Consider the following 57,671-nt stretch of genomic DNA (forward strand, 5'->3'; position numbering starts at 1 on the left):
ATTCAAATTACTGAAGAGGAGGGGGAAGAAATGCTAGTCATACAGCGAATCAAGCCATTTTTCACCAGGAAAGAAGAATTCAACTTACGCCTTGTATTCGCTTATCAATATTTCTCGATTAAGCGAAATGATGAGGTGTTCCAATTCATCCCCGCAGAAGGGAAGGAAATCGTTGTGAATACGAAAAGTTTGCAGATTGAGAACTTAGGAGAAGTATTCGTCTTTCAGCGAGGAAGCAGGTTTATACGAATCCCACTTTATCAATTGTTGCTAGTTTCCGATTTGCATTTGCATTTGTCGACTATACTCGAAGGAGCGATGGGATTGGAAGGCCATCTACAGGAAGAGTACATGCGTGAAGCGGACGGTTTAGTGGAGAAGTTGGAGCAAGATAATTGGGAACGAATGGTAGACTATGCGCTAGAAACCAAAAACCAACTCTTGTTCAAGGAGTTGATGGAAGGACTGCGAATGATTTGATCATCACACTAAAACGTTAAAAACACCTCAATTGGAAGCACATCTATGTGCGTCAACGTTGAGGTGTTTTTATGTGCGTTGTAATATACGTTTTCTCATAGTGTAAGGAAATGGAGCGCCACTACGAATAATCCCGACCCGGCCACGCCTAGTGCAAAGTCTTGCCATGTAAACTCAATCGTCTTGTCCAAGTTCATCGCTCATCACTCCTTTATGTAATTAGAGCCACCTGACCCTATTACTTCCTATTGTAACCTATTTCGATAGATTAGAAACATTCAGATAATTAAATGAATCTAATGGACTAGGGATTTTTAATCGGTTTAAGGATGACAGGGTGTTGGGGTGGGGATTTGCGCTCTAGGCGGACGCGTTTGGAGGGCCCGCAGTGAGCCAACTAGTCGCTGTGCTCCTTTAGTTGTCTCACCTGTCGAGCTGATCCTCCCAGAGTCGCCGCCTGCCGCGCCAATCCCTGCAGGGCGAGTGGGTGACAGTTATTGTAGTCATTGAAGTTAGGTTTTTAATTGATTTGAATTGATTTGAACATGAAATGTATTCAGTGACAATACCAGTTCAAACACTATCGTCAGTGAGTGTTTCTGCATCCATCCACCATAAAAAGTAGGATTGAAGCGGAAGATGGGGGCGACTCTGGGAGGATCAGCGGGACAGGTGAAACACCCGGCGAGCAACGCGAGGGGTGTGGTTCACCGCCCGCCCTCCAGAAAGCGTCCCCCAGCTGGAGCGGAAATCCCATGAGTAATGTAACTTCACTCAGCATCTTTAATTGTTTAAAACTCCAACACTACTACCAAATTCTGCAACAAAACAAGACATTCGTTGCAAATTCGTCATTTTTTGATAAAGTAAGAGAGATAGAAACTGATATAATCAGTCGAATAAGTTGGAGGCAAAGGAGAAGTACATATGTATTCTACTTACGGTTACTGGCGTTCACTAGTTTATCCTGACCGACTTGCCGTTGAAATTGGGCAAGGAACCGTCACTGGGTTCAAACGCCGTGTGTTTAGCGTATTCATTTTGGGCATCATCCTGTTCGTCCTCCGCGATATGTGGGGCATGAATACCGGGACGATGACGTATATCTTGGCGAACGGTTCGCTCGATGATTTCACCATCGGCCGCATCACTGCATTGGTCGGCGCCATACTCTGGGCCATCATCTACATGTCGTTCCATTTCTGGGGCGTCGCATGGATTTTAAGCATGTTGACGAAAATTCCATTTAAGCCCTTGCTGAAGCTACAGCTAGTGGTCACGGGATTATTACTAATCGAAAAACTCATCAATTTCCTGATCTTCGCGGTTGCTGGAAAAACAGCAGCGGTTTCGATTCTTTCATTCGGACCACTCGCGGTAACATTCTTGGATAATTGGTATCTCATTCTGTTTGTCAATCAATTGACGATTTTCTCTGCATTGATCGTGGCGGTTCAGTATCGCTTCATCAGCTTCTCGAAAGTGGAAACGTCACTTGTCGGTGAAGAAGTTATAGAGCATAAAGGTATCCGCAAGCATGCATTGTGGATGTTGATCGCATTGCAAGTGGTCTTTGCATTGATCACTGCGGCAGTTGGCTTTGCTCCTATCGAAAAAATGTTGAACTTGTTAATGATTGGAGGACTATAAGATGAAAGCACAAAATATCATCGTGACGGTCCTCGTTACAGCGTTTCTAGCTTTGAACATGTTTTTGGTGTTCGATGAAAAAAGTGTCATCCCAAAAGCCCAGTACGTCGGTGAGTACGAACGGTTGTCTGCGGATGATTACAAGAAAGAGCTCGACAAAGAAGGATTCATTTCACCGAAAGATTTGCATACTATCTACCTAAAAGACGACCAGACAATTGATTCGTGGCTCGTTCAAGAAGGGGAGACAGTGGACTTCGGAACTGAGCTCGCTTCATTGAAAGTGGATCACATCGATTCGCAACGCAATGAATTAGAATCGGAACTATCCGCGTTGCAAAATCAGTCGTCATCGATTTCACAAACGATCAGTAATTTGGAATATGAACAGTCCTCAGCGAGCGGTTCGAAAAACAATAGTGATTATTATGACACGAACGACGAGAAAAAAGTACGTGTGAATTTGAATGTAGGCATCGAAGTTAGAGAAGACGGAACGTTTGCGCAAGCGATTGCGGAAGCAGAACGCGATCTCGCTGAAGTGCAACGGAAAACGGAAATCGTCGAATCGCAGCTCGCAGAATTACCGAATGAATCTGCCTTGACGAGTCCAGTAAGCGGCTATGTCGTAGCGATCAAACGCGATAGCGAGTCACCATCTATCGATATTTACAGCACCGACCAGACGATCGTCACATATGTACTCGACAATGAATGGCCAAACGTGGAAACGGGCGCACCGGTAACGATCCAGCATGACTCGATCCACACACCGTTCACACCGAAAGTCGATCCGAATCAACAACCAGAAGAACCAGTAGAGCCTGAAGAAACGGAAGACGGGATCAGCAGTGAAAAAGGTAAATCAGTCGCGTCTCTATCTGCTGACGGTGTACCACCGAGTACCGTGCCTTACGACGATCCGAAAACGGAAATCGACGGAACGGATGCACAACCGCCAGCTGTGAATCCGAACGCTGGATCAAATCCTCCTGAAGAAAACTTCGACGGCACTTCCGGTAACCCGGATGGTTCGCTCGACAAACCGGAAACACCGGTATCTTCACCGGACAACAATAACAACTCAGGCACGCGAGATACACCGAACACGGAGACACCGCCATCTACAGACACTCCAAACTCGGATGGGACGACAAATCCCGATGCAACACCTGAAGCTACACCGAATCCGGATGATGCAACAACAAATCCGGACGGAACGATCACGAATCCAGAAGTAAAGGATTCACCTGAAGGTAAGCCTGCATTAACGAATAAACAAAAGAAACTCGCTGAAGTACAAGAGCGCATCACTCCGGACTATCCAAATGACATCTCCACAATTAATGGAGTCGTCGTATCGGTATCCAAAGTGCCGGCGAAAGACGACGAGTGGTTAGAAGCGTATAAAGCCCTAGGCAATACACAAAAAGACAATCCACTAGCCTATTACGAAGTACGCATTGCGCCGTACGACGAGCAAATGGATTTGCCATTCGGCACAAACGTCAACACGTTCATTCAAACGAACGAAGCAAATCAAGCAGTCAGCATCAAAACAAACTGGCTGACAGATAAGTACCAAAACAATGCGAAAATATGGACGCTAGACAACAATGGACGAGCAGTCCAAAACATGGTCGAAGCGCCATTCACTTCACTCGATCGAACAGTCCTCACAACGGGCGTCGAACCAGGCGTGATCGCACTACACAACGAAGATCTGGACAGCAGCCTCGAGCACCAATCCGTCTTCCACCCACTTCCACTTTACCTACCGGAATGGGAACAATGGAAAACAACACCTTGGCAACACTACGTCCGGTATTTGATTAAACGATAAAAAACTGCCCGTAATTGGGCAGTTTTTTTTGTTTTTGTGGGGGAAGGGTTCTGCAGGGGTGTTTCTGTTGGCCGCTCTGCTGGGCGCTCTATATAGCTTGTTATCCGCTCTATTTATGTTGTTGAACGCTCTATGAAACCTCTTAAGCGCTCTATCATCTCGTGTAATCGCTCTATGAATGCGCTCGAGCGCTCTATCAAGCCAATCAACCGCTCATTGGAGTAGTACATCATGAAATTAGGCAAGGCGAAGCCGCGCCGCTCATACATTCTGTTTAAACGCTCTATCAGCCAAGCTAACCGCTCAATATTCATGCTTAAGCGCTCTATCCGACCATCTATCCGCTCTATCCCGACCAATAATCGCTCTATCAAGCCAATCAACCGCTCATTGGAGTATTACATCATGAAATCAGGCAAGGCGAAGCCGCGCCGCTCATACTTTCTGTTTAAGCGCTCTATCCGACCATCTATCCGCTCTATCCCGACCAATAATCGCTCTATCAAGCCAATCAACCGCTCATTGGAGTAGTACATCATGAAATTAGGCAAGGCGAAGCCGCGCCGCTCATACATTCTGTTTAAGCGCTCTATCAGCCTAGCTAACCGCTCAATATTCATGCCCAAGCGCTCTATCCATCCGCTTATCCGCTCTATCACGACCAATAATCGCTCTATCAAGCCAATCAACCGCTCAATGAAGTATTACATCATGAAATCAGGCAAGGCGAAGCCGCGCCGCTCATACTTTCTGTTTAAGTGCTCTATCAGCCTGGCTAACCGCTCAATATTCATGCTTAAGCGCTCTATCCGACCATCTATCCGCTCTATCCCGACCAATAATCGCTCTATCAAGCCAATCAACCGCTCATTGGAGTAGTACATCATGAAATCAGGCAAGGCAAAGCCGCGCCGCTCATACATTCTGTTTAAGTGCTCTATTAGCTAGGCTAACCGCTCGATATTCATGCTTAAGCGCTCTATCCGACCATCTATCCGCTCTATCGCGACCAATAATCGCTCTATCAAGCCAATCAATCGCTCATTGGAGTATTACATCATAGAAATCAGGCAAGGCAAAGCCGCGCCGCTCATACATTCTGTTTAAACGCTCTATCAGCCTGGCTAACCGCTCAATATTCTTGCCCAAGCGCTCTATCCATCCGCTTATCCGCTCTATCACGACCGACAAGCGCTCTATCAAGCCATCTATCCGCTCAATCGCATGCAACCACCCACAACCCCAACATGACTAAAGACATATTTTCAAATAAAATACCAACATCTATCATTCTCAAACCCCATAAAATTGAATTCTCCCCAACAAATCGACTCCAAAATTCAATTTCACCCTCAAAAAATCACTCAAAATCGAATTTCTCCTAATACTTCCCAATCCATGACGCCCTTGATACAATAAATATACGCTCTAACAATCCAAATAGAGGGAGGTGAAACAACATACTCTATAAAACTCGCACGATCCCCAAACTAATCATCGGCCAACAGGCGCTGCTAAAACGCTTACCAGTTAATCATGACAAATACGAAAAAGTCCGCACTGATTTCTACAACGGCAAAGCGGGCTTCGGAGGGGAGAGGGAATTCGACTACCAATTACGAGACTTCATCCCGCCGTATCCGCACGCCATCCTCCACGACGTTTTCCTGAAACACGAACATGCCTATTTCCAAATTGATTCCATTTTGATTACCCCGAGCACCATTGTCTTGTTCGAAATCAAAAACATCGCAGGCAAACTACACATCAAGCAAAGTCCGACTCAATTCATTCGCGAATCAGTCAACGGGGAACGCACCGTCTTGAGAAGCCCAATCGAAGAAATGGAACGCAAAAAACACTATTTCACCAGCTGGTTGCAAGCGCGTAACATCGATATCCCTCTTGTCGACTACATCGTCTTCGCCTACCAAAACGAACTCACCATCGAAAACACATCGTCCCACCGGCTCGTATTTTCATATGAAATCCCCAACCGTCTGAGAAATTTGGAAATGAAGAGTGAACTATTGAGCGCAAATCAAATCAAGAGATTGGCTAATGAACTCCTAAACACACATCGCCACTATGACCCATTCCCGCTAATCGAAAAGTACGCACTTTCCATAAAAGACTTGGCAACTGGTGTCGCGTGCCCGCATTGCGAACAATTGATGATGATGTGGCGGACCAGAAGTTGGCAGTGCCGGACGTGCGGCCATATCGATCGCCATGCCCATCATGCTACGCTGGCGGAATGGTACTGCATCGGCGGCGCGCAACTCACCAATCAGCAATTCCGCCACTTCACTAATATCCACTCTCGCCACATAGCGAAACGAATGCTGGCCAACCCCTTCACCGAAATGTCCGGCAAAAAGCGCAACGCGATCTACCAACTCTCTCCGAAACTCCTCAACACAGAAAATCTACATTTGTAAAAGCAACCAAACCAGCGCATAAGCTTTACATGCGCTGGTTTCTTAATGAAATCCAATAACGTAGTCGCTCATAAGGAGATCTGCGCTACCCAAAACCTCCGCGCGCTCAATGTTTCTCCTTAACCGATCAATCGCCACGCCCAACCGCTCTATACACCCCGTTCAGCGCTCTAACTGCCCAAATAACCGCTCAATCAAGCCAATGCCCCGCTCTATGCAGACCAATATCCGCTCAATCCCCACGGCCGGACTGCCCATAAGGAGTTCCGAGCTATCCCGAACTACCCGCGCGCTCAATGTTTCCCGCTATCCGCTCAATCCTCACGCGTAACCGCTCTATCCACCTCGTTCAGCGCTCTATCAGCCCCAATAACCGCTCAATCCAGCCAATGCCCCGCTCTATGTAGACCAATATCCGCTCAATCCCCACGGCCGGACCGTCCATAAGGAGTTCCGAGCTATCCCAAATTCCCGCGCGCTCAATGTTTCCCGCTAACAAATCAATGCCCAGGCGTAACCGCTCTATCAATCTCGTTCAGCGCTCTATCAGCCCCAATAACCGCTCAATCAAGCCAATGCCCCGCTCTATGTAGACCAATATCCGCTCAATCCCCACGGCCGGACCGCCCATAAGGAGTTCCGAGCTATCCCAAACTTCCACGCGCTCAATGTTTCCCGCTATCCGCTCAATCCTCACGCGAAACCGCTCTATCAACCCCGTTCAGCGCTCTAACTGCCCCAATAACCGCTCAATCCAGCCAATGCCCCGCTCTATGTAGACCAATATCCGCTCAATCCCCACAATCCCCACGGCCCAACAGCTCACCCCCAATCCACCCCCAACCCCAAAAAACAAAGTCATCCAACAAATTTCAACAATACCCCTACCAAAACACATGCCAAATCCCGTATACTCTTAACAAAAGGGGGACGTTTATATGAATCTAGCTTACGACAAAAAAATATTCTTAAGTACTATAGCGATGGCCGTTGCGGTATCTGCAGTAGGAGTTACTGCATCTGCGCCGGTGGAGGCTGCGAAACCGGTTGCGTTTAAGGACGTACCCGAGAAGCATTATGCCTACGATGCGGTCATGTATATGGCTGCCAATGGAATTATCAAAGGCTATGCCGACAATACATATCGCCTGAATAAACCTGTCACTCGGGCTCAGGCGGCTAAGATGATCGCCGTTTCCATTGGAGCGAAGCCGAGCCATGCGTATAAAATGGATTTCAAGGATGTAACGAAAGACAACGGATCGTATGACCATATTCGCGCGTTGACGCAGCGGGGCTTGTTTAAGAATGCGGATAAATTCAATCCGAATAAACCCCTAACTCGCGGACAAATGGCGAAGCTACTAGTCCTTGGGTACCATATTGTCACGGACGACAATGATTTCATTATTTTTGATGATGTCCAGAAGAGCAGCGGGGCATATGCATACATTATTACGATTGCGGAACTCAATATCACGACGACGCGTCCAGGCGGCAAATTTAATCCGAATGAACCTGTTACTCGTGGCCAAATGGCGGCATTTTTGTACCGTACGATGCAATTCGACGAAAATCGCAAAAATGGATTGATTACGTATGACAATAAAAAGAAGGGCTATGTCGATCGCGATCAAAACTTGATCAAGCCGAATCCTGATAATCAAAAGCCGACACCTGAAAAGCCAAAACCAGTACCGCCGACGCCGAAACCGGAACCACCGAAACCAACAAAACCAGTTCCGCCAAAACCAGTTCCACCCGCTACAAAACCGGAGCCGCCAAAACCTGAACCTGAAAAGCCTTCATTGGCGGCACAGGTGATTATTAACGTGAACGTGAAACGACAAAATGCCAAAATTGGCAATCTACGGGCGGATCCCGCGCTCAACCGCATTGCGAGTGCGAGAGCGGAAGACTTGGCGAAGCTCGGGGAATTATCACATATTACGCCGACATATGGCACGGCTGAAGAGATGCTGAAGAAATTTGATTATAAATGGACGGCTTATGGTGAAAACATTGGGGCTGGCTTCCATGATGCGCTTGAAATTACAAATGCTTGGTTAGCATCGCCTGCGCATAAAGAGAATCTATTAAGCCCAGTATTTACGCATATGGGAGCAGGTACGGCACCTGATCCATCGGGTAAAATCTATTGGGTCACACTATATTCGAAAAAATAATTATAGTTAGCCGCTTAATCGCTGGTGTATAGGGTATAGTGGAAAGATACATACTTTTACCAAACCCACCGTATAAAGGAGGAGACGCAATGAAACAAACTCTTATCGCAGTAGCAGCTGTTTTTGCCTGGCTCTGCTTAACACCCGCCACTGAAGCCGCGACTCTTGACGAAGTGAAAGAAATTGTCGATTTGTACTATTATGGCGATAAGCCTACTAATCTTCACAACGCGAGAAACGTCACCGAAGTCGTACGTCAGCTTGATGAATACTCGGTGTACATGACGCCCGCTGAATATAAAGACTATCTCAATCAATACGCAAGCGCTGAAGCACCGGCGCAAGTCGCTACTGTTACGGCACCGCACAATCCAAACAATGTGAGTTCGAATATGATGTACGGAAACGTCGGGTATATGAAGATCAAGACATTTTCTGCGCATTTACAAGAAGACGTCAATACCCATTGGTCACGTTTGAAAGCCGCAGGAGCGAAGAAACTGATTTTGGACTTACGTTTTAATGGTGGCGGCTATGTTGACAGCGCCGAGCAATTACTAGGCTTCTTCCCGAAAGTAAGAGAAGCGTATAAACTGCAAACACGCATGGGGACACAGTCAGGGAAAGTCGTTCCAGCGAAAAATAAATTCCCGGTAGACACGTACGTACTCGTCAACCGCTACTCAGCTTCCGCTTCTGAAATTGTGGCAGTCAGCCTCAAAGACCAAAGCGCGGCGAACGTAGTAGGGGAGACGACAAAAGGAAAAGGTAGCGTTCAGTCGTTATTCGAATTAGAAAACGGCGGCGCGCTGAAGCTAACGACAGGTCACTATACAGGACCTAAAGGAACACCCGTACAACACATAGGCGTCGAGCCGAATATTAAAATGAAATCGGGAACGGAGCACACCGGCATGCACAAACGCCTTGTCACTTCTGACTTGGCCGCGCGGGGCTACCAATTCATCAAAGGACCAACCGCTGTAGCGCAATCAAAAATATTCAACGTCGAGTTCACGCAGAACATGAACTTTGGTCCAGCGAAAGATTTCAACAAGATGGAACTTGTGAAGTTCGGAAGCGTCTCTATACAAACGGCTAAAAAGGCCAGTAATGAGAAGACGATGACAATCCAGCCGGCGAAACCGATGGCGCTTGGGGCAGAGTATATGCTCATTGTTCATCCAGGGATAGCAGGGGCTAATGGGTTGAGTGTGGTGAAAGGGACGTATACGCCTTTTACTGTGCAAGCACGGGCTAAATAAATTGGTGATGATGGCGAGAAGTTGGTATACTGTATAGATGGAATAGAATTAAAACTTAGGTACTCTTAGTAGATGAGGTGAGGATGGAGGCAACGTGGATCGACGCTGCAGGCGGATGCTTTCCCATGGGCCCGCGGTGAGCCATCAGGAGTCCTCGCCTTCCGCTTACGATTCACTTTGTTTTTACAGGGGTTTGATGCGGAATGGTTAAAACCTGTTGTATTTCTATTGGATGGAGTGAGGGCAACGTGGATCGACGCTGCAGGCGGATGCTTTCCCATGGGCTCGCGGTGAGCCAACCAGTTCGCTTTGCTCTCTTTGGTTGTCTCACCTGATCGAGCTGATCCATCGGGAGTCCCCGCCTTCCGCTTACGATCCACTGGTTATTCTTCTGGAGTTTGTGTGGAAGTGCTTAAAAAGTATTCATTCTTATATAATGTATTTGCTAGAACAAAGGATGAAGAGATTCATCCTTTCTCTTTGAAATTAGATGTGTTGGGTGTTGCGTTCTTGAACTTGAAATTCCAACACAAAGAAAAAGTGGTTACTAACTGTTACCGTAATATAGGTAGGATCGGAACGAAAGGCGGCGACTCCCGGAGGATCAGCGTGAGTTCGAGACCCTGGACTGAACGAAGTGAGGGAAGCGGCTCGGGCCACGCCCTCGGGAAAGCGTCCGCCTGTAGTGCAGATCCCAACCCCCCACACAAAGTCTCACAAAGTTCCACAAAGACACATCACCACAACCTAAAACAAGAAAGCGAAGGTATCATACACTATGGAAAAGAAATTATGCGTAGTAGGCCTAGGTTATATCGGTCTTCCAACTGCCGTTATGTTTGCGAACAGCGGCGTGCAAGTACATGGCGTCGATCGTAACGAACGCGTCGTTCAGCTGATCAACAATAAACAACTACATATAGAAGAAAACGGTTTGCAAGAACGTTTGGAGAAAGCGGTAGACGAAGGGCACTTCCAAGCCTCTACTACACCGGTAGAAGCAGACGTCTACATCATTGCTGTACCGTCACCGATCAATCCGGACAACACGGCGAACTTAGAATTCATCCGTGCGGCAACCGCGTCGATCGTGCCGTTTGTCAAAAAAGGTGCACTGGTAATCTTGGAATCAACAGTTCCACCGAAGACGGTCGAAAACGTCATGCTGCCTGAATTACGTAAAACGGATCTAATTATTGGGGAAGAACTATTCGTTTCTCACTCACCTGAACGCGTTATTCCAGGTAAGATCTTCGAAGAACTAGTAAACAACGACCGTATCGTCGGTGGTGTCAATGCGAAGTCGGCAGAAATGACGAAAGAACTTTACGAAGTGTTTGTCAAAGGAACGATCCACTTAACGGACGCTACCACAGCGGAACTTGTTAAAGTCATGGAAAACACGTACCGCGATGTCAACATTGCATTTGCCAATGAACTCGCAAAAATCGCAGAAGGAATCGACGTGGACATTTGGGAAGCGATTAAGTTTGCAAACTTCCATCCACGCGTCAATATCCATACACCAGGCCCAGGCGTCGGTGGTCACTGTATCGCAGTCGATCCATGGTTCTTAGTGGAATTGGCTCCTGAAAAAGCAGATATCATCAAAAAAGCCCGTCTAACTAATGATGGCATGCCGATGTATACAGCGAAACGCGCACAGCGTTTACTTCAAGAGTACAATATCGAAAACGGTAAAGTGGCGGTTCTCGGTCTTGCATTCAAAGGGAACGTCGACGACATGCGCGAAAGTCCGTCAACGAAAGTGATTGATTCTCTGCAAGATTTGGGTCTAGAAGTCGTTTCATTCGATCCGCACATCAAAGAATTACAGCATTCGACGCAAGTTGCAACGCTTGAAGAAGCAATCGGCACAGCGGACCTTCTTCTATTAACTACAGACCATGACCAATTCAAACAACTGAATCCGGCAGACTTGCAGACGAAACAGCCAAGACCGATCATATTGGACACGAAAAATGCTCTTCCAGCAGATAAATGGGAACAAGCAGAATATAGATTCTTCAAATTAGGCGATGGCAAAAAAGAGGGGCAACTGTACAAATGAAAGAAGAAATACTAGGCGTCTCCGTCAACACGGAGAACTACGACGAACTGATTCCAAAAGTCTTCGAGAATATTGAAGAAGGAAAGAAATCACTTATCGTCGCGATCAATCCGGAAAAGCTCATGAAAGCTAAAGAAGATCCAGAACTAAAAGCCTTGCTGAACCGAGCGGAATTCCAAATCCCGGATGGCATAGGTGTAATACTGGCATCCAAGCTGAAAAAAGGTCACATTCGTTCGCGTGTGACAGGAATCGACATGATGGACCGCGTCGTACAGGAAGCCGCCATACGTGGAAAGCGCATTTTCCTCTATGGCGCAAAACCTGGCGTGGCACAAGAAGCGGCTGCGAGATTGCAAGTTATGCATCCAAACATTCAAATCGCTGGTATTCAGCACGGTTATGAAAAAGATGTACAAGTCGTACTCGACACGATTAACCAAGCCAAACCAGATATATTATTTGTGGCGATGGGTTCACCGAAGCAAGAGCAGTGGATTGAACAACACCGCGATCAGCTACATCCGACGTTGTTCCAAGGCGTAGGCGGATCGTTCGACGTGCTAGCGGGCAATATCAAACGCGCACCGGCAGCATTCCAAAAAGCAGGAGCGGAATGGTTGTATCGATTGCTACTTGAACCAAGCCGGATTAAACGTCAAATGAATTTGCCGAAGTTTTTGGTAGAGGTGTATCGGAAGAAGTAAGGTTAAAGAAATAAGATAGGCAAGTAAGGGCTAGGGGTTGGGGATTGGCGCTTCGGAGGGGACGCGTTCCTGAGGGCTCGCGGTGAGCCAACCAGGTCGCAAGCTCCCTTTTGGTTGTCTCACCTGTCGAGCTGATCCTCTGGGAGTCGCCCCTCCTACGCGCCAATCCCTTACGAGGTGTGTGGGTGGCACTTATCGATGTTCATTAAAGTTAGGATTGTAATTGATGTTGTGTGAAATTTGAACTAGTACATAACCAAGGTCACCAAGTTCAACGATAACAATAATTAACATACTATTTCCAGTGAGTGAATCAAGTACCTCCACTATCAACGTAGGATGGAAGCGGAAGCTGGGGCGACTCTGGGAGGATCAGCCCGATCAGGTGAGACAACTAAAGGAACGCAGTGACTAGTTGGCTCACCGCGGGCCCTCCAGAACGCGTCCCCAGCTGTAGCTTCCATCCCAACCCACTAACTATCTTTCTACTAATCCAAAGTAAAACTACTAAATAAATTCAACCAACTAACAAAAGTAAATTAAGAAATTTTATACTATTAAGTTACTATCTTGTAATCTAGTGAACTTGGTGATAGAATACGAAGTTGTAAGGATAATTTTCTCTTTAGCATATAGCACTATATGTGCAAAGCGTTACGGTTGGTTGACCGCAAACAAAAAGGCTTGAACAGTTCCCATCTGTTCAAGCCTTTTTGTTTGGCAAAAATCTCTTGCATGCCCAACATCCCTTCTTTTTAAAACGCTTTGGAAAATACTTGTATTATATTAATCTTTCGATACAATAGTAGATGGGGCAAAAATATTTTGTCGCACCGTGCTATTAGACTAGTATATAATCCAAGATTCAATTGACTTTTAGCACATACTTATCTATACTTTAAGTTGTAATGCCTACTACTTTCATACATAGGTAGTAACTGGCAAAAACAAGAGATAATACGAGGAGGAAATTATTTAATGGCTAACCAACCAACGAAATATCGCAAGTTTGTAGTAGGGGCTGCTTCAGCTGCACTAGTAGCATCAGCAGTAGCACCAGTAGCAATGGCTGCAACTTTCACTGACGTAAAAGACAACAACTCACACAAAGAGGCAATCGATGCTCTTTCTAATGCAGGTGTAATTTCAGGTTATGAAGACGGAACATTCAAACCAAACAAAACACTTACTCGTTCTGACGTAGTAAAATTGATGGGTAAATGGTTAGTATCTGAAGGTTATAAAGTACCTACAGACTACAAAACTAAACCACGTTTCTCAGACTTGAAGACTACATCTAACGATGAGCTTCTAAAAATGTCTGCACTAGTATATGACAACGGAGTATTCGTTGGTAAACCAGACGGTTCATTAGATGCAAACGGCGACATCACTCGTGAAAACATGGCAATCGTTCTTGTTCGTGCATTCGACCGCGTACATGATATTGACCTAACTTCTTATGTGAAAGACCAAGACTTCAAGAAAGACGTTACAGACCTAGGCAAAGCGAAAGCTGAAGCTCGTCCTGCTATCGACGTTCTAGACTTCTTCGACATCACAAACCCAGCTGCACCAGAATTCAACCCTAAATCAACAACAACTCGTGGACAATTCGCTTCATTCCTTTACAAGACTACTAAAGTAGACTTCGATGAAATTGGCGGCGAAATTGTTGCTCCTGGAGTTGCATCTGTTAAAGGTATCAATGCTACTACAGTAGAAGTAACAATGAAGGACAAAGTTGAAAACATCAACTCCCTAAACTTCACAATCGATGGTTTGACTGTAGCTAACGCTGCTGTAAAACAAACTGATGATAAAACTGTTGTATTGACAACTGCTACTCAAAAGGGTGGAGAAAAGTACACAGTGAAGTTGAACGACAAAGCGATCGGATCATTCACTGGTATCGAAGCAACTGTTCCAACAACTATCAAAATCACGAACCAATCAGTACAAGGTAAAACTGGACAACAAGTTATCCTTTCTGCTGACACTGGCGTGAAAAAAGCTGGCATCCCTGTTACTTTCAACGTGAAAGCTAACACTACTGGCACAACAAACAAAGACCAAGTCTTCGAAGTAATGACTAACGAAGATGGTATCGCAACATTCTCTTACACTCAATACTCTGCAGGACAAGATCAAGTAACAGCTTACCCAACAGGTGCACCAACAGTACGTAGCATCGGTTATGTATTCTGGGGCGTTGACACAATCCTTGCAGTTGAAGACGTAACTGCTGGTAATACAATCAGCAATGGCGCTAACAAAACTTACAAAGTAGTTTCTAAAGACGCTACAACTGGTAAGCCAGTAGCTAACCAAACATTGAATGTTTCTTTCAAAGAGAACATCGAAGTAACACCTGATCAATTGAAAGACGCTACAGTTAACGGCGTGGCTGTTGCTCAATTGTCAAACGGTACAGTTACAAGAGCTGCACAAATCACTACTGACTCAAAAGGTGAAGCTACTTTCACTGTTTCTGGTAAAAACACATCCGTAACTCCAGTAGTATTTGTTGCAAACAACACTGCAACTGCTAACGACTATAAATATGATGCATCTGATCTTCAAGCAACTGCTTCAAAAGTAACATTCTCAGCTAACCAAGCAGAATATACTCTTGAAATGGTTCGTGAAAACGGTGAAGTTGCAGCAACTGGTGGAACTAACGGCCGTAAATACACGTTGACTGTTAAAAACAAAGACGGCAACATTGCAGTGAATGAAACTGTTAACGTTGCATTCAATGAAGACTTAGACCGTGTGATCTCTACTAACACTGAAGCTAAATTCATCGAAGTAAATGACGACAACACTCAACAGTACTTCACTGGAGACAAAGCTAAGAAAATTTCTGTAAAAACAGACAGCAAAGGTCAAGCAACATTCGTTATCGGTTCTGATAAAGTGAATGACTATGCAACACCTATCGCTTGGATCGATGTAAACACTCCAAACGCTGTAGAAGGTAACTTTGATCAAGGTGAGCCAAATGTAATTGGTCAAATTTCTTACTTCCAAGCTGCTTACCTAGATGGCGCGGCATTGAAAGTCTACAACGCAGCTGGTAAAGAAACAAAAGAATTCAAAGGTAGCGAAACTGCAACGTTTAAAGCAGAACTAGTTAACCAATCAAACAAAAAAGTTCCAAACACTTCAATCAAAAAAGCATCTTACACTGTATTCAATACAGGCGCTAACGATGTAACTGTTGAAGGCCAAATCGTTTCTCCTAACCGTAGCTATACAGTTACTAAAGAAACAGGCAATACAGAACTTAAAGTAACTCCAACTATGGACAAAAACACTTCAGTACGCGTAGTTGCTACTGGCGTTGCTGTTGACACAGACGGCAAGGACTATGCATTCACTGCGAAAGAAGCTACTGCTACATTCACAGCTACAAGTGCAGTTTCTGATCTATACACTGGAGAAGTAGTATCTTTCAACTCCGACAAGAAAGAACTTACTTTCAGCGGAAAAGATGCAGTTAAATATTCTGGCGAAAAAGATGTAACTTACGAATACAAAGGTCTTGGTAACACACCAATCGCAACTGCTGATGACTTCATCAAAGAGTTGAAAAAAGGTAAAGTTACTATCACTCGTGAAGTAAAAGGAAGCACAACTTCTTTCTATATCATTGAGCAAGATACTACTAAAGCAGGACCTACTGATACAGCTACAACAAACGCTGCTGATAAAGCTGCTGCTGATGCTGTAACAGCGAAAGTTGTTGCACTTCCAGCTGTTGCAGACCTGAAACTTGCTGACAAAGCTAACGTAGAAGCTGCACGTGCTGCATACGTTGCGTTGACTACAGCTCAAAAAGGTCTAGTAACATCAGCTACAGTAAGCGCTCTAGAAGCTGCTGAAGCTAAAATTGCTGAACTAGAAGCTGCACAACCACAAGGATTCAAGTTCACTAAGACTGAACTAACTGGTAACTCAATTGCTATTGGACTTGGTCTAGGAACATTCAACATTGAAGGAACAGTTGCAACTGAAGATATTGGTAAAGTATCTAAAGTAGTACTTAACTTCACTGATGGAAAAGACAATCCTGCTACACCAAACGTTGACGAATCAAAAATTTCTGAAACGGTTACTGTAGATGCAAACGGTAAGTTCGCTTATAACGATCTTCTTGAAGTGGGCGTATACAAAAACGTTTCTGCTACGTACACTGTTGATGGAGTAGAGCGTACAATTGCTTCTACAAAAATCACGCGTGTAAGTAACTAATCAATTAAAGAAAGATTCATAGTAACAACTACAAACCTATTGTCTGACAATAGGTTTGTAGTTTAAAAATTAGTAATACAAAATTTGGAGGTATATTAATGAAAAAAGCAACTAAAGTTTCTCTAGTAGCAGCATTGGCAGTATCTGCCCTAACACCTGCAATGGCTATTGGTGCAGAAACAAATAATGCAGCAGCTGGATTTTACAACGTAGACAACGGCCAAGTAGTAACAGCGGATGCATTTGTCCTACTATCAAACACTGAAAAAGTAAATTTACTAAAAAACTCTAATGTGTATTACGCAGATGGAGAAGGTAAAGTTGTTCAAGCGACAAAGATTATCGATTCCAAAACTGATGCTGCACTAGTTGCTGCACTATTCCCTGAAACTGAGCTTGAAGCTGATAAGAACGTGACGTTGACGCCTGAAGGTACGGTTGTTCCTGGACAATCTGTAGCACCTAAGGTTGAATCAGTAAAGGCGATTAACGCTAATGAGGTTACATTAACATTCAATACTGAAATGTTGAAATCAGCTGCAGAAGATGTTGCTAATTATACATTTACAGCAGTTGCTCCTTCTGCTCAAGGAGCTATTACTCCTACAGATATTCAGCTACAAGCAGACGGTAAAACAGCAGTTGTTCGCTTTGCAAATAACGATTTAGTAGATGCTACTAAATATAAAGTTGAAGCTAAAAATATCTTATCAAAAGATTATAAAGAAGTTGCTAAATATGAAGGTGAACTTACATTTTCAGCTGACAAAAGTGCACCAGTATTAAGTGATGCAATGGTTTCAGGAACTGACCTTCTTCTAACTTTCAATGAGGAAGTAGATTTTGCAAGTGCAGTTCTTAAAGTGGATGGTAAAGAAATCTCACTATCTGCAGCTGCCGCTACTAATTCTGGAGATGCAGGCGATTACACATATGAAGTTGATGCATCAGCTGTTACATCTGTACTTAGCAAAGGTACACACTCACTTAGTCTTGTAGGAATTAAAGATGTTGTTGGTAATGAAGCTGGTACTATTACAAAGTCTTATACAGTTGCTGACGATGTAGTTGCACCTACGTTCAGCAAAATTGAAGCTATTGATAAAGATACATTCAAGATAACATTTTCAGAAACAGTTACACAACCAACATTTAAGGTATTGAAGGGGTCAACAGAATTTGTTGCAACTCCAGTGGAAGCTGGTCCAGCGAAGGTTTATACAGTAGATGTTGCTAACACTGCTGGTACTAACAAACTTTATGAAACTAATGAAAGTTCAGTTGCTCTTAAAGTAGAAGCTTCTAACTTTAAAGATAACGCTGGATTATTTGGTAATACTTTCAATACAACTGTAGCGCTTCAAAGAGATACTGTAGCACCAAAGCTTTTGAACAATGATTTAAACACTGTTGCGTCAAGCGCTTTAGACACTGTGGTTAAAGTCGTGTTCGATGAAACAATTGCAATTGCTGATGCTTCTAAAATCAAGGTGATTGACCCTGAAGGTATTGAGTTGGCTAACACACCTACTCTAACTACAGGTCCTAAAGGAGCTAATACAGCAATCAATGCTACACTTACTGGAGTAACACCAAAAGCAGGAACTTATAAAGTTGTATTCTCAGAAGGAGCAGTTGTTGACACAGATTTAAACAAAAATGCCGCTGTTACAGCTAATGCAACATTCAAAGCAGATGAAACATATGTAGTTCCTACATCTGTAACACCTGCTACTGATAATTCAATTACGGTTGTTTATCCTTCAGAAGTTACAAACTCTGCACTAAACGTTGCAAATTACAAGTTAGATAACGGCGCTCTTCCAGCGGGAACTACAGCTGTATTTACAACTGCTGACAAAGACACTGTGAAAATTCAATTACCATCTACTTTCAAAATTGTTGATGATGCAAACTATAAGTTTGAAATCACGCAAAATGTGAAAACTACAGCTGGTGATACTGTAGTAGCGAATGCTGGAGCGGCTACTAAAACAAATTACACTGAAAATATTCAGCTATCTGATAACGTTGCACCTGAATTAGTATCAGCTAAGTATGTTACAGCTAATACTGGTGATACTACTGCAACACAAATTAAATTGACGTTCAGTGAAGGTCTTGCAACAATTGCAGCTGATGAAGCTAGCTTGATTAATGACCTTTTACTAAAAGTTAATGGTACTACCGTAGCTACAACGGGTAACACTGCTGTTACTGCAAATGATAAAGAAATTCTTGTTACTATTCCTTCAACAAATATTAACCAAACAACTACTATTGGTGTAGTTGCAGAAGGAACTGACAATGCAGCGTTAGTTATCACTGATAATTCAACAGCTAAGAATAAAATAAAAGCGCCTGCAACTGTTACGGTTACTAAGTAATATAATAATACTGTATTATTATTAGAATTTAAGGAAGTCCTCATAATCGAGCAATCGGTTAGAGGGCTTTTCTTTTTGCCTTCGCAACCGTATCAACTAGCATTTTAAATAGATATTATAATCTTGAATACACGAAACGTCCTCATCCATACAACAGGGTGAGGATTTTTTCTAATTTAGGAGGAGAAACCATGAAAGATACTAACCAGTACACGAACAAACAACAAACCTCAGAAATATCACTCACACAGTCTGCACAATCCAAGTCAGATCCAGCCGAAAGAGTAGATTTTGTATCCTTGCGAATTGTGAAAGAAACAAGCCTACTATACAAGAATCGTTAAATTAAGAGTCCAGAAGATGGATTCCACTTTTTCGAGCAGTTTCTAGGGGAAATAGACAGAGAATACTTTAAAGCGTGTTCCTGTGCACCACGCAATTCAGAAGCTAATCAGACAATTAGGTAATTAAATGAAGGAAATAATCTTCTAATCGAGCAATCGGTTAAAGGGCTTTTTTCTTGCTTTCATAACCACGTAAACTAGCGTTTCAAATAGAGACTATAATGCTGAACACAAGAAATGTCTTATTACATTCACTTGAATTAGGACGTTTTCTAATTTCAAAGATAATATCAGGTTCCCACGCAATTAAGACACAATTCTGGAGGTGAGATAATATGGTAACTAATGAAAAAATCCTGTGAGGAGGGGATTTGTTATATAAGTACCGAGAAAGCTCCTTGCCGGTACTTATATAACAGATTGGTACCAGATCCTCAGATAAAAACATTATTATATATTCACATATTCACTTTGCAATAAACAAGTAAGAATGTAGGGATGAAACACGTTCCGAATACTAGGAATTAGTTGCGTAAGAAATTTCTCTTTAGATCCATGATATCAGCGACATGCACAGCTTGGATTACTGGCTTCACTTGCATAAACGGTTTTGTATAAAAAATACATTATTATTCACTGGAGGTAAAATAAACAAACACCATATATCGCTATGTTTAACTTCGTGAATTAACTTCGTGAATTAAATGAGACCCAATATTAAAAAGTAGACCGCCACATCACTGGCAGTCTACTTCATATAAAATACTAAAGAGAAATTTGAATTAAAACAATCCAGTCAATCAAACACAGAAATAGGTCGATTTCTAATTAATTCGTAAATCAAGGAATTATTCCTCTGCTACTTTACCTAACTGAATCTCAAGTGTACCCTTAGCTGTCCTATTATCTACAGTATCCTTCATAGTAAATTCGAACAACTCAACTTTGCCAACAATAGCGCGATCTGACTTCGGCATGTAGTTATAAGTACCATTTTTGTTGATTTGTAATTGGCCATATTTTCCTTGAATTACTGTACCGTTGATGCCGATACTTTGACTTGTTCCTGCACTTTTCTCTCGGATATCAGTAACAATTAGATTGTCATCTTGTCCTAGATTTTGTCCGAGAAGTACATTTCCTGAGACGCGTGAATCTTCTGTAGCCACTTGATTAAAATCTTTTTCGACTAAATTAATTAATTTGAAAGGAATTACTTGTACTACAGAAAGACCTTCTTTAACGGAAAGGATAATTTCGTATGATCCTTCCTCTAAAGTCTTCATATCAATTTTGGTAGGGACTGTAATCCCTAAAGCTCCACCGCTAGATCCTTTATATGTGTCAATATTGATATAATCGCCTTCCTCATTTTGCTTCATAACAAATACTTGGAATGCATGCCCACCGAGTATTGTGTGTATAGCAACAGAAGAGGTAGCATCTAATGTCGTACCTTTTTTCACATCTATATGAAAACGATTGTTTTCACTAATTTGGCTTATTTGGGATGCGGATAGTAAGCCAAGCTCTAGCACTCCGATATCGAGTCCCAAAACACCACCTGAATTCTTTTGCTGGTCAGCTAGTTTGGTGACTACTGGGTCTAGAAATAGTGGAGCATTCTTCTTTGTCTCCTCTGTTGGAGTGAATGTCAGCTCTTTTGCCTTCACCAGTTGATCTATTACAATTCGTAAATCGTTCGTTTCACGTGTAATGACTTGTTGTGCTTCTGTTGTTAAATCTTTTCCATCATATTGTTGGCGAACAATCTTAGCTTTTTGAATTGCAAGTTCAAGAGATTTTAAAGATTCAGCAGTGTACAGGTGTGCATCGTTAGAAACTATATTCTGCGCTTCTTTAATTAAGTCATCCAAACCGGATAAATCAATGGTTGGACTAGATAGTCCGTTAAGTATGTTCTGTAATTCATCCTTAATAGCTCCGGCTTCCAAGTTGCTGACAAGTTGCTTGGCTTTTTCAATATCTTCTTTTTTCAGTGTTTGCTGTGCAAGTTTGACTGCATCCTGAGCTGCTTTTACTGAAGGGTCAACTGTATTTGCTCCATTGATAGCATCTTCTAATTTTTTCAGTGCTTTATTTAAATCATCAATGCTTGCATTTACATCTTTTAATAAGGCTTCTGCTTCTTTAATAGCCGCTTCTACAGCTTTCTTCTGTTCATCTGTGAGTTGTTCGAGTTGTTCTTTTGCTTTATCAATTGCGTCTTGCAAGGAGTTTGAAACATCCTCCTTGGAAAGGAAAATAACTCTCCCGTCAGCAGTTAACCTCACATTAAATTCGTTTTCAACTTTCATCTGCTCTACGATCTTACTGATCAAAATTTCATCAGTTTCAGCTTCCAAAAGATGTACTGCTTGAATTGCACCACCTTGACCGTCAGCAAAGTAAAAGAATTGATCGGTTAAGATTTGAACTTTTTCAGATGTTGACAAGTAGACAAACGAGTCTGACGATAACACTTTCCCAGTTTTCACATTATAAAATCCTGCTTGCGCATCTTCGTATTTTACTGAGTCTTCCACAGCTGCGCTAACTGCGGGAGTAAGAGCAGATAAAGCGAATATGGATGCAGTAGTTATAAGAGCTTTTTTCTTCATGTGACATTCCTCCTATTTTCTTATTTTAATAATCAAATTATTCATCTTATTGCCATAATAAACTATTAATCTATGTATATCCACTATATTCTGTATAATATGTAATAAGAGATATAATACCTACAAAGATAAAGGGAGTTAGTAGACTTTTAGACCCGCATTAGAGCACGCACTACTGACTATTCGGAGTATGAAAATATATTGAGAACTAGAGATGTAAGAGAGTTTAGAAAGACTATTTTTGATAGAATACAAAAGAAACTGGTAAACTATTGTAACGTTACACCTATTACAGGTATAATAGACTGTATTATGTATACATAGGAGGAACATCACTTGAAGAAGATCATTTTATTAATTGCATTAACATTTGTTATTGCACAGCCACTGGCCACTACGACATATGCAGCAACAACGCAAGCACCTGATGGTTTTTATTTGTTAGAAGAAGGAAAGCCTTACGTTCCTGTAAATAATTTCTTATATAGTAACTTACAACAAAAAGTTGCTTTGTTGACTGGAAATTATTATTTAATTTTAGAAGGAACTGCAATTAAAGCGTCGGATATTTTATTGCCTACGGACAAAGAAGTCACAAGCAAGATGACGACTCAGTCCAAACTAGAAGAACAGTTTAATGTGGTGATTGATGCTAAAGGACAGGTTCAAGGGTCATCGACATTCTCAGTATTGTCAATTGAATAAAGGTTGCTTTAACCATCTTTGAGATAAATACGTATCTAAATAGTTAATCATCCATGCGATGGTTAACTATTTTTTGAATCTATGGTTCGATGTTCTTGATAAATGGTGAAATTATAGTACTTATTATGTATAATAGGCTTAATAGATTGTTAGATAAATAGATTGTAGATTAATATTTCTTATTTCTATGCTAACTATTTAATTAGAATATGGGAGGTTACAAGATGAAGAAAAGCATGAAAATTTCTATGATGACAGCACTCTCTATATCTGCCTTGACACCCGTGGCAAGTATGGCTGCAACTCAAGATCAATTGCCGGCAGGATTTTATAATGTTGAAAATGGGGAAGTAATATCAGCCGACAGTATTCTTTTTGCAAGTAATGAAGAGAAATTAGCGATTATAAATAATCCTGAATTTTACTTTATAGATGAGGAAGGAAATGCAATAAAAGCTACAGCCCTTTTAACGTCTAAAACAGATTCGGAACTAAGTGATGCAATACAAACAGTGGAAGAAGTAGAAAAAGAACATGATGTTGTATTCACTCCTGATGGTGTAGAAGTGAATCCGGAAGAGCCAACTCCTCCTGGTGGGGGTGGTGGAACACCACTTGCTATTAAAGCAGCTGAAATCAAAGTGGGAGATACTGTAACTAACTTCACTTCTATTGAAGGAGCGAGTGCAACACTTAATCTATCTAAAATGAAACCAGAAGATACAGCAACTGTTGCTACTGTTACAGCATCTACTGATTCTACGCTAACTTTGAAATATGCAGGAGTTAGTAAAAAAGTAGAATTAGTGAAGGGTGTAAATACACTTTCAGCTAATGATTTAATTCCGGGCTTGAATGCGAATACACCATTAACAATTTCTTTCTTACAAAAAATTGCTAACGGATCGGAATCATTGGGGGTTGAAACGACATTAGTAGATACTTCTTCTAATGAAACAGTTTCTGGCACATTAACAATTTTGATACCTGCTAAGTAATTGGGTTAATCTTTAACCATATAGAATGTGTTTAATGCAAAATGTTAATCATTCTTTAAGGTTTTGAAAAACAATTTAAAAACAGTATACAAAAAGAAACTGCGAGTCAATTCCAGAAGGTTTGGAGCTAACTCGCAGTTTTCTTGTTATACATGAAAGTTCTCGCATAACTCTATTGGTACTGCTTTTTCTTACATTCGCAACTAGAAAGGTAGAAGATGAAAATGAAGTTAATAAGTAAGTTATTTGTTTCAATTATTTCAATAATCATGCTAACTACGGCACTGCCTATAATTAGTTCTGCTGCTATCCAATGGACGCCGAATGAAAACCCTGTACCGTCAAATAAGGAGTGGAAAGTTACTTTTAGTCTTCCTGTAGATGAACAAACGGTAACCAGTAATGCTGTATATGTAGTAGATGAGAGAGGTAATAAACAAGCGGCAACACCTAGTCTCGCTCTTGGTAATTCAAAAGAAGTACTACTATCCGCTCCATTAAACGGTTATGAAGAAGGTAAAACGTACACACTTCATGTTACGGATCATATTAAATCGAAAAATGGTAAAAGTTTAACTGATGGTGTAGAGATGGATTTCACTATAGAAAGCATAAATATACAAGATATGATCCTTGGTACGTGGAAAGGTGATTACATAGGTATAAATTTCTTGGCGATATTCAATAAGGATTACACAAGCCAAGTGATTTTAGATGGAGAGGTTGAAGAAGGAGTCTATTCTATTTCGGGCGATCAGATGACCATGCGGTTGTTGGAAAATCAACGAACAGGCCGAATAGATATTATTTCAACTAACGAGTTTACTATCACTAGTGCATCAAAAAAAGTTATACGATTCACAAGATAGCAAATTATGCTAAACTAGTTCTGAAACAAACTAATTATAATGGAGGTAGATTACATGAAAAAGAGTTCAAAAGCATCACACAAATTGTTCAAAGCTACGCTTGCGACAACAGTCGCTGCTGGAGCTTTCGTTGCGGCTGTACCTATGGTAACAAACGCAGCAGTTAGTTTTAAAGACGTAAAGCCCGGTGTGCACTATTACGAGCCGGTACTAGAATTGGCAGGTCGTGGTGTAGTGAAAGGGTATGATGATGGTACATATCGTCCGAATGCTTCTGTTACACGTGCACAATCAGCGAAGATCTTGGCACATGTATTAGACTTGGATACAACAAACGTCAAAGATCCAGGCTTTAGCGACGTGAAAAAGGGAACTCCGTATTACGGTCCGATTGCAGCATTGGCACAAGCGGGTTACATCAAAGGGTATGAAGAGAATGGTGTTAAATCATTCAAGCCGAATGATAACTTAAAGCGCTCACAAATGGCTAAAATTCTTACACTAGGTTTCGACTTAGAAGAGAGTGCATTAGCTGCTGATCGTTTTAAAGATGTTAAACCAACTGATGCATATGCAGGATATGTAGCGGCTCTACTCGCACTAGATATTACTACGGGTACAACGCCAACTACATTTGCACCAAACGGTTTAGTGACAAGAGGACAGATGGCAACATTCGTCGTACGTACAGAAGTAGCGCTTAAAGAAGAAACGCCAGAAGTACCGGAAACACCTAACCCAGAACAACCAGAAGTGCCAGAAACACCTAATCCGGAACAACCAGAAGATCCAACACCACCAGTTGATCCTACTGGAGAGCAGTTACTACAAAACAGTATCCAGACCGAGTTATCAAAAGTTAATACTAAATCAGATGCAATTGCTATCTCATTTACAGGTAGTACATTCAATGTAGAAATCAAAAAGCCTGAAAGCACGGTAAATGATTTCTCCGTAGTGGCAAAACCAATATTTGATGCGATGAAAAAGAACACAATCATCAACTCGGCTACAGTTTCAGTCGTGATCGGGGGACAAGAAATTGCGTTCACTGAGACAGATATTGATAATAGCCAAGACTTCGATGCGGTGTTAAACAAAGCGTTAGCTAAAGTAGGTCTTACAAGTGATTCAACACTAGCTATTCTTAAAGGAAGAACAGTTTCACTGAATGTAAAAGGATCAATCGAATCTAAATCATTCAATAGCACGTATCAATTTAAATTTTAATTAAATATTCTTTGAGTAATGGGCAAAGTCTTCTCGAAATGTTGAGAAGGCTTTTACTATTTTGTTATATGTGCACTAGTTTTGTAATCTTCTGCTATCATACACTCTCATAATCTGTTAAAATTTCTATAGGATAAACTTGTAAAGGAGATTATTATGAAGAAAAAATTAAAAATATTCTTACTAGCCATAGTGGCATTGATAATGTTAGGCGGGGGCTATCTCTTGTACATTTTCCAATTCAAAGAGTATGAAGTGGCAGATGAAGAGGTGGATGAGATTATTGAGAACCCGTATGATATTATATTGCCGAATGGGACCAAGCTCGTTCTTGAAGGCGAAGAACAAGACGGTGATCAGAATACTGAACAAACGTCGGATAGTAAGTCTGATAATGGGGATGAAAACTCAGACGGCTCAACGTCCACTGCAGCAGGTGATAAAAACACCTCTTCTAGTACTGCAGGAAGCACATCTACGGGTCAAGTAGACAGTGCAAAACAACCAGCTAAAGAAAACGTGGGAAGCACAACAGGTACCACTACTTCTACTGGCGATCAATCAGGTAAAAAAGATCCTGCCGGTAGCCAAGCTGCGTCAGGAAATGCGGGATCCAATCAGCCAGCGAAGAAGGATTCTGTAGCGGCGATTAAACAAAAATATGAACCAACCGTTAATAATTTACAAGGACAAGTTGATGGCAAGATTAACTCGTTGATTAGCCGTGCGAAGAATGAATACAGTACGAAAAAAGCGAATGGTGAAAGTATCGATTATGGGTACTTCTACAATAAGTATATGTCTGCTGCTAATAGTCTAGAGTCACAGACGGATGCTGTATTTAATGGAGTCGTTAGCTCGCTTGAAAAAGATCTGCAGGCTAATGGATATGATAAATCGTATTCACAAAGCATTCGCGATGAGTACGCAGCGCAAAAGAAAGCGCGTCGTGATAGTATCATGAGTAAAGCGATGGGCAGGTAAATGGAAAAACGACTAGTCTAAAAGGATTTCCTTTCAGGCTAGTCGTTCTTTTTTTTCTGGGACGCAACGAGACAGCGATTTGCAAAATGAGCAAGAACGTTAGAGCGCCGGACATGTCGAGTAGGACGTCGCGAATGGTGGCGGTTCGTCCACCTGTGAAATATTGATGGGCTTCATCAGCGCAGCCAAGTAGTAATGTGAGCATGTTTGCGATGAAGAATCTAGGAAAACGAGATGGCAGGGATAAGACTTTTCTCATACGCGTAATTATAGCATAATTAATCAAAAATCCTATTTTAAAATGAAAATTCGATATTTTTCATTATGCTTATATGCTATACTAGTAGCAAGTTTGCCGAAAAGGAGCAATTTTACATTATGGAAGAAACGATCAGTTTACAGGAACTATTCTCGACATTAAAAAAGCGTTTGGGTTTGATTATAGGAACGACAGTAGCTGCAGCTGTACTTGCGGCGATCATAAGCTATTTCTTTTTAACACCTATCTATCAAGCTTCTACACAAATACTAGTCAATCAACAAAAAACGGAACAACAATCATTTGACTCGCAAGACATTCAAACGAATTTACAACTTATCAATACATATAATGTCATTATTAAAAGTCCGGTCATCTTATCGCAAGTCATAGAACAATTGGATCTAGACATCACACCGGCAACACTAAATGCTCAGCTTACAGTGAATAGCGAGCAAAACTCACAAGTCGTCAATGTCACAGTACAAGATCCGCAAGCACATAAAGCGGTCGATATCGTCAATACCACTGCAGAAGTGTTCCAAAAAGAAATCGTCAATTTGATGAAAGTCGATAACGTAAATATTTTATCGCCTGCATTCTACGCGGAAGATCCGAAACCCGTTAAGCCAAATAAAGAGCTCAACGTAGTGATTGCAGCAGTCATCGGACTCATGGTAGGAGTAGGCATTGCATTTTTACTAGAATACTTGGATACTACAGTGAAAACAGAACAAGATATTGAAGAATTGCTCGGTTTACCGGTGCTTGGGCTAGTCAGTCCAATTTCTGATAAAGAAGTCCACACGGCAACTGTTGCGCCAAAGAAAGGGTCAAGTGCACATGTCAAAAAAGCGCATATTTAATAAGAAGAAACAGGCTAAACAATCCGTTGCGCGTAAATTAGTTACGGAAACGAATCCGAAATCAGTAGTGTCCGAGCAATTCCGTACTATACGGACGAATATCAACTTTTCCATGCCGGATCATGATCTGAAGTCCATTCTGTTCACATCAGCAACGCCAGGGGAAGGGAAGTCTACAGCGTCAGCCAATACAGCTGTGGTCTTTGCGCAAGAAGGAAAGAAAGTGCTGTTGATTGACGCGGATATGCGAAAACCGACTACGCATTATACATTTTCCCGAATGAATGCGACAGGCCTATCTAACTTATTGACTCGTCAGTGGGAGCTTGAAGATATTATCCAACAGACTGATGTTGAAGGACTCGATCTCATCACGAGTGGACCCATCCCGCCAAATCCCGCGGAACTTTTAGGATCGAAGACAATGGACGTACTTATAGAAAGACTTAAGGAAAAGTATGACATGATCATTTTTGATGCGCCACCCGTTTTATCTGTGACAGATGCGCAAATTTTGTCAAATAAAGCAGAAGGCACGATTTTGGTTTTGAATACAGGCACTACGGAAAAAGACAGTGTACTGAAAGCGAAAGAAACGCTGATTTCTTCCCAAGCGAATGTTATAGGAACGATTTTAAATAACTTCATATTGCAAAAAGATCAGTATTACTACCAATACTATGGAAACGATGAGTGAAAGGGCCTTGCGCCTTTTCACTTTTCTTGAATACAGCAAAGTGCTAGGAGGACATACATGATTGATATACATAGCCATTTATTGTTCGGTGTCGACGATGGACCTGACACAATCGAAGGGACCATGCGCATGGTAGAAGAGGCCGCGTCAGAAGGTATTACACAGCTAGTCGTTACACCGCATGCTTATAGCCCGCATTACCACGTACCGGTGCAAGAAGTAGAAAGCCAAGTTCGAATGTTAAGGGATATTATTCATGTGGCAGGCATTGATCTGACTTTATCAGTGGGTCAAGAAGTACGGCTGCATGAACATATTATCGAAAATTTATTGAATAAAGACATACTCACATTAGCCAATTCTCGTTATTTACTATTGGAGCTACCTACTCAACATGTTCCAGCTTACACCATTAAAATCATCCAGTCTTTACTAGAAGAAGGCATTGTGCCGATCATTGCACATCCCGAACGCAACAAAGGGATAGCAGAGAAACCTGAGCGACTGGAGCGGCTAGTACGTCACGGTGCACTTGCACAAGTGACAGCGGGCAGTGTGGCAGGTCACTTTGGGAAAAATGTTCAGAAGTTATCTATTCAGCTCATAGAAGCGAATTTGATCCATGCGTACGGGTCGGATGCGCATAATACCGATAATCGTCCATTTTTATTCAATAAAGGATTAGAAGTGCTTGGAAAGAAAATCGATATGGACACAGTAGATATGTTGCTAGTGAACAATCAACAAATTATCCAGAATAAATTACTCACCATCTATGAACCGGAAACGCCAGTGATTAAAAAGTGGTGGCAATTAATTGGATAGATTGGTAATGTTATAAAGGTTGATACTCTAAATTGACTAGTGAGTAAGTAGTAGAAACACAATTGAAAGGAGGAGCTCCTTTGACTGTACGCAAACGAATGACCATGTTAATCGCAGCCGATTCCATAATCGTCTTATTGTCGATCTATATAGGATACTTCATGCTTCATCCATTCACTTCGATTATCTTCAATAAAATGTTGCTAATCAGCGCCATTACGATACAGATTGCGCATCATTTCTTTGCTTGGTATTACGGCCTCTATCGAAAAGCGTGGTCGTATGCATCTATCGGTGAACTGAAGTCGATCGTCAAAGCCGTCACGTTCACCATCCTCGCAGTGGTCGTTGTTCAATTTACCCTCACACAAGATGTCTACGCTCGCGCATTGGCTATCACATGGATGTTGCACGTTCTGCTAATAGGGGGATCCCGTCTGTCTTGGCGTCTAGTGAGAGATGTAGTCGTGAAGGATAAAAGTATCGATATGAAACGCACGATGATTCTAGGAGCCGGACAAGCAGGCACGATGATCGCCAGACAAGTACTAAGCAATCCAGAATACGGCATGAAACCTGTCATTTTTGTAGATGACGATAAAATGAAACAAGGTCTCGATATTTACGGAATGCGTGTTTATAGGGGTACTAAGAACATCCAGCAATTAGTAGATATGCATCACATAGATAAAATCATCATTGCGATTCCCTCGATGGGTAAACAGCAAATGACAGAGTTGATGAAGCGGTGTATCGAAACGGGCGTCAAAACGCAAACGATTCCACGCATCGAAGACTTGATGACAGGGAAAGTATCCGTTAAAGATATGCGTGACGTGAAAATAGAAGATCTACTCGGACGGGACGAAGTACAGCTCGATATGCAAGCCATTGAACAGAAGTTGACCGGTAAAACGATTCTCATCACAGGAGCAGGCGGTTCTATTGGATCTGAAATTTGCAGACAAGTAGTAGAGTTCCAACCAAAGAAATTAATACTACTCGGTCATGGTGAAAACTCGATCTATACTATAGACATGGAACTGCGCCAAAAAGTTTCATCTACTACAGAAATATGTCCTGTAATCGCAGATGTGCAAGATCGAACGCGCATATTTGATCTGATGAGCGAACTAAAACCCGATGTCATCTACCACGCGGCAGCACATAAACATGTACCACTCATGGAAGGCAACCCGATGGAAGCCGTCAAAAATAATATATTCGGTACAAAAAACGTGGCAGAAGCCGCTAGATTTTTTAGCGTCAAGCACTTCGTTCTCGTGTCGACCGACAAAGCAGTCAATCCACCGAACATCATGGGGGCAACGAAACGCTTTGCAGAAATGATTGTGCAAAACTTAGCAAAAGACAGTGAAACCAAATTTGCTGCTGTACGATTCGGCAACGTCTTAGGTTCACGAGGCAGCGTCGTTCCGTTATTCAAACAACAAATTGCCAAAGGCGGACCCGTCACGATTACAGATCCAGAAATGACCAGATACTTTATGACAATTCCCGAAGCATCACGCCTAGTCATTCAAGCCGGAACACTTGCGCAAGGTGGCGAAGTGTTTGTTCTCGATATGGGCGAACCGGTCAAGATTGTTGATTTAGCGAAGAACTTGATCAAGCTATCTGGCTATGAAGAAGATGAAATCGAAATCAACTACTCAGGCATTCGACCTGGTGAGAAGTTATATGAAGAATTGTTGAATGAAGACGAACGTCAGAGTGAGCATGTGTTTCCGAAGATTTATATTGGGAAAGCTACGCCGATTTCGGAGACGGAGCAATTGTATGTGTTGGATAAGTTGCCAGGTATGGGTGACGGGGAGTTGAAAGAGACTTTAGTTGGGTTGGCGAATCGGAAGTTTGTGGAGGCGCCGAAGGAAAAAACAAGTTCACTATAAATATGAATGGACATAGTAGTTTTTAAGGAGTTGGTTGAATATGTTTTTCGTATTTAAAAGAGGTATAGATATTATACTATCTTCTATAGGATTGATAATTTTATCACCTGTATTCTTAATTTTAATTATAGCGATAAAATTAGATTCTAAAGGGCCGGTATTTTTTAAACAAAAACGAGTAGGGATTAATAAAACTCATTTCAATATACTAAAGTTTCGTACAATGAGAATTGATACACCGAAGGATAAACCAACCCATTTATTGGAGGATGCAGACCAGTATATTACTAGAGTAGGAAGTTTTCTTAGGAAAACGTCATTAGATGAGCTTCCACAGATTTGGAATATACTTGTTGGAGAGATGAGTATTATTGGTCCAAGGCCTGCATTGTGGAATCAACATGATTTAGTAGCTGAACGAGATTTGTATGGTGCAAATGATGTCCCACCTGGACTTACTGGATTAGCACAAATCAGTGGGAGAGATGAACTGTCTATAGAAGTTAAGGCGAAAATAGATGGAGAGTATGTAGAAAAGATTAATGGTTGGATGGATACAAAGTGTTTTTTGGGCACTATTGTTAGTGTTTTTAAGAGTGATGGAGTCGTTGAAGGTGCAAGCAATGCAAAAAAGGAAATTGCCAGCAAGCATAAAAATAATTAATGATGTAACTAATTGAAGTATTGGAGATGCTGAAATGCTATTAGTGACAGGGATTACAGGACATACAGGTAAGTATTTTTTACAAGAACTTATAAAAAATGATTATAAAGGGCTTATACGCTGTACTGTTAGACCGATGTCGGACACATCATTGTTAGATAATAGTGGATTGAATATAGATAAGGTTGTTGGAGATTTGGAAGATCCAAAATTTATAGATAAAGTGATGAATGGTATACAAACGGTTGTTCATATTTACAATATTCACCATTCTCCAATGATAGTACGCACAGCTATTAATAACTCTGTAAGTAGAGTAATACTAGTACATACTACAGGAGTATATTCTCAATTCAAGTATGCTTCCAAGCGTTATAAAGAAATAGAAAAGGAAGTTATGGAATTAAATTCAAGTTCGGATACTCAAATTAGTATAACAATACTTAGACCTTCGATGATATATGGAGATCTTTGTGATAAAAATATGAGTAAGTTTATTAAACTCATAGACAAGTTTAGGGTTATTCCTGTAATAGATGGTGGTAATAGCGTAATTCAACCGGTAAATGCCAGAGACTTAGGAAAAGCATTTTTTACTGTGTTAACAAGACCGGAAGTCACTGGTGGAAAAGTTTATGATCTTTCGGGCGAAAAGCCGATAAAAATGATTGATGTATTTAGATTAATTAGTAAAGAGCTAAATAAAAAAACAATCTACATTAACTTACCTTTAAAGTGGGGAGTACTAATTGCGAGATTTTTAAAAGTCATAACGCTTGGAAAAGTTAACTATACAGAAAAAGTCCAAAGAATGGGTGAAGATAGAAGCTATACTCATAGTAATGCAACTAAAGATTTTGGCTATAATCCTATAAGTTTTGAAAGTGGTATACATATAGAGATTAAAGAATATTTAAATGCACGATAGGAAATAGTAAATATATTTAGGAGCGGTAATATGAAAATAGCTATACTATCCAGCCATACATCATCTTTATTTTGGTTTAGAATGGATATGATGAAACACTTTAAAGAAAATGGACATATTGTTATTGCGCTAGGATCTGAACCAGAGTCAAAGTGGAAGATGAAATTTGGAGAACATGATATCGAATATAAACAAATATATGTTGAAAGGAACGGAATGAATCCTTTCAAAGATTTAAAGACATTGAATGCACTTGATAAATTCATGAGAAAAGAGCGTCCAGATAAAGTGTTCGCATATCAGGCCAAGACTGTAATTTATGGGAGTATAGCAGCAAAAATGAATAAGATTACAGAGTTTTACCCTTTAATAGCTGGACTTGGCTCAATATTCAGAGGGCAAGATTTTAAGAGTAAAATAGTAAAAAGTATTATGAAAATAGAATATCGCATTGCATGTAAATATAGTAAAAGAGTGATGTTTCAAAATCAGGATGACAAAAACGAATTTATTCAAAATGGATTGTTGAAAAACAGTAAAACTGCTCTTATAAATGGTTCAGGGGTCAACTTGGATATGTTTAAGCCTGTACCACTTCCACAGATACCAACCTTTTTATTTATCGGAAGACTCATCAAGGATAAAGGTTTAATGGAATACTTAGAAGCGTGTAAAGTATTAAAGACTAAAAACCCTGAAGTGCGCTGTATGTTAGTAGGACCTTACGATAGTAATCCATCGGCAATAAAACCAGATGATCTTGCCCCATATATAAATAGTGGTATCGTTGAATATTTCGGCGAACAAGATGATGTACGACCTTATATATCACAATGTAGCGTATATGTACTACCATCCTATCATGAAGGTACACCTAAAACGGTACTTGAAGCTATGGCTATGGGGAGAGCTATCATCACAAGTGATGCACCTGGTTGCAGGGAAACTGTTACAGATAGTGTTAATGGCTACCTCGTTCCTGTTCATGATGTTCAAGGTTTGATAAATAAGATGGAATATATGGCCTCAAATCCTGAGGTATGTAAGAGCATGGGTATAGAAAGCTTACAAATCGCCGAGTCGAAATATGATGTGAAAATTGTTAATAAATCGATTATGGAGATCATGGGATTATAAGAGGAGAATTTAAAATGAGTTTATTTGACGATATAAAAGACAAAAAACAAAAGATATCACTTATAGGTTTAGGTTATGTAGGGATGCCGATTGCAGTAGCTTTTGCAAAGAAAGTACATGTAGTTGGATTTGATATTAGTCAAGAGAAGGTAGAACTTTATAAAAATGGTATAGATCCAACAAAAGAAGTTGGCGATGCAGTGATCCAAAATACTGCTGTAGAATTTTCTTCTGATGAGACAAGCCTTAAAAACGCCAAGTTTCATATTGTGGCTGTACCAACACCTGTCAAAGGAGATCGTACGCCAGATTTAACGCCATTGAAATCTGCAAGTACGACACTAGGAAGAAACTTAACAAAAGGCTCAATAGTAGTTTTTGAATCGACTGTATATCCAGGTGTAACAGAAGACATATGTGTTCCAATCTTGGAAAGAGAGTCGGGTTTAAAGTGTGGGCCAGATTTCAAGGTTGGGTATTCACCTGAAAGAATCAATCCAGGTGACAAAGTACATACATTAGAAAATATTATTAAAGTAGTCGCAGGCCAAGATGAAGAAGTATTAGACATAATTGCAAAGGTATATGAGCTTGTAGTGGATGCAGGGGTATTTAAAGCGGCAAGTATTAAAGTGGCGGAAGCGGCAAAAGTCATTGAAAATTCTCAACGAGATATCAATATTGCATTTATGAATGAGCTTTCTATTATTTTTAATAAGATGGATATAGATACTAAAGCTGTACTAGAAGCTGCAAGCACCAAGTGGAATTTCCTTAACTTCTCTCCAGGACTAGTAGGAGGCCATTGTATAGGTGTAGATCCGTATTATTTAACGTATAAAGCGGAGCAGATGGGATATCATTCACAAATTATTCTATCAGGTAGAAAGATAAATGATAATATGGGGAAATATGTGGCGGAGAACATAGTGAAGAAGATGATCAAAGCTAATAAGCAAATAAACGGTGCCAAAGTTGCTGTTTTTGGTATCACATTTAAAGAAAACTGTCCGGATGTTAGAAATACAAAAGTGGTTGACGTAATCAATGAACTTCAAGAGTATGGTATTGAAGTCAAGATTGTAGACCCCGTTGCTGATGAGGAAGATTTAATCGCAATGTACGATATTAAGCTTTCCAAGTCTGAAGAAGTTAAAGATATGGATGCAGTTATTTTTGCCGTAACGCATGATGAATTTAAAAGCATTGCATTAGAAGATGTGAAGTATATGTTTAAAGAGTCTGAAGAACTTGTATTAGTGGATTTAAAAGGTATTTTCGATAGAGAGCATGCAAAAAAATCAGGGTTTAACTATTGGGGGCTATAAGAATGGGGTATGAAGATGTGACATTCCCAGAAGGTAGTAAGTTTTTAGTTACTGGATCGGCCGGGTTTATTGGTTCTAATTTAGTAGAAGCTATACTTAAGTTAGGATATCAAGTTAGGGGATTAGATGATTTTTCTACTGGTAAGAAAGAAAATGTTGAAGAGTTTTTAGATAACCCTAGTTACGAGTTTGTTGAAGGGGATATACGTGACTTTGATACATGTATGAAGGCTTGTGATGGAGTCGATTACGTTCTGAACCAAGCGGCTTGGGGGAGTGTTCCGAGAAGTATTGAGATGCCACAGTTTTATGAAGAAGTAAATGTTAAAGGAACTTTAAATATGATGGAAGCTGCTAGACAAAATGGTGTGAAGAAGTTTGTTTATGCATCAAGTTCTTCAGTATACGGAGATGAACCGAATCTGCCTAAACGTGAAGGTAAGGAAGGGAATGTATTGTCCCCTTATGCTCTAACAAAAAAGATGAATGAAGAGTATGGGAAACTCTATACTACACTATATGGTTTAGATACTTATGGCTTACGCTATTTTAACGTATTTGGTAGAAGACAAGATCCTGATGGTGCTTATGCTGCAGTAATTCCAAAATTTATAAAGCAATTGCTTAATAACGAACAGCCCATAATAAACGGTGACGGTAAACAAAGCCGCGATTTTACTTATATTGAAAATGTGATTGAAGCCAATCTAAAAGCTTGTGGGGCATCTAAGGACTCGGCAGGGGAAGCATATAATATAGCCTACGGTGGAAGAGAATATTTGATTGATATTTATAAAATGTTATCTAAAACGTTAGGTAAAGAATTGGTGCCAATTTTCAGTCACGATAGAATAGGCGATATTAAGCATAGTAACGCTGATATTAGTAAGGCTAAACAATCGCTAAATTATAATCCGGAATGGAGTTTTGAAAATGGAATTGTAGAAGCAATTAGCTGGTATAAGGAGAATTTATAATAAAATTACTAAACATCATAAATGATAGCCTGCAAATACTTTTTTTGAATACCATGCCTACTATCGCAGGATATAAACGCAATTCAATACAGGATAGAAAAATATATAAGAAATATAGAATTGTTTAGATGGGTTTTCTAAATAGCTAATTTAATTTAATAATTTAGGGAAAGAAAATTAAAGCTATTTCAAAATGAAGTATTTCAGAAATATTTTGATTACTTATTTAATCAAGTTTTTCTAGAAATGGTGCTGTGTTTTACTTGTATTGGTTTCATTTAAAGATTTGGAGAATAGAATGAAGAAAAACATATATAATTTTATAATATTATTATTAGGGTCTGTATTGGGTTCACTATTAATGTTCATAGCACAAATTATTCTTGCGCGTAATTTTACAGTAGAAGATTACGGAAACTTTGCTACGGTAACTAACTTAGTAAATATAATTGCAGTATTCATTGGTTTTGGAGTAGGAGATTTTTTAGTTAAAGTTTTTGCTGCTGAAGGAAGAAATGCATCTAGGTGGGTAAGACCTAGCTTTAAAATTTTCTACATTAGTTTAGTAGTATCTGTAACAATAGTTTCAATATTAGTTTTGTCGGATATTTACTCTCCTTTAGTAAATTACCTAATACTATTATTCATTCCAAATATAATCTTACAAGGTCTTTTAACTTTAAGTAATGCTGTAAATCAAATAGAAGAAAACTTTTTGAAAAATACTTTATTTAACTTATTAATATATATCGTTAGATTTTTTAGTGTTTTAATAGCACTTATAACAACAAAAAGCATTATAACTATAGGAATTAGTGTTTTTATTCTTTCAATACTCGCACTATTTCCATTTATAAGAAGTATATTAAGGCTTTATAAAGGCAATATAATTATTTTTTATCAGCCGCATTCAAAAGCTCTTGTAGAGGAAAATTTTAAAACTACTTTAAAAAATATTTTGCCTTTTGGATTAATAGGTATTTTTTATTATGCATATTATCAAAGTGATATTCTAATAATTGCTTACTATAAAGGTTCGGAAGCGACAGGACTATATAGTGCTGCATTTGCTATATTAACAATTGTTTATTTATTTCCTAATCTATTATTCCGGAAACTATTCTTAACAAAGATCCATGTTTGGGCTAATTATAATAATAAAAAACTATTTTCATTCTTTAGAAGGTCTACTTTAACTATGCTACTAATAGGGATTATCACTACTACTATTATTTTTATTTTTAGTGAGAATATTATTTCGATTATATACGGTGAAAAATATATAGAATCCGCAATTTACCTTAGCTTACTTTCATTGTGCATTGTGTTCAGATTTATTTACTCAATAAGTGGAACGATTATGTCGACCAAGAATAATATTTACTATAAGGTTAAAGTTCAAGGAGCTACTGCTTTAATAAACGTGTTGGGTAATATTATTTTAATACCTATTGTTGGTGTTAAAGGTGCTATTATTTCAACAATCTTTAGCGAATTAATTTTATGTGTGTGTCTATACTTAGGTACTAAAAATTACTTTTATAAATTGGTGAAAAGAGATGAGATATTTTGAATATTGCATTTACTGGTTATTATGGAATGAATAACTATGGTGATGATTTATTTGTTTTGGCATCTGTATATGGCGCAAATAAATATTGGGGAAGTTCTCCTGAAGTTATTGGTAGTAAAGTTAAAGGAATAAATGCAGACTTCAAAGTCACAAAGTTTGAAGGGTTGTATTCTGGTAATGGAATTTTAAACAAGCTGTATAGAATGCAGGTAATGTTAGCAGCTTTTATAAAAAATGATAATATAATTTTAGCCGGAGGATCCACTATTAGTTCAGATACCTCGATTAGAATGAGACGTTTTCAAGGTCAATTAATGGACCTAGGATTAGCTAAAATGTCAGCGATAGGAGTTTCTATAGGTCCTTTTAGTTCTGAAAAAGATATAATTGAAGCTAAGAATTTATTAAATAAGTTTGAATATATTTCAGTCAGAGATCAAAATTCTTATAACACTCTTAAAGAGTTGAATATCCAAACCCCTTTTATATTAGGAAGGGATATAGCGGGAATTATTCCGTCTATATCATCTGAAAAGAAGATAGTTAATAATTCAAAGATATTAGGTGTTTCAATATGTAATTATGAGTCTTATACAGGTGGAAGCCTGAAACAGGAAAACGAAAGAAATCAGGCTATAATTAGTGCAATAAAAAGAATAGGATTGAAAAATAAAGAGAATATCATAGTTAGAGTATGTGTATTAAATACGCATTCTGAATTAGGAGACATAGCAATTTCAAATAAATTATTAAAAGAATTGAATAAACAAGGTATTGAAACTCAAAGAGTGATTTATGAGGACGATCCATTACAAATGTGGGAAGAAATAGTCTCTTGTGACGTTTTTTTTAGTGTTAGATTGCACGGTGCGATTACTGCATTCTTGGGAGAAGTACCATTTGTATTAGTTGAATATCATGAGAAGTGCACGTCATTTCTAAATGATATTGAATATAATGAAACACTTAGAATAAAGGCGGACTCCAAGGATGAAGAAAGTATATATATTATTTTAAACAAATTGTTCAGTGAGAGTGGAGTAATATCCAACTTAAAACCAAGAGATTATATGAAGGATACTCAAAATACATTTTTGGAGGCACCATGGATTTGATGTGTGGTATACAGATTAATAAGCAAGTAAAAGTTTCGTTTGTCATCATAACAAAAAATGAGGAGTTACATATAGGTAGTTGTATAGATTCTATTATTAGAAATCATCAACCTTATCATATTTCAGAGATAGAGATAATAATTATAGATTCAAATTCAACTGATAATACACGAGATATTGTGATGGATTTGAGAAAGACTATAACGAATATACAGCTTTACAATATTACGGAAAGCTCACAATATTCGGCTTCCTTGAGTCGGTCTATAGGAGCAGAACTATCTAAAGGTAAATATATTTTATTTTTAGATGGTGATATGGAATTGCAACATGGTTTCCTAGAGAGTTCAAGTCGCTTTTTTAAAAATGCAAACGAAGAAGTTATTGGATTGATTGGTATTAGAAATGACTATTACTATAAAAACAGGAAAGTTTCAGAGAAAGTATTTAATATATATAATAATTTCGGAGAAAGAGAGTGTAAACATTTTGGAGGTGCTGTAATTTTTAATTCAAAAAAACTACTTGAAGTAGGTGGTTATGATAAAAGAATATTAGCCTCTGAGGAACCAGAACTTTATCTAAGAATTAAGGAGAATAACTATAAAGTTTTTGAATTACCAATAGAAATGATAATTCACCATATTGATAAAGGTGAAAGAACTAGTTTTTCTTTTAAAAGTATATTTTCTAAAAGAACTATTGGATTAGGACAAACGTTTTATAAAAGTTTAAAAGAGAAAAGAATGAAATATCTTTTTAAACATAAACATTTAGCTGTATTTTTCATCCCATTCGCCAATACTTTTATTTCCTTAATACTAATAATTATATATTTAATTACACAGGAAGTTATATTGTTATATTCTTTATTTGTAATTAATTTGATGTTTTTACTATTTGCAATTAAACAAAAATCATTTAAGAAGTCTGTATTTGTAACTTTAAATTTCTTTACAATTTTACGCGGGATTTTCACATTTAGGAAACTAACTTATGAAATCAAGAGAATTTTCTAATAATATAACTTTGAACTTTCGCAATTGATTGGAGAATGTTATGGCAAGTAGGAATGTGAGCGTTAGAAACCTATTTAAATTTATGTATGTGTTTTTTTTATGTTTTATTCTTTTTAAACCAACTCCAACAAATTTGTTGGGCGATTTTTTAGCAGTTAAGTTGTTCGATGCAATAGCATTAATAATTATTTTGATAATATTACTAATTATCTTAATTAATTCATCTGCATTGCAAATCAGTTATAAATCATTTAATAATAAATCAATTATTATATTATTGATTTTCGCGTATTTAAGTTTACTTTCGCAATTTATAGCATCTATTGTGATTGGACAGCCGACTGTATTAAATGACCTTTTTGAATTATACCGTTATATTTACTACTTTTTAGTTTTTTTTGTATCGTATATAAGTGGTAGTTTAATAAAACCTGCTATAATCCAAAAAACATTTCTTATTGGTGGAGGCGGGGTTGTTTTAATAGCAATATTGCAATACTTTAATCCTTTGAATATTCAAGTAGCACTTTCTTATATATATACAGAAGAAAAATTACGAGGGTTAGGCGCAAATAATCCGAGAGTCTTTGGAAGCATGTACAATGCAAACTGGTTTGGATTGTTTGCAGCTATTTGGACAAGCTATATCTTTTTTTTACTTCAAAAATCGGATATTTCAAAAAGAATACTATGGCTCGTGCTACTATCATATGGAATCTTTGGAATATACGTATCGGGATCTAGAACTGGGTTTGTATTAATGGTATTAGGTCTTATTGTTACAATTTTACTTTCACTTTGTAAAAGCTTTAAGATCAAAAATATTATTATATCATTTCTAGTAGTTTTTGGAATTTACAATTTTATACCTTTTATTCGTGAAAAGAGTAATCGTTTCAATGAACTATTTATAGCTTTTGGTACAGGAAGGTTTGAAGGTGTTAGTAGTTTCGAAGGAAGAATAAGTACTCTAAAGAATTCACTAGAGTATGCTTCAATAAATCCGTTAACAGGTATAGGCTATGGGAACTTTTACAATTTACTTCCTCACAACTCATTTTTATTATTATTAATTCAGTTTGGAATAATTGGTTTAACTGTAATATCTATGTACTTTGCTTATAATATTTTCATTATTACTCGAAAAGCTCTGAAATCTAGTATAAGTAATGAAAATGTTTATTTAATAGCATTATTAACTGCAATTATTCTTAACGTAGGGATGTTATCGGGGGAATATGTTAATTCAATTCAACTAATGAGCTTTTACATGCTGATAGTAGGCTACGCATTGGGGCTAAATATTAATTTTACTAAAGAGCAGGTACAATGAATACAGCCAAAATGCGCTTACCCATTGTATGAAATAGATTGAGTAAAACACAAAAACGTTGTTTTTAGGATATAAGATAGCACCAATCATAGAGCTTTCTACCCAACCCTACCAGTAAAAGAGGAACTGAAAACAATGGTTAAAAGCAGGTACCAGGTCCCACACAATTAAATTGAAGACATTTATGAAAGATGGCCGTATCGAGATCGACAATAACCGAGCAGAGCGATCAATAAAGCCTTTCGTAATCGGTAGAAAAAACTGGCTTTTCGCAGTTTCCACAAGAGATGCTACTTCAAGTTCAATCGCCTATAGTCTCGTAGAGACCGCAAAAGAGAATGGCGTGAATCCCTTCTTCTACTTGCAGTTTCTTTTCGAAGACCTTCCTCAACGCAATCTTGAAAAAATCGCCCCGAAGAATCTTTATGATTGATTCTTTGGGGCATTTTCTTTTATACGAAACAACGTGTTCATTTTTTGACGCTTACTTATAAGTGGACTTTTTGAATCTGATGAACCCAAAACGCGGTTTCAGGTGTTGATGAGGGAAATTTCACCAGACATGTGAAGCGAATCGATTAACGCGTGTCATCTTAGGAATCGAAACGACTGCTCATTACTATGAAGGCATAGTCAGAGTTGTGATCAACAGGGCTCTATATAGCGAGAGTAATCAAATACAGCGACAAAAGGGGAAGAACGTATAGAAGATGCTGAGCTACTAGAAGACTGACCGAATGATAGGATACCAGGTTCCCGCATAATTCATAGTTCATTAATATGTGCTTTAATTAAAAGTAAAATAAAACAATGTATCAGACCGCAACACTCCACTCTACAGATTAAATCTGTGAAGTGGAGTGTTTTTTATGTCAAGAAAATACGAAATATCACGATATCTATTTTCCGTCAAGAGCTAAGAAAAATGTGTAGTAAAAATAAATTTCATATTAAAATAAACTATTAGTTAGAAGATTCTGTGGACTAAGTATTATTTTTGCGCTATACTAATCAAAATGGCACGGGGAGGAAGACTCATGTTGGATGCGGGGCTTACCACAAGGATGAGTGGTAGTAGTTATAAACAGTTCGGAAAAGAAGTTCTTTGCACTCAAATACACTTTTCCATGCTGGAGGCAATGTTCGAAATTGATCATGAGGTGCAAAGGCAGTTAGATCCCCGGAAGCGTAAAGATATTCGGGATTTCATACTCGATAGTCTGGAAAAAGGAGAACCGTTTTACTTTTCACCATTCGTATTCTCTAGTCGGGGAAATATACAAGAAATAGATGGTGGCTTCGTGTTGAAACCAGGATGTAGTATTTATGTCCTTGATGCACAGCACCGTATGTCTGCAATTGCTTCTGCTATTAGTCAGTTGAAATCGAAGAAGGAAGCAGCGGAAGAGACGGGGAATCAGGCGGAAGCTGAGGAAGCGCGGAAGTTCATTCAAATCTTAGCGGGATATCCTGTGTCGATGCAAGTCTATTTGGATTTAAATCAGCAGGAAGAACGGCAGTTGTTTACGGATTATAATACCGAACGACGAGAAGCGCATCCAGGATTCATGTTGTTGTATGATCAACGAGACGCCTATACTGAGTTGACGCGTACTATAGCAGAGCAGTTGAAGACGCGCCTAGATATTGATCAAGTGCGTTCACGGCTTACTGAAACGAATACGTCGATTACTTCATTAATTACGATGAAGAAGTGTCTGCTTGCGTTATTTGAAGGTTGCTTGACGGTGAAAACCGGTAATCCGTATTACAAAGGTTGTAAAGCGAGTGAAGTACCGGCTATTGCAGAAGCATTCTTTTCCTCTTGGTTGCAACTGTTCCCTAAACGCATGACGGACAGAAAGAATTATGCGTGTGGCGTGACGGGGGTCCAAGTAGCTCTTGCTTATACCGTCTATACGCTAACGCGAGAGCAGTCATTGACGCATATGGAAGCTATTCAGCAACTGCAACTGTTGAAGAAGAGATGTACATGGAAACATGATGATCCTGCATTTGATCATATGTACAATAAGCAATCGAAACAAGTGCGGAATCATTCGAATTCCACAGCGGTTAAGCGAACGATGCTGGAATTTTTACTGATCATTCGGGAGGAAAGGGAGCGTTTGAATGATCGTCAATGAGATATTTTCTAAGAGACAGACGATGGTGATCTATACGGTGAAAGAGTTGACGAAAATGCTGGACGATCAGCGTTTGGTACTTAGGGAAGTCAATGCAGGGCAGGCCCGGATGATTCGACGGTACATACTCGACAATGTCATTCAGGAACAAATTTATCTACCACCTATCGTTGCGGCAATCGAATCTGGAAGTCTTGCGGACGGCCGACCCGATTCATTGATCGTAATAGATGGTTCGCAGCGTATGAAAGCGCTAACACAACTTGAAGCAGCAGTTTCTCGCATGACGAGTAGTGATGATGTAGCGGAACAGAAGAAAGGTTTTACGTTACATTATATGCTGAATCAAATCGAAGTAGCAGTGCAAGTATTTGAAGGGCTGTCGCCAAAAGAAATGGATCAGCTATACATAGATCTCAACACGAAAGGAAAAAAGGTGTCACTGTCGAAGCGGATATCTTACGACTCGCGCAATGAAGTGAATTCGCTTACGAACAGGCTTCTTAAGAGTCATCAGTTGCTTGGAAAAGCGGGAGTGGAGCTGGAGAAGGCTGCCGTCATGAGACCGCGTAATACCAATTTGGTTTCGTTGTCGCAATTGAGGCGATTGGTTGGTTATTTTTTGACGGGTAAAGTAGTGAGCGGAAAGATCGCGATGCACAGTGAAAATACAGGAGAAGTGGAAGAAACTTACGAATTACTGATGACATGGTTTGATGAATTGTTCAATTTGCACGATGCGAAAACGATAGGTGATTATAAGGTATCTATGTTGGCAAGCTATTCAGTATTGTCAGCACTAACTCAGTATGCCTACAGTGGAGTGGAAAACGAAACGTACGCAGTGAAACAGCAAACGATTCAGGATCGTATGCGAAAACTTTCCCATGTAGATTGGTCACCAAAGCAAGATATTTGGAAGAAATTCGATGGCGATGTGAGAGGGAAGGACAAATTCTATTATCTTACACACAATAAGAAAAACAATCAGGCATTGATTAACTGGCTGCGCCTTGAAGGAGGTGAGTAGGTACTGGCAGGAAAAAATCCCCGAGTGTTAGCAGTCCGGTCAGACTCACTCGGGGATTACCGATTGGAGTATGCTACCAATCTATAGATAGTATACTCTTTTTTTATTGATTACAAAAGCAATTAAGAAAAAAGGAGGCAACACAATGAAAGTCGAAACGAACTTTATGATGACAAAAGCAACATGCATGATTTATCCTATGTACAATGAGGTAGGTAAACTGCAGTCAGTGGTGATGGAAAACAAAGAGTTGATACAGGTTGATTTCAAGCCAACAGATTTAGTGGACCAAAACATTCGTTACCATGGATCCAGTTTGCGCGGTGCGTGGGATGGATCACGTGTCATTTTAGGCGGAAGATTCGCCATGATACCCGTTATAGTCAGTGAGAAGCTGAATATGTATTGGTTTCCTCTTTACTCACCGTCTCGACCAGATTGCGCATGGTTTGCACTGCAACGAATCCACAGCTATCATCGTCTGAATAAAAAACAAACACGTGTCATGTTCGATAATGGCGAATACTTTATTGCAAACATTTCGTATACAAATTTTGAAGGCAAATATGTACGAGCTTGCAGGCTGAAGCATGCAATGGACAGAAGAACAGAGTCATTGATGGTATGTGAGAGTCCGCAGTCTGCGACGTATTTGATTAATCGGGATACGAGTGACAGGAACTATAGTATGGAACTGGATTGAATGGAGTAGTTCAAGAAGTATGCGCATGAACATGAGAGATCCGATTACCGGGTAACTGGTAAGGGTGTATCGCAAGTACTGGCATTTTCTGAGCCTAGTAGTTCTTTCTAATAATATAGAGTTTTTTATATACTCTCACTTGAAATTCATCAAATACTGGAGATTAATGAGATAGCTTCTGTATATACTAGATATTAGTTAATGAAAGAAGATCGTGTAGGCATTGATCTATCTGATCTTACAACTGCACAGATGAGCAGGGGATTACTATTTAAAGCTAGGATTATCTTTGGCAAAACTACCGATGAATTATATAAGCATAGAAAAGTAGTAATCACAATGCATTCTCATGAAAGAATGCTAGAAAAGACAGGTTCTAACAAATTGCCCAAAGTAATAGAGACCATTCAATGGCTAACGGATACAGACAGTGTTTTGAAAGCCCAGTTTAAAGGGCATAGTTCACTAGCATACTCATTAACGACACGAAGGAAACGCACGATTGTACTGCCAATCAGCTTTAAATTTGTACGCGGAAGAAGATACTTATTATCCCTTACTCAAAGTCTTTCCCAGGATGAAAATTTAACAGATCAAATGGCTGAACTTCGACTTAAAATAGTGCGGAAACAAAATAAGAAGTAAGTTAAATGAACCAAGAATTGCTGGAAAAGTAATTGTAGATGATTAAAATCATAGACGTAAGGGCAGTTTTAATGAAAGGGGAGACTTCACATGCTAATCATAAACAGGGAGGTTCAGTCAATGGACCGGGAAACAACTTTGCTAAAGAAAGACATTCATTGGCAAATTGAGGATAGTTTATATGTTGTTAGGAATGTCCCTTCTTTAAAAGCTGACTATGACGATGAAGAGCTATTAGATGTTGATGTATCCATTACATTAACTGCATTACGTGACTTAATGGTGGAGAATTCTATTCCTGTAGACGTAGATTTCACAGGTTTTGCAGATATTCGGTTCTAAGATGGGTAAATAAACTAAACTATGTGCAGCCTGTGTCTTCTTGGACATGGGCTTTTTTGATTGCTAGCATTCTACTTGGAAGGTTTGTCGGTACTGGCGGCAAAAGTAGGTACCATGTTGCCACATATAGTTAGTGGGAACAAGGTGATGATCGCCAACGTTAGAATAATGGACAAATCGCCTGTTACTAGTAGAAGACTTATCACTATGGCCATATAAATTCCCCACGTTGCTTTAACTTTTTTGTCGGGATGCGTGTCTCCATTTTTGCTCAGTATTGCCAATACAAATGTAACTGTCTCTGTATTCGTAATGAAGAGCAAAGCAAATAAAATAATGTTTATGATACTCATAAACATCGTAAATGGTAGTTATTTAAGTAATATAAACATATTCAGCGCATTATTTGCAAAGGCCCTATACCTGAGCTTATGGAAACGAAATGGCTCATGTATGCACTTAATGAGTTGCAAAAAGAAAAGTCTTCTGATGACTGAGAAACTCATCATCAGAAGACTCTTTTTGCTTTACTAAGAATTTGTACATTCGCACTAAGTAATTAAGTAGTTTCAAGATGCCTGTACACCAAAATTTTGTACGTTCTTGTTTATTCCTGCGCTCATGTTAATCATTCGACAAATCTCTTTTATAAAAGACTCCGAACTTACCCCATATGTCTTCCATTTGATTGAGCCGTTGTTCAACATTCTCTTCACGTTCTTTACCTAAATAGACAATTAGAGCATTAATCAAGCTTAAAGGTGCTGTGAAAGAATCGATGAACGATGGCATATCACTGGAAGCAGTCAATGTAATATCCGAATAGGGCAGAAGGGGAGACAACAGGTTATCAGTAATCGCAATAGTACTGGCTCCCATCTCTTTTGCAAACGCAATAGTGTTAATTGTACTGCTGGAATAACGTGAAAAACTTATCCCGACCACAACATCTTTGCTAGTGAGTGAATGAAGTTGTTCAGGAATAATTTCAAACGAACCCAGTATTTCAGAGTTATCCAGAATGATATTTAAATAATAGTGCAAGAATATTCCAAGTGAAGCCGTACTTCTATTTGCAGAAATATAGATTTTATTTGCATTAAGAAGAAGATCGGCAGCTTTATGAAAGGATTTAATGTCCAAAGACTCTAGAGACGCCCTTATATTATTAATATCATCATTGAAAATGTCATAGATTGCCTGCTCTTTATCGTCATACACATTGGAAGACATCTTAAGCCGTTCGGTTGTAGTTAGTTGTTCCTTGACGGAATTTTGCATTTGCTTTTGCAATTCCGGATAGCCTGAGTAGTCCAGTGCTGTGGCAAACCTCACAACGGTAGCTTCACTTACGCCAGCTTTTGCAGCCAATTCTGCTACATTGAAAAAGGGTACAGTATTAACGTTTTTTAATATATAGTTGGCAATTTTTCTGTGCGATTTGCTTAACTGAGTAATATTTTCAGCGACATGTTGAAAAACATTTGTTTTGTTCATACTCGTTCAAATCCTTGAGCTGTATTTTAGTAATTAACGATTGGATCCTTGCCTGGTAGTAAGTTGCGATCCAAGTCATCGAGATATGGGACAACACTTCTCGTTTGACTGATGAGGGAAAGGTCCATATCATAAATCAGGATGTGTTCCTCGTCAGAAGGCGATTCAGTTAGGACTTCTCCATTTGGTGCGACGAGCTTACTTTTACCACAGCTACCTTCGTGGACTGTATTTACACCAAGTACAAACACTGTGTTATCTAATGCACGAGCTGGTAATTGGATATCCCATCTAGATTGTGCTGGAATACTCCAGACAGAAGGGCAAATAATAAGTTGTGTTCCTTGTAAAGCTAAAATCCGACTTGGCTCAGGGAACTCAATATCTGCGCAGATTAAAATACCGATATTGCCAATAGATGTGTGAATAACATTGTATTTTCGTTCACCTGCTGCGAAATGGTTCTTTTCTCTTCCCCAGAGGAAGGACTTCCTGTAGGTGGTTAATAATTCGCCTGTATTCTCAATTACAGCGGTTGAAATGTAAATATTACCGCCTTCTTTTTCCACGAATGGAACGACGAGTAAGACGTTATGTTCTGCTGCTGCTTCCTGGAAAAGAGATATTGTCTTACCTTGAGGTGTTTCCGCAAAGGCAGTAAATTCTTCTGTTGATAAATAATAGCCGCTTATCCATAGTTCGGGCAATACAATGAGCTTTGCTCCTTGGCTTGCAGCTTCGGAAATCATAGCCATTGCTTGAGTTATATTTTCCTCCCTAAGATTGGGCTTTGAATGCATTTGCAGGGCAGCCACTTTAACCAATCCAAACACTTCCTTTTTCTATTATATTATAACACTTTACGTAAAAAAGATTTTGTTCGTTCATTTTCAGGATTAGTGAATATCTTTTCAGGAGGACCTTGCTCCATAATGATACCCTGGTCGAAGAATATAACACGATCACATACGTCACGGGCAAAATCCATTTCATGTGTTACAACCACCATAGTCATTCCACTTTTAGCTAGATCTTTCATCACTTCTAATACTTCGCCTACCAATTCGGGATCTAAGGCTGAAGTCGGTTCATCGAACAACATGATTTTCGGATTCATTGCAAGACTGCGTGCAATCGCGACACGCTGTTTTTGACCACCGGAAAGTTTCTCAGGGTATACATTTGCTTTGTCGGCAAGACCCACTTTTTCAAGTAGTTTTATAGCATTTTCATGGGCATCTGCCTTGTTTTTTTTACTAACGATCATGGGAGCTAATATGATATTTTCAATAACGGTCATGTGGGGGAAGAGGTTGAATTGTTGAAACACCATGCCCACCTCACTGCGTATTTTATTAATATTTGTTTTTTTATCAGTTAAAGAAACCTCTTCGATCAGAATTTCACCTGATGTAACTTCCTCTAATAAATTCAAACAACGAAGAAAAGTACTTTTTCCAGAGCCGGATGGTCCGATTATTGAAATTACCTCTTTAGGTTTAATATCGCATGAAATACCCTTCAATACTTCTAATTCACCGTAGTATTTATGTAAATCATTCACTTGTATCATTTAACATGCAACCTCCTTTCAACAAAACGTAAACCTATTGAAATGGAGAGAGTGAGCACTAAGTATAAAACTGCAACTGCAGTATACACTTCAACGGCACGGAAGTTAGAAGAAACTACAATCGTTCCTTGACGTGTAAGTTCACCTACTCCAATTACTGTTAGTAAAGACGTATCTTTAAGACTAATGATGAACTGATTGCCTAATGGCGGAATCATTCGTCTAAATGCCTGTGGCCATGTAATCCGATATAAAGTTTGAAGTTTTGTAAGACCAAGGGATCTTCCAGCTTCTATTTGTCCATTATCTACACCTTCAACTGCTCCACGAACTATTTCTGCAATATATGCACCTGCGTTCAGTGCGATAGTTACGACACCAGCTACAAGTGGGTCAATTTTAATGCCCAACATCAACGGTAATGCAAAATAAATATAAAGTGCCTGAACCATGATTGGGGTTCCACGTATAATTTCTACATAGACAGTGGACAAACTAAAGAGGATTTTACTTTTGGAAAGCCTCCCTAATCCAACGACTATACCAATGATGAAACCAATCAAAATACCGACAATTGCAATGAGGACGGTATATTTCATTCCTTTAAGTAAAAAAGGCAAAGCTTCAATTGCAAATGACCAGTCCAGTGTGAAACCAGTATTCATAAACTATCACTCCTTTCAACTAACTTTGTATAAACGTAATGTAGAAATAACTATATACCCTCTGTTGGTCGATCTTATTTTTTAGGTGGTGCTTCTCCAAACCATTCTTTATACAATTCTTCATACTTTCCATTTTCCATCAATGTTGTTAAAGCGTTATCAACATCTTCCTTTAGTTCACTGCCTTTAGGCATTGCAATTCCGAATGATTGACCTTCAAGTAAATCACCTATTGTTTTCACTTTACCTTGTCCATTCGTTTTAATGTAATATTGAATGTTTGGTAAATCGAAAATGACAGCATCTGCAGAACCTTTTTCAAGTTCCATATAGGCTTGGTCTATGTTGGGGAAGGGTACTAAGTCTTTTAGTCCTTCAATTTCAGATGCATAATCATAGCTGGATGTTCCTTGTTTTGTGGCAACAACTTTACCTTTTAAATCGGCTACACTTTGTATTTCGGTTTCATCTTCTCTGACAAGAATAGCAGTTCCCGCATCATAATACGGTGCGCTGAAGTCAATAATCGCTTCACGTTCTGGTTTTATAGTAATTCCAGCGATAGCTAAGTCTAAATTTTTCGTTTGAAGTGCGGGAATAATACCTGTGAAATCCATCGGTTTAAGTTCATATTCAAATCCAGCTTCTTCTGAAACCGCTTTCAATAAGTCAATATCAAATCCAACGTACTCACCTGATTCTTGATCTAAAAACTCAAAAGGTACGTAACTAGTGTCTGTCCCTACTATCAATACCTTTTTTTCTGATGTTTCTTTTGCTGATGTTTCTGAAGGGCTTTTGTCTGAACTACAGCCAAACAATAGTAAGCTGCTAGCTAATGCTGTACCTGCTATTACATTTATAAAAGTTCTTTTTTGCATTTCATTTCCTCCTCTAAATTAGTTGTAGTATTCATAATATTCTAATCCCACTTAATGTGCAATGTTTATTTCATAAAACAGAATGGAAAAATTATTTATTTCATATTGACAATATATTAATAAAACTCTTTATATTAAATAGTTAAAATAATCTTTTTATTTGTTTACAATATGCATTGGGTTATGTATAGTTGAAATAAATATTTCATTTATATAAAAAATGAAATAAAAAATTCTAAAAGGGTGAAAATTATGTCGCAAAATAAAGTTCTTTCCGGAATTGAAGAGTATAAAAAAATGACCCCTAAGTCGTTGGAGTTTTCGAAAACCTCAAAGGAAGTTATGCCAGGAGGTGTCACTGCGAATATTAAATTTTTTGAACCGTACCCACTTATAATGAAAAAAGGTTCTGGTGCATACCTGACAGACTTGGATGGAAACGAATATATAGATTATCTTCTATCCTATGGTGCATTGATGACAGGTCACGGACATCCTAAAGTATTAGAAGGAATTCGTAACCAGCTTGAAGAAGAGGGAACGTTACTATTTGGCACCCCACACCATTTGGAAGTCAAAATGGGGCAGAAAATTAAAGAATTGTATCCAAGTATTGAAAAGCTGCGCTATACGAATTCAGGAACAGAAGCAACTTTACTTTCCATACGGATGGCATATGCTTATACAGAAAAGTATAAAATTGCAAAATTTGAAGGTCACTACCACGGAGGGTATGATCAGGTTTTACTTAGTGTGAATCCTTCCGTTAACGAAGCGGGACCGGCAAAGAGACCGAATGCTATTGCGGAGTCAAAAGGTGTAGATCCTTATCACAAGGAACATACTGTTATATTGCCTTTTAATGACTTGGAAGCAACAACAGAAATTTTAACGAAACATAAAGATGAAATCGCGGCTGTTATTTTAGAGCCAATACAGGGTGGATTCATTCCTGCTGAACAGGAATTTATGGATGGTTTGCGGGTAATTACTGAGAAACTAGGCATTCTTCTAATATTCGATGAAGTAAAGACAGGCTTTCGTTTGGGACTGGGTGGAGCACAGGAGATTTACGGTATTACACCCGATTTGACAACGTTGGGGAAAGTTGTTGGTGGAGGGTTCCCAGTAGGAATTATCGGCGGGAAGAAAGAAATAATGGAAATGAGCGCACCTACGGCAGCTTCAGATGTTTTCGATAATAGTCAAAGCAAAAAATCGGGAGCAAAAGATGTGCTATTCCACAGTGGTACTTACAATGGACATCCTACTATTCTTGCGGCCGGTTTGGCGACGATTGATGTGCTTGAAGAAGAAATTCAACATGTTTTCAAAAGTACAGAACAATTAAAATCCGGAATTTGTGACTTGTTTTCACAAAAAGGAATTAATGTACAAACGATAGGTATGGGGTCAATCTTCAATATTATTATTACAGAGAAAGAGAACGTTCATAATTATCGAGATTTACAAGAATCTAATTTCGCATTACGAAAGGAAATTGATTATCACTTATTAACTAAGGGAGTTTATACAAAGCCTCTCAATCGTTATAGTCTATCTACCGTTCATGGAATGAAAGAAATTGACAAGACGTTGGAAGCGTTTAAAGTAACGTTGAATAAGTTATTTTAATATGTCATTTCGGATCGAATGCATGTATGGCTGTTTTTTACGCATATGCCTTTTCTACAATTCAACATATATAAAACGCAGTCGCCATTTTTAAAGTGGCGGCTGTGTTCGTATTAAAAGTGTTTTCTATAATGAAACAGCCCGGGTACCAGGTCCCCACACAATTCTCACACAATTACTTGGCAATTAGATAGAGTTGAAAATATAGTTTAAATATTTTGAAATATTTTATCTTCCGTTCATATTCGCCGTATAGAATATAGCTATACAGAATGAATGGAGATGAAGAACATGAGTACTTTATTAATTGTTGCATCGTCTGCAATGGTAGTCGCTCTCATTTTATACAGTATTGGCGTATTCGGTGAGAAAATTAGTGGTACGATCCAATTCAAACATCTAGTATTCTTTGTAGGTGGGTTGATATTCGATACGATCGGTACTACGCTCATGAACCGAATTGCTAGGCAAGATGGAGGTTCGACATTTGGACTTCATCAAATTACGGGTGGTGCCGCACTTGTATTAATGGCTTTTCACTTGGTATGGGCGATTTGGGTCTATAACAAAGGCGGTGAAAAAGCGAAACACCAATTTCACAAGTTTAGCTTAGGTGTATGGACGCTTTGGGTTATTTCATTTGTGCTGGGTATTTTGCTTGGGATTGGGGTAATTTGAATCGGTGCCAGGTCCCCACACAATTCCCACACAATTCGGGTAACTCTCGATACAGTACCAGGTCCCCACACAATTCCCACACAATTCGGGTAACACTCGGTACAGTACCAGGTCCCCACACAATTCCTACACAATTCGGGTAACACTCGATACAGTACCAGGTCCCCACGCAATTCCCACATAATTCGGGTAACTCTTATCCACTAGAATACTATACAACACTTACTCATCACCTTTGTTGAAGTCGAGCACGGGTGCAACGGGTAAGTGTCTTTTCGGTTTTTTAGGCGTTACTAGTTCATTGACATAGTTTTCAAAGTTCGTTGCGTTAAACAACGTGGAAGGTCGCAGGAATGCGCTGAATTCAGGGCGGTTCAACCATTGCTTGGTCTTTAGATCAATGACACGAATGAAATCTTCTTGTGTATAGCCTTCTTTAATTCGCCCGTTGATGAATTTATGGGTGGCCGCGGATTGGGGTTTGAACTGTTTTCCGGTTTTGTCATTCAAGTACTGAATCACAGAATGTGCGACGTCGAGATTCTTCTCGACAATGGGTTTATTTTTTATATTCTTAAGTTCTTTGGTAATAGGCCGTCCCATAGTGGGATACGCCACCGTCTCAGTGTGAGTTGGCACGGCGTCCAATTGTGGGTTGGCAGTCGACTCATGTTGGGGTGGTGTCGCATCCCATGTTGGGTTAGCCGGTATCTCATTTGGCTTATAGGAAAAAGGTAGCTGTTCATAATCGATTCGATACCATTTCGTATTGTCGATTTTCATCCTATTATGCTTCGAAGTGGAAATCAAATAACCTTTTTGTTCCAAGTCATACGTAATCCGTTTGATCGTATTCAACGACCAAAACGGAAATTCTTCCATCCAGTCGTCGTACGTATTGAACACCCACTTATGACCATCCCGTATATTTTTTGAAATGTTCAAGCGGTAGTGCAGTTGTTGTAGAAATAGCGCAGCGTTTAATCCAACTTTCATGGCCAGTGATGGTAATAATGGGATCGGATCTTCGTTTATTAGTAATTTCATATCATTGCCCCCCTAGAGATCAGTGTGATTGAGTACTCATTTTGTACTTCTTATGCTCTATATAGAGAGTTTTCTTGAAAAGGATACTTGTTTTTTGCGAGTACCAGGTTCCCACGCAATTCGGGTAATTTAATAGGGGAAAGACCATTCCCATATAAATTAAAGAAAAAGCGTCAACTCCAAAGATTCGGTGTTGACGCTTTTTGATGATTAACATATATAAAAATTAGTTATTTAATAATAGCTTGTTTTTTTGGAAATATTTTTTTGTTCAAAAAATATCTTTAGTCTTGGGCAAAAAAATGCCGTAGTTCTCTCCAAATTTAATCGTGATGGGAATACATTCAGGGAGCTTTTGCCGTCCTTTACTTTTCTTCAGACGCTGATTACAAGACTTTAGTAACTAACTGATTGGTAGAAAAACATAATGGCATATCATCCGAAGAAAATCCCAAATTGATTTACGCTGTTGTTGAATTAATCGCATTAATTTCAATCAATGGGAACGTGATCAGCGTGATAAACATTTGATTCCAAATGCCTTTTGGTGAATGGCTAAACACGTGACGTACTTTCAAATGCTGCTTAATCCATTTGAAAAATAATTCGATATATCAACGATTCTTATATGTCTCTAATATCTCACTTTCACTTAAGTCAATCCGGTTTGTGAGTAAGTGGAACGTGGTTCCTTCTTCGTCCACTAATTCTATATATCTACAAATTTCTTTTCGTGTCAATATCGAAACTAAATCATTTCGCTTCAAATGGGGAAGAGTAGATTTATAAACTCTGATGAATTCTACAAGAAACGTCTTTCGAACACGTAAGAGAAATTGAATATTTCTTTCGCGCCAGCCCCCAATTTTTGTCTCTCGCATGTCGTTGAAGTACCCAATAACGTCTACCTAATCGACCAAGTGAATCAGCTAAATCAGCTGTATTTAAATCGATTAATCGACGACTAATTTATGAATAGCTAATAGATGTGAGCTCCAATTCCCTCTGCAATGCTTTTTAGAACGAATTCCTTTAAGTCCTTCTTTTAAGTTAGGGACAAAAGCCTCCTTAAATCCATAGAGTTAACGAAAAAATAGCCAATTAATATTTTGGTCATTGTGGATAGTTCACATAAAGAAATCAATATTATATGCTTTTTTGCCATATAAACTTTAATACAAATACATTAAAGTTTAAATAGGGTAAATATTCACAATAACACGAAAATTATATAGGAGGAATAATAATATGCGTTTCAAAAATAAAGTTGCAATCGTCACAGGATCAGGAAGTGGAATAGGGAAGATGATTGCAAAAAAGCTCGTTTTAGAAGGAGCAAAAGTGGTTGTTACCGATATTGACGAGGCTACATGCAAATCATCAGTAGAAGAATTGAGAGAGTTAGGTGGCGAGGTAACGTCGATTGTTGGGGATGTATCTAATGCAAAGGATGTGCAGAATGTTGTAAATAAGGCAATTCTTCAATTTGATAAGATCGATATTTTAGTAAATAATGCAGGGATCTTAAAAGATGCGAAAATCCACGATATGAAAGAAGAGAGTTGGGACGAAGTTATTGACGTATGTTTGAAAGGTACATTTTTGTTTTCAAAGTACGCTTCACTCTCGATGATGGAACAAAAATACGGGAAGATTGTAAACATTTCTTCACGTGCTCATTTAGGAAATCCTGGCCAAGCAAACTATTCATCGGCTAAAGCAGGTATTGTTGGTTTAACAAAGTCACTCGCAAAAGAGTTAGGTAGAAATAATATAAATGTAAATGCGGTTGCACCGGGGTTGATTGAAACAGCAGCATTACGAAATCATCCGAAATATGAAAAAATCAAAGAATTACAGAAAAAGGATACACCTCTTCAGCGGGTTGGTTTACCCGAAGATGTTGCGAATGCGGTATTATTTCTTGCGTCCGACGATGCTTCATATGTCACAGGAGACTTGTTACATGTAACAGGTGGTAGGTTTGGCTAATCAAGGAGGAGAATTATTATGTTCGATTCAGATGAAACGATTGCAGTAAAAGATGGAATGTGGAGAGATACAGCAAATGGTCCACTATTAATCGGGAGTAGATGTGGAAATTGCGGGGAGTTATTGTTTCCTGAAAAGAAAAACAACTTCTGTCCCAATTGTTATGAAAGCGCTTTAACGGAAGTGGAGCTTAGTAAAGAAGGGGTAATTAAAGCTTTTACGATAATTAATGAAAGACCAACAGGAGAGTTTTATAAGGGGAAAGTTCCATATTGTTATGGAGTAGTAACACTGCCAGAAGGGATTAATATTCTTGCTTTGTTTCAAGATGCGGAATGGGAAAATATGAAGATTGGTCAAAACGCTAAATTAATCATCGAACCATTATACGAAGAAGAAGGTACATCTGTTTTAACTTATAAATTCTCTCCGATATTTGACGGGGAATTAGAAAGAGGGGGGAAAACTATTGAGTGAAGAAGTTTGGGTTGCTGGGATCGGCACAACAAAGTGGGGTGTATCTCAAAATATTGAATCATACGAATTAGGCGCTCAGGCGATTATTGAAGCGATTCGAGATTCCGAATTAGGATGGGATGAAGTTCAAGCTATTTATTGTGGAAGTGTTTATCAAGGAACAGGTTCAGGACATCGTGTAGTCCAAGAGCTTGGTTTTAATGGAGTTCCCATTATTAATGTAGAAAATGCTTGTTCTAGTGGGGCTACCGCTTTTCAACTCGCTTATCAATCTGTGAAATCAGGTGAGTACGATGTTGCGTTGGCATTTGGCTATGAAAAAATGCCACGTGGACCGATACCGAGCACAGCTTTCCCGAAATGGCAACTAGAAATGGGTTTTAATGTCCAACCTGCAAATTATTCATTAGAAACGATTGAATATATGAAAGAATATGGCGCGACTGAAGAAGATTTCGCATTGGTAAGTGTGAAGAATCGTAAAAATGGATCGCTAAATCCAAACGCACGGTTTCAAAAAACAGTGACAATTGAAGAGGTTTTGAACTCTAGAATCATTGCCACGCCTTTAAGATTACTAAATTGCTGTCCTTTAGCTGATGGAGCTACTGCATCTGTTTTAGTAAATAAAAACAGGCTGAAAAATAAAAGAAAAGGGATAGAAGTAGTGTGTTCTGTCTTAACATC

Annotated in this window: 51 protein-coding genes and 1 pseudogene (1 of these 52 only partly in view); 40 read left to right on the forward strand and 12 right to left on the reverse strand. The window is 39.2% G+C overall.

Annotated features, from left to right (window positions below; all coding sequences use genetic code 11):
• Positions 1-30: 30 nt before the first annotated feature.
• The 3 genes from CSV70_RS00605 to CSV70_RS00615 all read left to right on the forward strand — a co-directional run bounded on the left by CSV70_RS00605 (position 31) and on the right by CSV70_RS00615 (position 3,973).
• Entirely contained in the window at positions 31-480 is a 450-nt protein-coding gene (locus CSV70_RS00605) for a transcriptional regulator (protein WP_085132734.1), read from the forward strand.
• A 927-nt stretch (positions 481-1,407) separates the two neighbouring features.
• On the forward strand, positions 1,408-2,130 hold the full coding sequence (locus tag CSV70_RS00610) for a hypothetical protein (RefSeq protein ID WP_085132735.1): 723 nt from the start codon (positions 1,408-1,410) through the stop codon (positions 2,128-2,130).
• Position 2,131: 1 nt separating this feature from the next.
• Positions 2,132-3,973: a hypothetical protein gene (locus tag CSV70_RS00615; RefSeq protein WP_099660816.1), complete on the forward strand. Its 1,842-nt coding sequence runs from the start codon at positions 2,132-2,134 to the stop codon at positions 3,971-3,973.
• 113 nt (positions 3,974-4,086) lie between these two features.
• On the opposite strand, the gene CSV70_RS16380 is transcribed toward CSV70_RS00615, so the two are convergent.
• The 3 genes from CSV70_RS16380 to CSV70_RS16390 all read right to left on the reverse strand — a co-directional run bounded on the left by CSV70_RS16380 (position 4,087) and on the right by CSV70_RS16390 (position 4,896).
• On the reverse strand, positions 4,087-4,347 hold the full coding sequence (locus CSV70_RS16380; protein WP_158233197.1) for a hypothetical protein: 261 nt from the start codon (positions 4,345-4,347) through the stop codon (positions 4,087-4,089).
• A 24-nt stretch (positions 4,348-4,371) separates the two neighbouring features.
• Positions 4,372-4,548, reverse strand: a complete 177-nt coding sequence (locus CSV70_RS16385; RefSeq protein WP_158233198.1) for a hypothetical protein — start codon at positions 4,546-4,548, stop codon at positions 4,372-4,374.
• Positions 4,549-4,677: 129 nt separating this feature from the next.
• Positions 4,678-4,896 carry a hypothetical protein gene (locus CSV70_RS16390; RefSeq protein WP_158233199.1) on the reverse strand — a complete coding sequence of 73 codons (219 nt, stop codon included), beginning with the start codon at positions 4,894-4,896 and terminating at the stop codon, positions 4,678-4,680.
• 588 nt (positions 4,897-5,484) lie between these two features.
• Here CSV70_RS16390 and CSV70_RS00620 point away from each other — a divergent pair.
• From CSV70_RS00620 to CSV70_RS16395, 8 genes are all read left to right on the forward strand, one after another.
• Positions 5,485-6,414 carry a nuclease-related domain-containing protein gene (locus tag CSV70_RS00620; protein ID WP_255407159.1) on the forward strand — a complete coding sequence of 310 codons (930 nt, stop codon included), beginning with the start codon at positions 5,485-5,487 and terminating at the stop codon, positions 6,412-6,414.
• A gap of 938 nt (positions 6,415-7,352) precedes the next feature.
• A complete protein-coding gene (locus tag CSV70_RS00625) occupies positions 7,353-8,600 on the forward strand; it encodes a CAP and S-layer homology domain-containing protein (RefSeq protein WP_099660818.1) in 1,248 nt (415 codons plus the stop codon).
• 89 nt (positions 8,601-8,689) lie between these two features.
• A complete protein-coding gene (locus tag CSV70_RS00630; RefSeq protein WP_099660819.1) occupies positions 8,690-9,865 on the forward strand; it encodes a S41 family peptidase in 1,176 nt (391 codons plus the stop codon).
• A 778-nt stretch (positions 9,866-10,643) separates the two neighbouring features.
• A complete protein-coding gene (locus CSV70_RS00640; RefSeq protein WP_099660821.1) occupies positions 10,644-11,936 on the forward strand; it encodes a nucleotide sugar dehydrogenase in 1,293 nt (430 codons plus the stop codon).
• Entirely contained in the window at positions 11,933-12,643 is a 711-nt protein-coding gene (locus CSV70_RS00645; RefSeq protein ID WP_099660822.1) for a WecB/TagA/CpsF family glycosyltransferase, read from the forward strand. The genes CSV70_RS00640 and CSV70_RS00645 overlap by 4 nt, the downstream gene beginning before the upstream one ends.
• 978 nt (positions 12,644-13,621) lie before the next feature.
• The gene (locus CSV70_RS00650; RefSeq protein WP_099660823.1) at positions 13,622-16,900 is read left to right on the forward strand and encodes an S-layer homology domain-containing protein; all 3,279 of its coding nucleotides are present in this window, start codon (positions 13,622-13,624) and stop codon (positions 16,898-16,900) included.
• 98 nt (positions 16,901-16,998) lie between these two features.
• Complete coding sequence (locus CSV70_RS00655) at positions 16,999-19,287, forward strand: hypothetical protein (RefSeq protein ID WP_099660824.1); 2,289 nt, start codon at positions 16,999-17,001, stop codon at positions 19,285-19,287.
• 191 nt (positions 19,288-19,478) lie between these two features.
• Positions 19,479-19,631, forward strand: a complete 153-nt coding sequence (locus CSV70_RS16395) for a hypothetical protein (RefSeq protein WP_158232377.1) — start codon at positions 19,479-19,481, stop codon at positions 19,629-19,631.
• Between the two features lie 848 nt (positions 19,632-20,479).
• On the opposite strand, the gene CSV70_RS00660 is transcribed toward CSV70_RS16395, so the two are convergent.
• Positions 20,480-22,252, reverse strand: coding sequence for a VCBS domain-containing protein (locus CSV70_RS00660; RefSeq protein ID WP_099660825.1), 1,773 nt, complete (start codon positions 22,250-22,252; stop codon positions 20,480-20,482).
• Between the two features lie 336 nt (positions 22,253-22,588).
• On the opposite strand from CSV70_RS00660, the gene CSV70_RS00665 reads away from it, so the two are divergent.
• From CSV70_RS00665 to CSV70_RS00685, 5 genes are all read left to right on the forward strand, one after another.
• Positions 22,589-22,957, forward strand: coding sequence for a hypothetical protein (locus CSV70_RS00665; RefSeq protein ID WP_099660826.1), 369 nt, complete (start codon positions 22,589-22,591; stop codon positions 22,955-22,957).
• Positions 22,958-23,181: 224 nt separating this feature from the next.
• Complete coding sequence (locus CSV70_RS00670) at positions 23,182-23,955, forward strand: hypothetical protein (RefSeq protein WP_099660827.1); 774 nt, start codon at positions 23,182-23,184, stop codon at positions 23,953-23,955.
• 218 nt (positions 23,956-24,173) lie between these two features.
• Positions 24,174-24,824 (forward strand): Ig-like domain-containing domain, encoded by a 651-nt coding sequence (locus tag CSV70_RS00675; protein ID WP_099660828.1) that lies wholly within the window; start codon positions 24,174-24,176, stop codon positions 24,822-24,824.
• Between the two features lie 54 nt (positions 24,825-24,878).
• A complete protein-coding gene (locus CSV70_RS00680; RefSeq protein ID WP_158232378.1) occupies positions 24,879-26,054 on the forward strand; it encodes an S-layer homology domain-containing protein in 1,176 nt (391 codons plus the stop codon).
• Between the two features lie 156 nt (positions 26,055-26,210).
• The gene (locus CSV70_RS00685) at positions 26,211-27,038 is read left to right on the forward strand and encodes a hypothetical protein (RefSeq protein WP_099660830.1); all 828 of its coding nucleotides are present in this window, start codon (positions 26,211-26,213) and stop codon (positions 27,036-27,038) included.
• Here CSV70_RS00685 and CSV70_RS00690 read toward each other — a convergent pair.
• Entirely contained in the window at positions 27,013-27,297 is a 285-nt protein-coding gene (locus CSV70_RS00690; RefSeq protein ID WP_099660831.1) for a VanZ family protein, read from the reverse strand. The two genes, CSV70_RS00685 and CSV70_RS00690, sit on opposite strands and share 26 nt — an antisense overlap.
• Positions 27,298-27,416: 119 nt before the next feature.
• Here CSV70_RS00690 and CSV70_RS00695 point away from each other — a divergent pair, with 119 nt between their 5' ends.
• From CSV70_RS00695 to CSV70_RS00785, 19 genes and pseudogenes are all read left to right on the forward strand, one after another.
• Positions 27,417-28,163, forward strand: a complete 747-nt coding sequence (locus CSV70_RS00695; protein ID WP_099660832.1) for a YveK family protein — start codon at positions 27,417-27,419, stop codon at positions 28,161-28,163.
• Positions 28,141-28,860, forward strand: a complete 720-nt coding sequence (locus CSV70_RS00700; RefSeq protein WP_199171581.1) for a CpsD/CapB family tyrosine-protein kinase — start codon at positions 28,141-28,143, stop codon at positions 28,858-28,860. Before CSV70_RS00695 ends, CSV70_RS00700 begins: the two co-directional genes overlap by 23 nt.
• Before the next feature lie 57 nt (positions 28,861-28,917).
• Entirely contained in the window at positions 28,918-29,685 is a 768-nt protein-coding gene (locus CSV70_RS00705; protein ID WP_099660833.1) for a tyrosine-protein phosphatase, read from the forward strand.
• Between the two features lie 80 nt (positions 29,686-29,765).
• On the forward strand, positions 29,766-31,598 hold the full coding sequence (locus CSV70_RS00710; RefSeq protein ID WP_099660834.1) for a polysaccharide biosynthesis protein: 1,833 nt from the start codon (positions 29,766-29,768) through the stop codon (positions 31,596-31,598).
• Between the two features lie 40 nt (positions 31,599-31,638).
• Positions 31,639-32,262: a sugar transferase gene (locus CSV70_RS00715; RefSeq protein WP_099660835.1), complete on the forward strand. Its 624-nt coding sequence runs from the start codon at positions 31,639-31,641 to the stop codon at positions 32,260-32,262.
• Between the two features lie 34 nt (positions 32,263-32,296).
• Positions 32,297-33,190, forward strand: a complete 894-nt coding sequence (locus CSV70_RS00720; protein WP_099660836.1) for an SDR family oxidoreductase — start codon at positions 32,297-32,299, stop codon at positions 33,188-33,190.
• A 30-nt stretch (positions 33,191-33,220) separates the two neighbouring features.
• Entirely contained in the window at positions 33,221-34,327 is a 1,107-nt protein-coding gene (locus tag CSV70_RS00725; protein WP_099660837.1) for a glycosyltransferase family 4 protein, read from the forward strand.
• A gap of 14 nt (positions 34,328-34,341) precedes the next feature.
• Positions 34,342-35,655, forward strand: coding sequence for a nucleotide sugar dehydrogenase (locus tag CSV70_RS00730; protein WP_099660838.1), 1,314 nt, complete (start codon positions 34,342-34,344; stop codon positions 35,653-35,655).
• A 2-nt stretch (positions 35,656-35,657) separates the two neighbouring features.
• Positions 35,658-36,632, forward strand: a complete 975-nt coding sequence (locus tag CSV70_RS00735; RefSeq protein ID WP_099660839.1) for an SDR family oxidoreductase — start codon at positions 35,658-35,660, stop codon at positions 36,630-36,632.
• A gap of 298 nt (positions 36,633-36,930) precedes the next feature.
• Positions 36,931-38,205, forward strand: a complete 1,275-nt coding sequence (locus CSV70_RS00740) for an oligosaccharide flippase family protein (RefSeq protein ID WP_099660840.1) — start codon at positions 36,931-36,933, stop codon at positions 38,203-38,205.
• Positions 38,202-39,320, forward strand: a complete 1,119-nt coding sequence (locus CSV70_RS00745; protein WP_099660841.1) for a polysaccharide pyruvyl transferase family protein — start codon at positions 38,202-38,204, stop codon at positions 39,318-39,320. Before CSV70_RS00740 ends, CSV70_RS00745 begins: the two co-directional genes overlap by 4 nt.
• On the forward strand, positions 39,311-40,339 hold the full coding sequence (locus tag CSV70_RS00750; RefSeq protein WP_099660842.1) for a glycosyltransferase: 1,029 nt from the start codon (positions 39,311-39,313) through the stop codon (positions 40,337-40,339). Before CSV70_RS00745 ends, CSV70_RS00750 begins: the two co-directional genes overlap by 10 nt.
• 40 nt (positions 40,340-40,379) lie before the next feature.
• Complete coding sequence (locus CSV70_RS00755) at positions 40,380-41,672, forward strand: O-antigen ligase family protein (protein WP_099660843.1); 1,293 nt, start codon at positions 40,380-40,382, stop codon at positions 41,670-41,672.
• 154 nt (positions 41,673-41,826) lie between these two features.
• Positions 41,827-42,072 (forward strand): annotated as a pseudogene (locus CSV70_RS00760) (IS66 family transposase); the annotation flags it as partial.
• A gap of 637 nt (positions 42,073-42,709) precedes the next feature.
• Entirely contained in the window at positions 42,710-43,819 is a 1,110-nt protein-coding gene (locus tag CSV70_RS00765; protein ID WP_099660844.1) for a DNA sulfur modification protein DndB, read from the forward strand.
• Positions 43,806-44,849, forward strand: coding sequence for a DNA sulfur modification protein DndB (locus tag CSV70_RS00770; protein WP_099660845.1), 1,044 nt, complete (start codon positions 43,806-43,808; stop codon positions 44,847-44,849). The genes CSV70_RS00765 and CSV70_RS00770 overlap by 14 nt, the downstream gene beginning before the upstream one ends.
• A 145-nt stretch (positions 44,850-44,994) precedes the next feature.
• Positions 44,995-45,552 carry a competence protein ComK gene (locus tag CSV70_RS00775; RefSeq protein WP_099627261.1) on the forward strand — a complete coding sequence of 186 codons (558 nt, stop codon included), beginning with the start codon at positions 44,995-44,997 and terminating at the stop codon, positions 45,550-45,552.
• A gap of 201 nt (positions 45,553-45,753) precedes the next feature.
• Positions 45,754-46,197, forward strand: coding sequence for a hypothetical protein (locus CSV70_RS00780; protein WP_099660846.1), 444 nt, complete (start codon positions 45,754-45,756; stop codon positions 46,195-46,197).
• 120 nt (positions 46,198-46,317) lie between these two features.
• The gene (locus tag CSV70_RS00785; protein ID WP_099660847.1) at positions 46,318-46,539 is read left to right on the forward strand and encodes a hypothetical protein; all 222 of its coding nucleotides are present in this window, start codon (positions 46,318-46,320) and stop codon (positions 46,537-46,539) included.
• Between the two features lie 71 nt (positions 46,540-46,610).
• On the opposite strand, the gene CSV70_RS00790 is transcribed toward CSV70_RS00785, so the two are convergent.
• From CSV70_RS00790 to glnH, 6 genes are all read right to left on the reverse strand, one after another.
• The gene (locus CSV70_RS00790) at positions 46,611-46,898 is read right to left on the reverse strand and encodes a BCCT family transporter (RefSeq protein WP_099660848.1); all 288 of its coding nucleotides are present in this window, start codon (positions 46,896-46,898) and stop codon (positions 46,611-46,613) included.
• A 265-nt stretch (positions 46,899-47,163) separates the two neighbouring features.
• Positions 47,164-48,036, reverse strand: coding sequence for a MurR/RpiR family transcriptional regulator (locus CSV70_RS00795; protein WP_099660849.1), 873 nt, complete (start codon positions 48,034-48,036; stop codon positions 47,164-47,166).
• Between the two features lie 26 nt (positions 48,037-48,062).
• The gene (locus CSV70_RS00800; RefSeq protein WP_233191738.1) at positions 48,063-48,851 is read right to left on the reverse strand and encodes a nitrilase-related carbon-nitrogen hydrolase; all 789 of its coding nucleotides are present in this window, start codon (positions 48,849-48,851) and stop codon (positions 48,063-48,065) included.
• A 35-nt stretch (positions 48,852-48,886) separates the two neighbouring features.
• Positions 48,887-49,609 carry an amino acid ABC transporter ATP-binding protein gene (locus CSV70_RS00805; protein WP_099627265.1) on the reverse strand — a complete coding sequence of 241 codons (723 nt, stop codon included), beginning with the start codon at positions 49,607-49,609 and terminating at the stop codon, positions 48,887-48,889.
• A complete protein-coding gene (locus tag CSV70_RS00810; protein ID WP_085132774.1) occupies positions 49,606-50,274 on the reverse strand; it encodes an amino acid ABC transporter permease in 669 nt (222 codons plus the stop codon). The genes CSV70_RS00805 and CSV70_RS00810 overlap by 4 nt, the downstream gene beginning before the upstream one ends.
• A 74-nt stretch (positions 50,275-50,348) precedes the next feature.
• On the reverse strand, positions 50,349-51,155 hold the full coding sequence (gene glnH, locus CSV70_RS00815; protein WP_099660850.1) for a glutamine ABC transporter substrate-binding protein GlnH: 807 nt from the start codon (positions 51,153-51,155) through the stop codon (positions 50,349-50,351).
• A gap of 252 nt (positions 51,156-51,407) precedes the next feature.
• On the opposite strand from glnH, the gene CSV70_RS00820 reads away from it, so the two are divergent.
• Together CSV70_RS00820 and CSV70_RS00825 are read left to right on the forward strand one after the other, a co-directional pair.
• Positions 51,408-52,790 carry an aspartate aminotransferase family protein gene (locus CSV70_RS00820; RefSeq protein ID WP_099660851.1) on the forward strand — a complete coding sequence of 461 codons (1,383 nt, stop codon included), beginning with the start codon at positions 51,408-51,410 and terminating at the stop codon, positions 52,788-52,790.
• 291 nt (positions 52,791-53,081) lie between these two features.
• Positions 53,082-53,468: an HsmA family protein gene (locus CSV70_RS00825; protein WP_099660852.1), complete on the forward strand. Its 387-nt coding sequence runs from the start codon at positions 53,082-53,084 to the stop codon at positions 53,466-53,468.
• A gap of 222 nt (positions 53,469-53,690) precedes the next feature.
• Here the strand turns inward: CSV70_RS00825 and CSV70_RS00830 are convergent, their stop codons facing one another.
• The gene (locus CSV70_RS00830) at positions 53,691-54,515 is read right to left on the reverse strand and encodes a conserved phage C-terminal domain-containing protein (RefSeq protein WP_099627269.1); all 825 of its coding nucleotides are present in this window, start codon (positions 54,513-54,515) and stop codon (positions 53,691-53,693) included.
• 1,248 nt (positions 54,516-55,763) lie between these two features.
• Between CSV70_RS00830 and CSV70_RS00835 the strand changes: the two genes are divergently transcribed.
• The 3 genes in view from CSV70_RS00835 to CSV70_RS00845 are tightly spaced (at most 18 nt apart) and all read left to right on the forward strand, a layout consistent with a single transcriptional unit that may run on beyond the window.
• On the forward strand, positions 55,764-56,507 hold the full coding sequence (locus CSV70_RS00835; RefSeq protein ID WP_085132780.1) for an SDR family oxidoreductase: 744 nt from the start codon (positions 55,764-55,766) through the stop codon (positions 56,505-56,507).
• An 18-nt stretch (positions 56,508-56,525) separates the two neighbouring features.
• On the forward strand, positions 56,526-56,984 hold the full coding sequence (locus CSV70_RS00840) for a Zn-ribbon domain-containing OB-fold protein (RefSeq protein WP_085132781.1): 459 nt from the start codon (positions 56,526-56,528) through the stop codon (positions 56,982-56,984).
• On the forward strand, positions 56,977-57,671 hold the 5' portion of the coding sequence (locus tag CSV70_RS00845; RefSeq protein WP_085132782.1) for a thiolase family protein. The gene runs 451 nt beyond the window's last position; only the first 695 of its 1,146 coding nucleotides appear in the window; its start codon is at positions 56,977-56,979; its stop codon lies off the right edge, out of view. The genes CSV70_RS00840 and CSV70_RS00845 overlap by 8 nt, the downstream gene beginning before the upstream one ends.

It is taken from the genome of Sporosarcina sp. P25 (assembly GCF_002743235.1).
Classification (GTDB): Bacteria; Bacillota; Bacilli; order Bacillales_A; family Planococcaceae; genus Sporosarcina; species Sporosarcina ureae_B.

Coding starts and splice junctions, on each gene's coding strand:
- CSV70_RS00605 (WP_085132734.1), top strand. CDS start 31: ATGCTAGTCATACAGCGAATCAAGCCATTTTTCACCAGGAAAGAAGAA.
- CSV70_RS00610 (WP_085132735.1), top strand. CDS start 1,408: ATGTATTCTACTTACGGTTACTGGCGTTCACTAGTTTATCCTGACCGA.
- CSV70_RS00615 (WP_099660816.1), top strand. CDS start 2,132: ATGAAAGCACAAAATATCATCGTGACGGTCCTCGTTACAGCGTTTCTA.
- CSV70_RS16385 (WP_158233198.1), bottom strand. CDS start 4,548: ATGTATGAGCGGCGCGGCTTCGCCTTGCCTAATTTCATGATGTACTAC.
- CSV70_RS16390 (WP_158233199.1), bottom strand. CDS start 4,896: ATGTATGAGCGGCGCGGCTTTGCCTTGCCTGATTTCATGATGTACTAC.
- CSV70_RS00625 (WP_099660818.1), top strand. CDS start 7,353: ATGAATCTAGCTTACGACAAAAAAATATTCTTAAGTACTATAGCGATG.
- CSV70_RS00630 (WP_099660819.1), top strand. CDS start 8,690: ATGAAACAAACTCTTATCGCAGTAGCAGCTGTTTTTGCCTGGCTCTGC.
- CSV70_RS00640 (WP_099660821.1), top strand. CDS start 10,644: ATGGAAAAGAAATTATGCGTAGTAGGCCTAGGTTATATCGGTCTTCCA.
- CSV70_RS00645 (WP_099660822.1), top strand. CDS start 11,933: ATGAAAGAAGAAATACTAGGCGTCTCCGTCAACACGGAGAACTACGAC.
- CSV70_RS00650 (WP_099660823.1), top strand. CDS start 13,622: ATGGCTAACCAACCAACGAAATATCGCAAGTTTGTAGTAGGGGCTGCT.
- CSV70_RS00655 (WP_099660824.1), top strand. CDS start 16,999: ATGAAAAAAGCAACTAAAGTTTCTCTAGTAGCAGCATTGGCAGTATCT.
- CSV70_RS16395 (WP_158232377.1), top strand. CDS start 19,479: ATGAAAGATACTAACCAGTACACGAACAAACAACAAACCTCAGAAATA.
- CSV70_RS00660 (WP_099660825.1), bottom strand. CDS start 22,252: ATGAAGAAAAAAGCTCTTATAACTACTGCATCCATATTCGCTTTATCT.
- CSV70_RS00670 (WP_099660827.1), top strand. CDS start 23,182: ATGAAGAAAAGCATGAAAATTTCTATGATGACAGCACTCTCTATATCT.
- CSV70_RS00675 (WP_099660828.1), top strand. CDS start 24,174: ATGAAAATGAAGTTAATAAGTAAGTTATTTGTTTCAATTATTTCAATA.
- CSV70_RS00680 (WP_158232378.1), top strand. CDS start 24,879: ATGAAAAAGAGTTCAAAAGCATCACACAAATTGTTCAAAGCTACGCTT.
- CSV70_RS00685 (WP_099660830.1), top strand. CDS start 26,211: ATGAAGAAAAAATTAAAAATATTCTTACTAGCCATAGTGGCATTGATA.
- CSV70_RS00690 (WP_099660831.1), bottom strand. CDS start 27,297: ATGAGAAAAGTCTTATCCCTGCCATCTCGTTTTCCTAGATTCTTCATC.
- CSV70_RS00695 (WP_099660832.1), top strand. CDS start 27,417: ATGGAAGAAACGATCAGTTTACAGGAACTATTCTCGACATTAAAAAAG.
- CSV70_RS00700 (WP_199171581.1), top strand. CDS start 28,141: ATGTCAAAAAAGCGCATATTTAATAAGAAGAAACAGGCTAAACAATCC.
- CSV70_RS00705 (WP_099660833.1), top strand. CDS start 28,918: ATGATTGATATACATAGCCATTTATTGTTCGGTGTCGACGATGGACCT.
- CSV70_RS00715 (WP_099660835.1), top strand. CDS start 31,639: ATGTTTTTCGTATTTAAAAGAGGTATAGATATTATACTATCTTCTATA.
- CSV70_RS00720 (WP_099660836.1), top strand. CDS start 32,297: ATGCTATTAGTGACAGGGATTACAGGACATACAGGTAAGTATTTTTTA.
- CSV70_RS00725 (WP_099660837.1), top strand. CDS start 33,221: ATGAAAATAGCTATACTATCCAGCCATACATCATCTTTATTTTGGTTT.
- CSV70_RS00730 (WP_099660838.1), top strand. CDS start 34,342: ATGAGTTTATTTGACGATATAAAAGACAAAAAACAAAAGATATCACTT.
- CSV70_RS00735 (WP_099660839.1), top strand. CDS start 35,658: ATGGGGTATGAAGATGTGACATTCCCAGAAGGTAGTAAGTTTTTAGTT.
- CSV70_RS00740 (WP_099660840.1), top strand. CDS start 36,931: ATGAAGAAAAACATATATAATTTTATAATATTATTATTAGGGTCTGTA.
- CSV70_RS00750 (WP_099660842.1), top strand. CDS start 39,311: ATGGATTTGATGTGTGGTATACAGATTAATAAGCAAGTAAAAGTTTCG.
- CSV70_RS00755 (WP_099660843.1), top strand. CDS start 40,380: ATGGCAAGTAGGAATGTGAGCGTTAGAAACCTATTTAAATTTATGTAT.
- CSV70_RS00765 (WP_099660844.1), top strand. CDS start 42,710: ATGTTGGATGCGGGGCTTACCACAAGGATGAGTGGTAGTAGTTATAAA.
- CSV70_RS00770 (WP_099660845.1), top strand. CDS start 43,806: ATGATCGTCAATGAGATATTTTCTAAGAGACAGACGATGGTGATCTAT.
- CSV70_RS00775 (WP_099627261.1), top strand. CDS start 44,995: ATGAAAGTCGAAACGAACTTTATGATGACAAAAGCAACATGCATGATT.
- CSV70_RS00780 (WP_099660846.1), top strand. CDS start 45,754: ATGAAAGAAGATCGTGTAGGCATTGATCTATCTGATCTTACAACTGCA.
- CSV70_RS00785 (WP_099660847.1), top strand. CDS start 46,318: ATGGACCGGGAAACAACTTTGCTAAAGAAAGACATTCATTGGCAAATT.
- CSV70_RS00790 (WP_099660848.1), bottom strand. CDS start 46,898: ATGTTTATGAGTATCATAAACATTATTTTATTTGCTTTGCTCTTCATT.
- CSV70_RS00795 (WP_099660849.1), bottom strand. CDS start 48,036: ATGAACAAAACAAATGTTTTTCAACATGTCGCTGAAAATATTACTCAG.
- CSV70_RS00805 (WP_099627265.1), bottom strand. CDS start 49,609: ATGATACAAGTGAATGATTTACATAAATACTACGGTGAATTAGAAGTA.
- CSV70_RS00810 (WP_085132774.1), bottom strand. CDS start 50,274: ATGAATACTGGTTTCACACTGGACTGGTCATTTGCAATTGAAGCTTTG.
- glnH (WP_099660850.1), bottom strand. CDS start 51,155: ATGCAAAAAAGAACTTTTATAAATGTAATAGCAGGTACAGCATTAGCT.
- CSV70_RS00820 (WP_099660851.1), top strand. CDS start 51,408: ATGTCGCAAAATAAAGTTCTTTCCGGAATTGAAGAGTATAAAAAAATG.
- CSV70_RS00825 (WP_099660852.1), top strand. CDS start 53,082: ATGAGTACTTTATTAATTGTTGCATCGTCTGCAATGGTAGTCGCTCTC.
- CSV70_RS00830 (WP_099627269.1), bottom strand. CDS start 54,515: ATGAAATTACTAATAAACGAAGATCCGATCCCATTATTACCATCACTG.
- CSV70_RS00835 (WP_085132780.1), top strand. CDS start 55,764: ATGCGTTTCAAAAATAAAGTTGCAATCGTCACAGGATCAGGAAGTGGA.
- CSV70_RS00840 (WP_085132781.1), top strand. CDS start 56,526: ATGTTCGATTCAGATGAAACGATTGCAGTAAAAGATGGAATGTGGAGA.